Origin of the sequence: Bacteroides finegoldii DSM 17565, assembly GCF_000156195.1 — a bacterium.
GTDB classification, from domain to species: Bacteria; Bacteroidota; Bacteroidia; order Bacteroidales; family Bacteroidaceae; genus Bacteroides; species Bacteroides finegoldii.
The window spans coordinates 191,054-237,630 of sequence record NZ_GG688319.1 but is presented as its reverse complement, the minus strand read 5'-3'; the positions used below and the strand labels follow the sequence as shown (position 1 = coordinate 237,630).

At 50.9% G+C, this 46,577-nt stretch carries 46 protein-coding genes and 2 pseudogenes; 31 read left to right on the top strand and 17 right to left on the bottom strand.

Going from position 1 to position 46,577, the window contains the following annotated elements:
* The first annotated feature begins 132 nt into the window (after positions 1–132).
* From BACFIN_RS14710 to BACFIN_RS14780, 16 genes and pseudogenes are all read left to right on the top strand, one after another.
* Positions 133–651, top strand: a complete 519-nt coding sequence (locus BACFIN_RS14710) for a TraG/VirB4 family ATPase (protein ID WP_262479224.1) — start codon at positions 133–135, stop codon at positions 649–651.
* 5 nt (positions 652–656) lie between these two features.
* Positions 657–1,340 carry a hypothetical protein gene (locus BACFIN_RS14715; protein WP_007750375.1) on the top strand — a complete coding sequence of 228 codons (684 nt, stop codon included), beginning with the start codon at positions 657–659 and terminating at the stop codon, positions 1,338–1,340.
* On the top strand, positions 1,337–3,895 hold the full coding sequence (locus BACFIN_RS14720; protein WP_007750372.1) for a hypothetical protein: 2,559 nt from the start codon (positions 1,337–1,339) through the stop codon (positions 3,893–3,895). Before BACFIN_RS14715 ends, BACFIN_RS14720 begins: the two co-directional genes overlap by 4 nt.
* A complete protein-coding gene (locus BACFIN_RS14725; RefSeq protein ID WP_007750371.1) occupies positions 3,892–4,617 on the top strand; it encodes a hypothetical protein in 726 nt (241 codons plus the stop codon). Before BACFIN_RS14720 ends, BACFIN_RS14725 begins: the two co-directional genes overlap by 4 nt.
* A gap of 208 nt (positions 4,618–4,825) precedes the next feature.
* Complete coding sequence (locus BACFIN_RS14730) at positions 4,826–5,584, top strand: DNA-methyltransferase (RefSeq protein WP_007750365.1); 759 nt, start codon at positions 4,826–4,828, stop codon at positions 5,582–5,584.
* A 73-nt stretch (positions 5,585–5,657) separates the two neighbouring features.
* Complete coding sequence (locus BACFIN_RS14735; RefSeq protein WP_007750362.1) at positions 5,658–6,419, top strand: DUF5045 domain-containing protein; 762 nt, start codon at positions 5,658–5,660, stop codon at positions 6,417–6,419.
* A gap of 13 nt (positions 6,420–6,432) precedes the next feature.
* Positions 6,433–7,512: a hypothetical protein gene (locus tag BACFIN_RS14740; RefSeq protein WP_007750360.1), complete on the top strand. Its 1,080-nt coding sequence runs from the start codon at positions 6,433–6,435 to the stop codon at positions 7,510–7,512.
* 308 nt (positions 7,513–7,820) lie between these two features.
* Positions 7,821–8,156: a helix-turn-helix domain-containing protein gene (locus tag BACFIN_RS14745; protein ID WP_007750356.1), complete on the top strand. Its 336-nt coding sequence runs from the start codon at positions 7,821–7,823 to the stop codon at positions 8,154–8,156.
* Between the two features lie 17 nt (positions 8,157–8,173).
* Entirely contained in the window at positions 8,174–8,992 is an 819-nt protein-coding gene (locus BACFIN_RS21225) for a helix-turn-helix domain-containing protein (RefSeq protein ID WP_007750350.1), read from the top strand.
* Between the two features lie 175 nt (positions 8,993–9,167).
* A complete protein-coding gene (locus BACFIN_RS14750) occupies positions 9,168–9,518 on the top strand; it encodes a plasmid mobilization protein (RefSeq protein WP_007750347.1) in 351 nt (116 codons plus the stop codon).
* Positions 9,515–10,588: a relaxase/mobilization nuclease domain-containing protein gene (locus BACFIN_RS14755; RefSeq protein WP_007750346.1), complete on the top strand. Its 1,074-nt coding sequence runs from the start codon at positions 9,515–9,517 to the stop codon at positions 10,586–10,588. Before BACFIN_RS14750 ends, BACFIN_RS14755 begins: the two co-directional genes overlap by 4 nt.
* Entirely contained in the window at positions 10,585–11,358 is a 774-nt protein-coding gene (locus BACFIN_RS14760; protein WP_007750345.1) for a hypothetical protein, read from the top strand. Before BACFIN_RS14755 ends, BACFIN_RS14760 begins: the two co-directional genes overlap by 4 nt.
* Positions 11,359–11,421: 63 nt before the next feature.
* Positions 11,422–11,646: pseudogene (locus BACFIN_RS14765) on the top strand (mobilization protein); the annotation flags it as partial.
* 364 nt (positions 11,647–12,010) lie between these two features.
* Positions 12,011–12,820 (top strand): SH3 domain-containing protein, encoded by an 810-nt coding sequence (locus tag BACFIN_RS14770; RefSeq protein WP_232281639.1) that lies wholly within the window; start codon positions 12,011–12,013, stop codon positions 12,818–12,820.
* A 64-nt stretch (positions 12,821–12,884) separates the two neighbouring features.
* Positions 12,885–13,754: an energy transducer TonB gene (locus BACFIN_RS14775; protein WP_007750335.1), complete on the top strand. Its 870-nt coding sequence runs from the start codon at positions 12,885–12,887 to the stop codon at positions 13,752–13,754.
* A gap of 22 nt (positions 13,755–13,776) precedes the next feature.
* Entirely contained in the window at positions 13,777–15,534 is a 1,758-nt protein-coding gene (locus BACFIN_RS14780) for a hypothetical protein (protein ID WP_032839373.1), read from the top strand.
* Between the two features lie 121 nt (positions 15,535–15,655).
* Here BACFIN_RS14780 and BACFIN_RS14785 read toward each other — a convergent pair whose 3' ends face one another.
* The 3 genes from BACFIN_RS14785 to BACFIN_RS14795 all read right to left on the bottom strand — a co-directional run bounded on the left by BACFIN_RS14785 (position 15,656) and on the right by BACFIN_RS14795 (position 18,910).
* Positions 15,656–16,465, bottom strand: a complete 810-nt coding sequence (locus tag BACFIN_RS14785; protein WP_007750329.1) for a KilA-N domain-containing protein — start codon at positions 16,463–16,465, stop codon at positions 15,656–15,658.
* A gap of 97 nt (positions 16,466–16,562) precedes the next feature.
* Positions 16,563–17,720 carry a site-specific integrase gene (locus BACFIN_RS14790; protein ID WP_007750327.1) on the bottom strand — a complete coding sequence of 386 codons (1,158 nt, stop codon included), beginning with the start codon at positions 17,718–17,720 and terminating at the stop codon, positions 16,563–16,565.
* Between the two features lie 20 nt (positions 17,721–17,740).
* Positions 17,741–18,910 (bottom strand): site-specific integrase, encoded by a 1,170-nt coding sequence (locus tag BACFIN_RS14795; protein ID WP_032839372.1) that lies wholly within the window; start codon positions 18,908–18,910, stop codon positions 17,741–17,743.
* Between the two features lie 236 nt (positions 18,911–19,146).
* Here BACFIN_RS14795 and BACFIN_RS14800 point away from each other — a divergent pair.
* From BACFIN_RS14800 to BACFIN_RS14865, 14 genes and pseudogenes are all read left to right on the top strand, one after another.
* Positions 19,147–19,455, top strand: a pseudogene (locus tag BACFIN_RS14800) (hypothetical protein); the annotation flags it as partial.
* Positions 19,456–19,476: 21 nt separating this feature from the next.
* A complete protein-coding gene (locus BACFIN_RS14805) occupies positions 19,477–19,869 on the top strand; it encodes a hypothetical protein (RefSeq protein ID WP_007750308.1) in 393 nt (130 codons plus the stop codon).
* A gap of 6 nt (positions 19,870–19,875) precedes the next feature.
* Positions 19,876–20,490, top strand: coding sequence for a conjugative transposon protein TraK (gene traK, locus BACFIN_RS14810; RefSeq protein WP_007750306.1), 615 nt, complete (start codon positions 19,876–19,878; stop codon positions 20,488–20,490).
* An 11-nt stretch (positions 20,491–20,501) separates the two neighbouring features.
* Positions 20,502–20,873 (top strand): hypothetical protein, encoded by a 372-nt coding sequence (locus tag BACFIN_RS14815; protein WP_007750304.1) that lies wholly within the window; start codon positions 20,502–20,504, stop codon positions 20,871–20,873.
* Positions 20,874–20,941: 68 nt separating this feature from the next.
* Positions 20,942–22,090, top strand: coding sequence for a conjugative transposon protein TraM (traM, locus tag BACFIN_RS14820; protein ID WP_007750302.1), 1,149 nt, complete (start codon positions 20,942–20,944; stop codon positions 22,088–22,090).
* A gap of 5 nt (positions 22,091–22,095) precedes the next feature.
* Positions 22,096–22,869, top strand: a complete 774-nt coding sequence (locus BACFIN_RS14825; RefSeq protein WP_007750300.1) for a DNA-methyltransferase — start codon at positions 22,096–22,098, stop codon at positions 22,867–22,869.
* Positions 22,870–22,888: 19 nt separating this feature from the next.
* Positions 22,889–23,488 (top strand): hypothetical protein, encoded by a 600-nt coding sequence (locus BACFIN_RS14830; protein WP_007750298.1) that lies wholly within the window; start codon positions 22,889–22,891, stop codon positions 23,486–23,488.
* 36 nt (positions 23,489–23,524) lie between these two features.
* Positions 23,525–24,370, top strand: a complete 846-nt coding sequence (gene traN / locus BACFIN_RS14835) for a conjugative transposon protein TraN (protein ID WP_007750295.1) — start codon at positions 23,525–23,527, stop codon at positions 24,368–24,370.
* Positions 24,367–24,879, top strand: coding sequence for a hypothetical protein (locus BACFIN_RS14840; RefSeq protein ID WP_007750291.1), 513 nt, complete (start codon positions 24,367–24,369; stop codon positions 24,877–24,879). The genes traN and BACFIN_RS14840 overlap by 4 nt, the downstream gene beginning before the upstream one ends.
* Before the next feature lie 24 nt (positions 24,880–24,903).
* Positions 24,904–25,560 (top strand): DUF1566 domain-containing protein, encoded by a 657-nt coding sequence (locus BACFIN_RS14845; protein ID WP_007750288.1) that lies wholly within the window; start codon positions 24,904–24,906, stop codon positions 25,558–25,560.
* Between the two features lie 33 nt (positions 25,561–25,593).
* Positions 25,594–26,082: a hypothetical protein gene (locus BACFIN_RS14850; RefSeq protein ID WP_007750285.1), complete on the top strand. Its 489-nt coding sequence runs from the start codon at positions 25,594–25,596 to the stop codon at positions 26,080–26,082.
* Positions 26,083–26,090: 8 nt separating this feature from the next.
* Positions 26,091–28,277 carry a type IV secretory system conjugative DNA transfer family protein gene (locus BACFIN_RS14855; protein ID WP_007750283.1) on the top strand — a complete coding sequence of 729 codons (2,187 nt, stop codon included), beginning with the start codon at positions 26,091–26,093 and terminating at the stop codon, positions 28,275–28,277.
* A 157-nt stretch (positions 28,278–28,434) separates the two neighbouring features.
* On the top strand, positions 28,435–28,632 hold the full coding sequence (locus BACFIN_RS14860; RefSeq protein WP_007750281.1) for a helix-turn-helix transcriptional regulator: 198 nt from the start codon (positions 28,435–28,437) through the stop codon (positions 28,630–28,632).
* A gap of 14 nt (positions 28,633–28,646) precedes the next feature.
* Positions 28,647–30,218, top strand: a complete 1,572-nt coding sequence (locus BACFIN_RS14865; protein WP_007750279.1) for a Fic family protein — start codon at positions 28,647–28,649, stop codon at positions 30,216–30,218.
* Positions 30,219–30,454: 236 nt separating this feature from the next.
* Here BACFIN_RS14865 and BACFIN_RS14870 read toward each other — a convergent pair whose 3' ends face one another.
* The 14 genes from BACFIN_RS14870 to BACFIN_RS14930 form a co-directional block, all read right to left on the bottom strand.
* Positions 30,455–31,231 carry a hypothetical protein gene (locus BACFIN_RS14870; RefSeq protein ID WP_232281638.1) on the bottom strand — a complete coding sequence of 259 codons (777 nt, stop codon included), beginning with the start codon at positions 31,229–31,231 and terminating at the stop codon, positions 30,455–30,457.
* A gap of 104 nt (positions 31,232–31,335) precedes the next feature.
* A complete protein-coding gene (locus BACFIN_RS0219575) occupies positions 31,336–31,737 on the bottom strand; it encodes a hypothetical protein (RefSeq protein ID WP_032839342.1) in 402 nt (133 codons plus the stop codon).
* A 20-nt stretch (positions 31,738–31,757) separates the two neighbouring features.
* The gene (locus BACFIN_RS14875; RefSeq protein ID WP_032839340.1) at positions 31,758–32,654 is read right to left on the bottom strand and encodes a DUF5106 domain-containing protein; all 897 of its coding nucleotides are present in this window, start codon (positions 32,652–32,654) and stop codon (positions 31,758–31,760) included.
* A gap of 71 nt (positions 32,655–32,725) precedes the next feature.
* A complete protein-coding gene (locus BACFIN_RS14880; protein WP_007750267.1) occupies positions 32,726–35,893 on the bottom strand; it encodes a hypothetical protein in 3,168 nt (1,055 codons plus the stop codon).
* Positions 35,894–35,907: 14 nt separating this feature from the next.
* Positions 35,908–38,268, bottom strand: a complete 2,361-nt coding sequence (gene fimD, locus BACFIN_RS14885; protein WP_007750265.1) for a fimbrial tip adhesin FimD — start codon at positions 38,266–38,268, stop codon at positions 35,908–35,910.
* 6 nt (positions 38,269–38,274) lie between these two features.
* A complete protein-coding gene (locus BACFIN_RS14890) occupies positions 38,275–39,840 on the bottom strand; it encodes a fimbrial protein (RefSeq protein WP_007750263.1) in 1,566 nt (521 codons plus the stop codon).
* A gap of 18 nt (positions 39,841–39,858) precedes the next feature.
* Positions 39,859–40,764, bottom strand: a complete 906-nt coding sequence (locus tag BACFIN_RS14895) for a FimB/Mfa2 family fimbrial subunit (RefSeq protein ID WP_007750260.1) — start codon at positions 40,762–40,764, stop codon at positions 39,859–39,861.
* A gap of 72 nt (positions 40,765–40,836) precedes the next feature.
* Entirely contained in the window at positions 40,837–41,991 is a 1,155-nt protein-coding gene (locus BACFIN_RS14900) for a hypothetical protein (protein ID WP_007750254.1), read from the bottom strand.
* Between the two features lie 61 nt (positions 41,992–42,052).
* The gene (locus BACFIN_RS14905; protein ID WP_007750251.1) at positions 42,053–43,534 is read right to left on the bottom strand and encodes a DUF3868 domain-containing protein; all 1,482 of its coding nucleotides are present in this window, start codon (positions 43,532–43,534) and stop codon (positions 42,053–42,055) included.
* 13 nt (positions 43,535–43,547) lie between these two features.
* Positions 43,548–44,123 carry a DUF3575 domain-containing protein gene (locus BACFIN_RS14910; RefSeq protein ID WP_007750248.1) on the bottom strand — a complete coding sequence of 192 codons (576 nt, stop codon included), beginning with the start codon at positions 44,121–44,123 and terminating at the stop codon, positions 43,548–43,550.
* A 119-nt stretch (positions 44,124–44,242) separates the two neighbouring features.
* Positions 44,243–44,527, bottom strand: coding sequence for a hypothetical protein (locus BACFIN_RS14915; RefSeq protein ID WP_007750245.1), 285 nt, complete (start codon positions 44,525–44,527; stop codon positions 44,243–44,245).
* 513 nt (positions 44,528–45,040) lie between these two features.
* Entirely contained in the window at positions 45,041–45,415 is a 375-nt protein-coding gene (locus tag BACFIN_RS14920; protein WP_007750238.1) for a hypothetical protein, read from the bottom strand.
* 31 nt (positions 45,416–45,446) lie between these two features.
* Positions 45,447–45,719 carry a hypothetical protein gene (locus BACFIN_RS14925; RefSeq protein ID WP_007750236.1) on the bottom strand — a complete coding sequence of 91 codons (273 nt, stop codon included), beginning with the start codon at positions 45,717–45,719 and terminating at the stop codon, positions 45,447–45,449.
* Positions 45,720–45,726: 7 nt separating this feature from the next.
* A complete protein-coding gene (locus tag BACFIN_RS14930; protein WP_007750233.1) occupies positions 45,727–46,002 on the bottom strand; it encodes a hypothetical protein in 276 nt (91 codons plus the stop codon).
* 148 nt (positions 46,003–46,150) lie between these two features.
* On the opposite strand from BACFIN_RS14930, the gene BACFIN_RS22560 reads away from it, so the two are divergent.
* Positions 46,151–46,414, top strand: coding sequence for a hypothetical protein (locus BACFIN_RS22560; RefSeq protein WP_032839337.1), 264 nt, complete (start codon positions 46,151–46,153; stop codon positions 46,412–46,414).
* The last annotated feature ends 163 nt before the right edge of the window (positions 46,415–46,577 follow it).

Sequence of the window (46,577 nt, the reverse complement as noted above, 5' to 3'; positions counted from 1 at the left end):
GAGTTGTCGCAAGAAGATACATGACGGAAAGATAGACTGAAATTAGTGGAGAGCCGGATACGCTGAGAGGTGTAAGTCCGGTTCGGGGGCGAGCATTTGGAAACCTACCATAGAAATATGATAAGGCGCTGGGTGCTTAGCCTACACAAGACGGCCCGTAAATTTTGGGCCAGCGTCGGTGTGGTAACACAGGAAATACAGGACATCATCGGCAGCCCTATCGTCAAGGAAGCCATCATCAACAACTCCGATGTGGTGATGCTGCTCGACCAGAGCAAGTTCCGCGAGCGTTTCGACACCATCAAAAGCATCCTCGGCCTGACGGATATAGACTGCAAAAAGATATTCACCATCAACCGGCTGGAGAACAAGGAAGGGCGCAGCTTCTTCCGCGAGGTGTTCATCCGCCGGGGTACGACGAGCGGCGTGTACGGCGTGGAAGAACCGCACGAGTGCTACATGACCTACACCACCGAACGGGCGGAGAAAGAGGCCCTGAAACTCTACAAGAAAGAACTCCGGTGCAGCCACCAGGAGGCTATCGAGGCGTACTGCCGCGACTGGGACGCCAGCGGCATCGGCAAGTCCCTGCCTTTCGCCCAGAAGGTGAACGAGGCGGGACGGGTATTGAATTTAACAACAAGATTATAGGTGCAATGAAAAAAGAAAGGATTCTGATTACCCTGTCTCTCGGCTTCGGCCTGAACGAGATGGGTTTCGAGAGCAGCCTGACAAGGCAGGAGATTTCAATCGACAACCCGGAACTCACCGGCCTGTCTATCCGTGAGTTCTGTATGCTGACAAAAGAGCAACTGCTCTCGGCATACGGTCTGACACCGGAAAAGGTGTCGGCCATCGAAAGGCTGCTGTCGGAGTATTCCCTCCGGCTGGGCATGACGGACGCGGAACTGGACGCGTATCTGGACCGGTATTACAAAGACAATCCCAGAGAGAAGGAGTTTTACGACCTGTGCGACAAGATGTGCGGCAGGCTTCCCTTCGACGAGCACGGCTTCAGGGAAGAGTTGGGCAGGGAGCTGAACGCCAGCCCGCTGAGCGGCAACCCGCTGAACGGAAACAGGCCGAGTGGAGACCGGCCGAGTGGAGACCGGCTGAACGACCTGGGATGGCAACGCTACCAGACCGTGCGCGAGGCTTATCTGAGACAGCCCTGGTACATGAGATGGTTCGGCTCCCGCAAGAGCCGGATTCGGAAGGCCGTCGAGGACGCCACCGTCATACATGACATGTTCTGCCGGCTTGTCACGGAAAACTGCATCGAAACCGAACGGTGGCGTTTCGAGCAGAGGGAAATAAACAAGATAATGGAGAATAGATGATGAAACGGCTGTCGTTTGTCCTGATCGTACTTGCGCTCACTGCCGTGCAGCGTGTCCACGCCCAGTATTACAGCGTGAACTATGACGCGCGTACCGTGGCGGCGATGGCTACCGCCTTCGGTACGGAAGCCGTGGCCGAGGGCTATTACCGGGAGCAGGTCGATGACATCCTGAAGCATTACAACGCGGCGGAAGTCGCTACGGCGGGAATTTTCGCCTCCAAATTTTTGGAACACAAGGCCCTTTCCGACCTCGGTATCTGGTGCAGCAGCACGGAGAACTACTATTACCGCCGCATCTACCACATGGTAGCGGAAAAGATCATGCCGAAAATATGGGCGGTGGCGAAGCTGATGCTCCGCTCTCCGCAGACCGCCATCCACTGGGGCAGCTACCTGATGAAAATCTGCGACGAGACGAAAAGCCTGTGTATGCAGTTCGAGAGCGTGGTAACGAACAGCACGCTGACGTTCTCGGACATCGTGTTTCTTGAAATCAACCGGGAGATAGCCCCCTTGCTGAAACTCTCGGAAGCGGGCGGCATTGACTGGCAACACATGCTGGACGACCTTGCCCGCGTGCCGGGCAACTTTACCGGCGAGAACCTGCAAGAGGATATCGAGCACCTGTACGACATGGGCGTCGGGCTTGCCACGGCAGGTATCACCAACCTCGGCGACGCCCTGCTGCAGACCAGTTCGTTCCATGACCTGATGAGCGGCAAGGTCAGTGAAATCGTGAACCTGTACGAGCATTACGGTGCGCTTTTCGAGCAGGCGGAACACGACCTCGGCGGCCTGCTTGTCGGCATGGTGGGCGGCGAGGACAATGTTGCCGGGCTGTTCGAGTTGAGCGAGTACAACCTCACGGGGTGGATGACGGACTATCTGGACGAAACCGCCGGGAACTATTATACCCAACGGTGGTATATCGCGAGGCGCGAGCAAGGCAGCATCGCCTTGTGCGACTACTACCCGCCGACGGACGACAACAGCATATTGAACGGCGGTGAATGGACGCGGTTCAACACGACCGACCCGGGCTTTTATCCCAACGCCTCGCAACGGGAGCAGGCACTTGCCAATTCGGAACGGTATGCCGGGTGGTCGAGAGACCGGGTACGGCAGCTCAACAACCGGAACGACGGTTACACCTATACCATCGACTACTGGCAGAACGCCTACATCATCAGCCGGGGCGGCAAGCAGACGAAAAAGGCATACGCCTACGAAATCCATGTAAAACAGAGCTGGAACCGCGAAGAGGTCATCTATGAAGAGGTGTTCGATTCCTATTCCATGGACCTGAACGTCTTCAAGGCGCAACTCAACGCCCGGCTCTCGGAGTTCAACGACAACGAGGAAGGCTATACCTATTATATAACCTCCGACGCGAGGAACTATTACCAGGCGACGGATGCCGCCAAGCTGCAAGGCTGCGAGAGCGTGACGATCAACGTGACGTGTTCCGACGGCGCCACGCTCGGACAAGGGACGACGCAGTACAAATGCCGCAAGTGCGGCAGTTCGCTGAACGCCCATTCGAAGGAGTGCGCCATGCAGACCTCGGTCACGGAGAACGAACTGGACTTGTCCGAACTGGACGCGCTGGTGCAGGAAGCCGAGAGCAAGGTCGCCCTGCTCGGCTCGCAGGTTCAGACCCTGGAGAACGAGAATGCCGTCCTGCTGAAGAAAATCGCCGAGGCGAGCGTGGAAGATGCGGCGGTGTACCGTCAGCAATACAACGAGAACCGGAAACAGATAGACCGCCTGAAAAGCGAACTGGCGGAGTGGCAGCAGAAACAGAAGGAATACAACGACGCGAAAGCCGAGTCCGCCGGAGACAATGACGTGGCGACAGACGACTATTACCGCATACCTGCCATCATGCAGGACTGCAAGACGGCTTATAGCCTCACTTGGCAGGACGGCGGCGCATGGAGCGGCTATACCTATGTCCGCAAGGCGACCATGCCGAACATCAAGGGCGTCATCACGTTCAAGGCGACGATTTCGATAGCGCGGAAACCGAAGTATTTCCTCGGTATCAAGATACACCGCGCCATCCTGCAAATCAGCTGGGAACTGACCACGGCCTATACCGACACGCACGTGGCCGACGTGCTGACGCTCGACCCGAACCTTCCGGACGCGGAGAAAACCAAAATCGTGAACGACCGCATAGCCGAGATAGCACGGGAATACCCCTCCTGCAAAATCACGACGGAGTATGCACGCCCCGCCCCGCCGGAAGAGACACCGACCGGGGAGGTGTACCACCTGCTGTGGTCGAGCGACCGGCTCTCCATAGCGCGTGAGGTCGATTCCCGGATCACGAAGATATATGCCGACCTCGTGTCGCTGGAGAAGATGATACACTACAAGCGGAGCATCATCGACGTGCTGAAGGACGTGCTGCCGGAACCGGACACGGACGAGGGGCGCAGGCTGACGCTCGTGGAAGAATGCCACGACCGCTGGATGGAGAATGCACGGGCATTCCGGAACGGAAACGTCAGGAACGGTAAGGACGGCAGAAAGGAGGTGCGGCCATGAAACGTATCCTACTGGCAACGGTCGTGCTGCTGTCACTCCTGCCCGGCATCGCCAAGGCGCAATGGACTTTCGACATCGTGTCGGTGGAAGCCTACATCAACGACCACAAGAAACAGCGCAGCCTGCTGCTGGCCCGCAGTACACTGGAATACAGCAACAAGCTGCTGCACGAGTACAGCCGTGAGGAAGTCGGCGGGTACAAGGAACTGAACGTGGATCTGGACCGCTACACCCGCGCCTTCGACGTCATCGACGTGATGTACCAGTCCTTACGGACGGTACTGAACGTAAAGAACACCTACAACTCGGTCAGCGACCGTATCGGCGACTACAAGAGACTGCTGGAGGACTTCAACGAGAAGGTCCTGAAACGGGGACGTGTAGAGCCGTCCGACGCGCTGATTCTGACCATCAACGAGAAGGCCATACGCGACATCGCCCATGACGGGGAACAGCTCTACAAGTCGGTAAGCGACCTTGTGCTTTACGCCACGGGGGCTGCGGCCTGCTCGACCAGTGACCTGCTGATGGTATTGGAGGCGGTCAATATGTCGCTGGACGACATCGAGCGGCACCTGAACCGGGCGTACATCGAGACGTGGAAATACATACAGGTACGTATTGGCTACTGGAAAGCGAAGATTTACCGCGAACGTACCAAACGGGAGATTCTCGACGGGGCTTTCGGACGGTGGCGCGATGCGGGACGGCTGGATTATTAACGAACGATAAAAGGGAAAGGAGGCAAATTATCCACAAGTCAGAGTTTGACTTCCATGTCATCGAAATTGAGAAAGAATATCTTGAAGGGCAGAAAAGGCATTTTGCCTTGAATGTCCGGAGAAAGAAAAAACAGAGAAAGAAATTTTTAGTACAAACAAGCCTATTCGGATTACAACCAAGAGGTAAAGAAACATTTGGATTGATGCAATGGAAAAGATTGTTTTTGCGAAAGACATTACGTTATATAAAGCCGATTGCCTTGAAGTAATGCCTTTTCTTCCGGAATCAAGTATCGACTTGGTTTTATGTGATCCCCCCTTTGGAATCACAGTTTCACAGTGGGATAAAATAATACCATTCCCGGAAATGTGGAAAGAGATCAGAAGAGTAAGGAAAAAAAATGCACCTACGGTTTTATTTGGCAGTGAACCATTCAGCAGCCTTCTACGCTGCGGCAATTTAGACGAATTTAAATATGACTGGGTTTGGGAAAAGTCAAAAGCAAGCAATTTTCTCCTTGCTAAAAAGCAACCTCTAAAAGCGCATGAGCTAATAAGTGTCTTTGGCAGGGGTGAAATTCCTTATTATCCAATCATGGAGGAAGGCGAACCTTATGGAAACCGCACGAAACGAGGAAGTAACTGGACGGGGGTAAACAATGTACCCAACCCTACATTCAGGCATGAAAACAAAGGGAGAAGATACCCACGAAGTGTAAAATACTTCAAAACAGCGGAATCAGAAGGCAAAACGATCCATGTCAACCAAAAGCCGATTGCATTATTGCAGTATCTGATAAAAACATACACAAAGGAAGGAGATACAGTCCTTGATTTTGCATCGGGAAGCATGAGCACCGCTATTGCCTGCATTTATACGAATAGAAAATGTATTTGCATTGAAAAAGACGAGACGTATTTCTCGCAGGGAGAAGAAAGAGTCAGGAATGAGTATCAATATTTATGACTTTGAAGTAGGTCCCAAAAGTATGACTATACAAGACAAATGACTGTAAAATAACGAATAACAGGAAGTAAATATGAACAGGACACTTTTACTCATGACGGTTGCAATAATGGCAACCACAACGACACGGGCGCAGTCGGTCACATACAACCATGACTCGCCGAAACAGAACCAGATTACGCTCATGGAGACCGGAACGGGCGCACTCTCGCCCGAACTCTACTATACCGTGCTGCACAACAAATACAAGAAGTCGGCGGCGGCGAAGAACAAGCTGTCGTTCCGCACGCTGGCAGGGGTCAACCTGTACGGCCAGGTGGACGAGGCAGAAGCCATCGACTCGGCACTGGTCAGCCGGGCGAAGATCGAGGCACTGAATGTCGCCGACCGGCAGATAGACCTCGCCTGGATTGCCGAGGGCGACAAGGTCAGCGGGCAGATGGAGCGGTTCAAGCGCAACATCGACCGCATCCTGCCTGCCGGGGGCACGACGGACGAGAAGGAACGGTGGACGGAATACTATCACGTGTACCAGTGCGCCATCAACGCCACCAAGGACGCCTACATGCCCAACGCGCAGCGGAAGAAAGAGTACCTGCGGATCTATGAGGACGTGGCCCGCCAGAACGAGATTCTGGTCTGCTACCTTGCCCGGCGGCAGAACGCCACGGTCACGAGCAAACTGTTGGACGCGACCCATGAACGGACAACGGACAAGGGCAGCATCGTCCGCGATGCCATGAGCCGCTGGAACGAATCGCGCCTCGCAGTACGTGGTTCCAGGCCGGGCGGAGACAGCGGAACGGGAGACGGGGACGAAACGGTAAACAAATAAAAGGACATAGCAAATGGCAGACGGAAACATACTTTCGGATTTCGGCATCAACCTCATGGAAGAGGAGATAGACGATGTAATCTTTCAGACCAACGAGTTCCTGACCGACGCCACCTTTACCGGCTCACAAGGGCCGTTCTGGTGGATATTGCAGATGTGCATGGCGCTGGCCGCCCTCTTTGCCATCATCATGGCGGCAGGCATGGCGTACAAGATGATGGTGAAGCACGAGCCGCTGGACGTGCTGAAACTCTTCAAGCCGTTGGCCGTGTCGCTCATCCTCTGCTGGTGGTACCCTCCGGCAGATACGGGCATGGCGGGCAGCGGGAGCAACTGGTGTTTTCTGGATTTCTTGTCCTATATCCCGAACTGTATCGGTTCGTACACGCACGACCTGTACGAGGCCGAAGCCTCGCAGATAGCGGACAAGTTCGAGGAAGTGCAGGAACTTATCCATGTGCGCGACACGATGTACACGAGCCTGCAAGCCAGGGCGGATGTCGCCCACACGGGAACGTCCGACCCCAACCTGATAGAGGCGACAATGGAGCAGACAGGGGTGGATGAAGTGACCAACATGGAGAAAGACGCGGCGGAGCTGTGGTTCACCTCACTGACGGCGGGCATCGTGGTGGGGATAGACAAAATCATCATGCTTATCGCCCTCGTGGTGTTCCGAATCGGATGGTGGGCAACGATATACTGCCAACAGATTTTATTGGGCGCGTTAACCGTCTTCGGGCCTCTGCAATGGGCTTTCTCGCTGTTGCCCAAATGGGAAGGCGCGTGGGCGAAGTGGCTGACACGTTATCTGACAGTGCATTTCTACGGGGCGATGCTCTACTTCGTAAGATTGCAATATTTTATAACTCTTTGTATATCAATCGTAAGGCACTATCTATTTAGGAGTGCGCAACAAATCTGCAACAAAAATATCCTAAAATGTTGCGTCTGTTTTCGAGAGAGCTTTCTGGTCTGCCAAAGCCTGATTACGGGAACGCAAATGTTAAATCCTCATTTTTCACTATGGACATTTGACTGGAATAACAATCCTCTTTTTATTCCCCGTCATGACAGACTTTTGTCCGGCTGAACCGACATATAAGGATGTGGCAAAAATAACAAATTTCTGCCGGATTACAAGCCTTTGCACAAGCGATATATATAAAAACCGATTGGCGATATTACCGGGTATTCATGTGACACAGAAGTATTGCAATCAACATAAAATCAGCCACAGAATTGTTTGTACAACACACTGTAAAATACTAATATATAACACGTTAAACTATTTACAACCTCTTGTTTTCCGATACTTTTCGACTTAATTTTGTCCTGATGAATCGAAGCAAAAGCAACGAAAAACAAATAGTAGCAAAACAATATTTATAAAAAACGATTATGTGTAAAACTGAACAGAACCCGAACGAAACCGCCTTGCTCCGAAAGACGGTGGACGGGCTGAAAAAGGAGCTGGAGAACGTAAAGAACGTTGTCTATGCCGCAAAAGAAGTTCTTAACCTTGAGGAAGCGGCACTATTTCTTGGTATTTCCAAAAGTTCACTTTACAAGATGACGCACAATCAAATCATCCCGTATTTCAAGCCCAACAACAAAATGGTGTATTTCGAGAAAACGGAACTGTTGAAATGGTTACGGCAAAACCCTGTTGCCTCACAAGCGCAGATTTCAGAAGAAGCGAGAGCGATCATGCGTAATCTTGCAAGCAAAGACTAATTTTTTATCCCTCATGTATGACAGAAACAGAAAAAAACGATTTTTCTTTTGACGGTCTCCCACGGACAGTAGCAGAACTCCATGCGAAAATAGACCGCCTTACAGCAATGTTTGAGCGGTTCATCTCCTCTGCTGAAACCAAACCGGAAATAATGACAGTGGAGGATATTGCCGCCATGCTCTGCAAATCTGTTTCCACTATCTACGCAATGACTTCTGACCATAGAATACCTTATCGCAAGCAGGGTAACAAGCTCTATTTCCTACGCTCGGAAATAAACGCTTGGCTCTCGGCTTCAGTCGTGCCGAAAGACACCCCGAAGCGCAAACGCAAGCCGCATGAAAACGGAAAAACTAATGAAGCATTGCCTACACCGGAATGTATTACGGAAGCAGATACCGTCAAGAACGATACGGGTACGATGCAAGCCTTGTCGGAAAACCATGCCGAAAACGGCGTTGCAGTTTTGGAGCAAGAACAAGGAAATGCCTCTTACTCTATCGAGCAAAGGATACACACAAGGAACGGAACAATACTTTTCGCTGTGCTGTTCACAAATGACATTGAGACCGCTGGAGAGAGAAAATTCGTCCAAACTGCACGTGAATTTCACGGCTATTGGAGCGACTTCGGGGGCGGCGGTTACATCTTCAACTCTCGGCAGGAGGCAGGGAATTTTGCAAAAACAATAATAGGGAAAGAAAAAGCAGACCTAATATCACCCCGACAAGCGATATTGAAAAATGATGATTTGACCGCCGCTTATACGGAAAGCAAGCCACCAGCCATGCAGGGCGAACAGACCTTGTCTGATGGCAATTCCTCTTATATATAAATGGCAGACATGGCAGAGAGTGGCACATTTACAGTGGTGTGTTTTGGGGCTGGCAAGTTAATGTTTTCGTCCACGAAAACTACGCCACAGATGGCGACCTATGCCATGCGGATAACAGCAGGCACAATCACAGTCCTAAAACACCATTCCAATTATAACCGATGACAACAGGCGTATGACAGATAATGAAAATTCACATAAAGGAGGAAGGCCGAAATCGGCGAAAGGCAAGGCACGGACAAAGACCCTGTCCACGAGGCTCACGCTTGCCGAATGGAAAACCGTCATGAAACGGATAGCCGATGCCGGAAAGAAACCGTCGCATTTCCTGCGTGATCTTCTTTTACAGGGAAAGGTCACGGCGGCACGGACACAGGAGGACAGGAAACAGATACGGATGCTGGAGGGAGGTTGCAACAACCTGAACCAGTTGGCGAAGATGGCGCACCAGCAGGGATTTCCGAGAACCAAGGAAAAAATCACCGCCTTGCTGGACGAGTTCAATAGAATCATCGCGAGGATATGATGGGCGACTTGAAGAAACGGGCGAGCTTCGCCAAGCTGGTAAACTACGTGAACAACCCGAAAAAAGCAAAACTCATCGACAGCAAGGACGTGCGGCTTGACAGCAACGCCACCATCGCCAGAAGTATGCAGGGGCAGGCGGACGATAAACCGGGACGCAGGCTGAAAAATCCGGTGTACCACATATCGCTGGACTTCGCCCACGAGGATACACCCAAGATAACGGATGCTCTTATGGTCGAAATAGCCCGTGAGTACATGCAACGCATGGGCATTGTGAACACCCAGTATATCGTGTGCCGACACACCGACAAGAAACACCAACACATGCACATCGTGACCAACAGGGTGGACAACGACGGGAACACCATAAGTGACAGGAACGATGCCATACGCAACGTGGCGGTGTGCAAGGCTCTCACACGGGAGTACGGGCTGCATTTCGCCAAGGGCAAGATGAAAGTGAAACGTGACCGGTTACGTGGCAAGGACAAGGTGAAATACCAGATCTATGATGCTATCAAAGCTGCCTTGCCACGTTGCGGCAGTTGGGCGGAATTGTGCGAAAGGCTGACCCGACAGGGTATTGAAACCAGCTTCAAGTTTGACCGTCGAAACGGCAAAATCATCGGCGTGTCGTTCACCAAAAACGAGGTCTCGTTCAGCGGCTCACGGATCGACCGGAGCATGGGATTTTATAAAATAGACAGTCTGTTGGGCGGACGTGTCATTAACAATGTGGAATGGAGAAACAACCTGCGTGACAACACCCGGCAAATGGATGAAGCCGGGGCAGACAAGGCGGCCATATATACGGATGAACCGTTTGAACAGGCTGCGAACCCCACTTATATCGATAATCATGCAGAACTCTACGGCAACGGGGACTTTGCCGATACCGGTTCAGGTGCAAACATAGTCCAAGCGGGTATCGGCGTGCTTGTCGAGTTGTGCGTCCAACCACACCAAGCCAAGGTATCATCCGGCGGCGGAGGTGGAGGAAATGAAAGCGGCTGGGGCGAGAATGACAAGGAAAAGGATAAACTTAAACCAAGAAGGAGAAGAAAATGAAAGACGAAATGCAGAATCTCATAGACCTCATAGGGGCTTTGGCAGAGGACATCGAGGCCGTCAAGGCGAAGTTGGAAGCAAAGGACGCTTCGGACAAGGACGAGGCGGTGAAAAGGCTGGCGGTGAAACTGGAGCCTGTCATACGTTTCTTTGGCGGCAGCACGCCGGAGAACATCAATGAGATTTTCAATAGCAAGGACGCCATAGAGGACTACAAAAAATCATTGGGCGATGAAATGGTTGTCAGTTGGCTGGCATACACCAAAGCCGACGAGAAGGATATGCGCGAACGCGGCATACCGACCACGAAAGACCTCTTGTCAGACATACGCAAGATGCTGGCGGAGCATATAGATGAAGGCAACAGGATTTCGGAAAACGGACAACAAAACCAACGGCAGACGAATGGATTTCTGCACCCGTTAAAATTCAATCTCATATCCAAGCGGATAAAATCCTTATGGCGCAAAATTCCTGACGGCTGGTATAAGAATCCCTACGCATGGGCTGGCATCGCTTGTACGCTCGTGTTCTTTACGCTGTTTGCCCTTAGTTGGTTGCAATGGCATGAATACCGGGAAGAAAACAGACGGTTGAAAACGATTGCCGACAAACATCAAGTGACTACTATTATGCTCAACGAATTATACCCGGAGCTGGCTGTTACCGTGGGGGCTTACGAGAGACTGACGGAAACTGTCGGCGCAGATTCCACGCTGACTATATTCTGGGAACAGGTCAAAGCTGTTAGAAAGAAATCCAAAAATTGAAGCAAATGAACCAAGAAAAGAATCCCCAAAGGTGTGGACGGTAAACGGCAAGAGCACAAGTAGGTCTTTGCACCGTCCGAAGCCGCCGACATTAAGAGTGTCATGCAGGAATATGGCGAAACGACCGAACAGCAGAAATCAATCGGCGAATGGCTTTGTGACTATACGGAAAGCCGACAGCCTTTTGACGAAATAAAACATCGACAAACCCGAAATGAGGTTGCCGATGTAGCAAATGGGGCGTATGGCTGGAAAATTGAACGAGACAATAACGGGTTGAAAAGATAATAGCCACACACGACAATAAAAGACAGCAATAAAATACATGATTTACACTTTTTTATGTACCTTTGCATTTGGATTGAGGCAACTCTTTCCAAGACATATTAGAAAAAGAAAGAAGCGTTATGCTTATCTCGAAGTCGGGAACGTAGGAAATTCAAGACTATTCAGAGGGAAAAGCGTAATGGTTTCTCACGCCATAGCGTGGGCTGCTATTACCATACTCTGAATAAAGGTTATTCCTACGACCTCCGACTTAGAACGTGGCATTTGCAGTTCCACGCTTCGTGGTTTAACAAAATAGCTCTAAGGACTGCGGAGTTCATAAAAATAAATGATGAACAGATTTGGATTCCTTAAAAACATTTGTATGTCGGGAAAAATGTTACTGTGCCACAACGACATAACAAAATCAATCTTAGTCCTATTCATGAGTTTTTTCCTATGTACAGAAGCCTTTGCTGATTATTACCGTGTGACTGCTCCAAATGGGCTTAATGTACGTGCTTCGGCTAACAAAAACAGTGAAGTACTGGGGCAATTATCCCAAGGTAATGTTGTTGATGTAATTTCCATAGAAAACGGATGGGCTAATATCAATTATAACGGCTGGCAAGGCTATGTCAGTACATCGTATTTGACAGCCGTAACAGACAAAGGAGAAACGGGTACTTCTACAGAAAAGGAATCGTGGAACTTTTTTTCGTGGCTGTTTAATACAGAAGGTGAATCTGCGTGGTTCACTGGGTTAAAATGGATCTTCTTTCTTGGTGTTGCTATCTTCCTTGTCAAGATAGCATTGGTGGTAATTGGCAGAATGCTTGGTTTTGGGTTTGTACTTGGAATCATCGCTTTGCTGATAGGGTTCATAATCAAATGGATTGGTTGGATAGAAACAGATACAATGTGGAATATTGCCAAATGGGGCTTTTACATTGGTAATGTTTTGGGCTTGCTCGATTCATTCGTTCATTTTGGGGATGTGCTTAACGATGCAGCCGACACAGGAAGTAATTCTTCTTCAGGTTCAGGCGGTGATGACGGATTGAAACGGTATTCGGTAATGATTGACGGCCAAGAGTATATACTTACTCAAGATTCCAAATACAGCGAATGTAATTATACTGACCAATATGGTAACCCATGGAGTAATGACAGTTCCGGTTTCCACCCATTGTAAAGTATTTGCCGGAAGATGTTATTAAAATCAGACAGACAATCACTAATTTAAATAATAATAAAGAATGAAAAAACTATCTGTTTTATTGTGCATAGTAACTCTTGGAGTTTTTATAATGGCTCATACCGCCACTGCACAGACAAGTTTCTCTATTCCCCCGAAAAGTTACCCGACAGAAGTACCGTTTAAGTGTGATGCCGGGGTAGATCGGTATTGGCATGTCACAAGCGTCACTTGTACAGGTCGTGCCAATGGTGGTTACAAGTTTCTGATAAAGGGAACGGCACAGAAAGCGAGCCGCAGTTTATCAATAGACTTGTTCTATCTTATGCCGGGTAATCGGCTAATGAATGCAGGAGCCTATTTCTTTCCGAGCATTGAAGAAGGAAAACCTTTTAGCTTTGAAATTGTCTCGGCTTTCTCCGGTTATGCTCCTTCTAAGTTCAACGGCTTTTTAATCTCCAGTGAGGTGTTACAAAAGAGCTTGCTTAGGGAACAAGAAGAGAAGGAATCGACAAGTAATGATACCTCTACAAGAAGGTTTGGTATGCCGACAACAAACAAAACAGAACCGGAACAAGAACCCGAAAAACCCAAGGCAAGCCCTAACAAAGTGTACTTATCTACCGATGATGCAATAGAGCAACTACCGGAATTTCCCGGCGGCATGCAAGCGTTTATGAGCCATATTTCGAAAAGCATACGTTACCCGTGGATATGCAAGGAACAAAAAATACAGGGTAACGTACTTGTCGGCTTTGTAGTGGAGAAAGACGGGTCGGTGTCGAATGTGACCGCTTTAAAGAAAGTGCATGCCAATCTGAATACTGAGGCTATAAGGGTAGTCAAGTCTTCACCTAAGTGGAAACCCGGTTTAGTGGAAGGTCAGCCTGCACGTGTTCAAATGGCTGTGTATGTAAATTTTAAATTGTAATTTTTCATAAATGATAAATGAAATGAGAGCATTGAAGTTTTTTATAGGCTATGCTTGTGCATTTTTCTTCATGGCAGGTATAGTGATAAGTTGCGATAGCGGAGGTAAGAACAATGACAAACCTTATACTCCGTTGTATGTTTATTTCAATCCTTTGCAGTTAGATATGAGTATGGAAACTTTAATGCCATACTTTGTGAATTATCCTACAGATTGGGCAAAAATGGGATTGAGAGACTACCCGATGACAGTGACTTACGAATACAGTTATCCTGCCTGGGGAGTCACGGGTTCTTCGCAGTATGCGTTTCTCTCTAATGGTCGCTTGTCAGAACAACGACGTACCTCATTCAACGTTGGTGCAACCGGATTTGATGTGGTTTCGTTTGAATATGACAGCAATTCAAGCCTTGTTAAAATCAAATCTGTAGAAGACGGTCGCTATAAACGTCGGTACAACGATAACGGTTTTATTTATGATGCCGCAGGCAGACTAACCCGACGGGAAAGAGACCGGGGAGGAAATCCGGGCACGTGGGACTATCTCTATGAGTATTATGAAAATGGAGCTTTAAAATCCATACAGCCGGAAAAAGAAAATTCCTTAGCCAATGAAGCCGGTGTGACACTCTACAAATTTCAAATAGATTCTCTTGGACGGATTGAGAAGATTGAAAACGTCAAACCCACAAACATCTTTTTAAAAGACATCAGCGAGTATAAAAGAGAAAAATCGGTGACGGTATTTTCCTACACGGACAATCTGTGTACACAGGCCGTGGAAAAGATTCCCGTTAAGTTTGACCAAGGTACAGAAACATTGACCTGTACGAGTACCTTTACTTACAACTCGCATGGCGATTTAGCCACGTGGACTTATTCAGGTGGAGTGTATAAGAGTAAAGGCAACAGTTGGCGTGTGGATGATATGACATTCACTGTCACTTATGAATATATTTATGATGAAAAAGGCAACTGGACACAAGCCAAGATAATATTTCCGTCAAATCTTGACGAAATCCCTGCCTTACGTACCTATTATAAAGCTACAAAAGACGGTTTTACATCCAACCAAGACCGTTCATCGTCAACGAAAAATGGCGATACACCTTTCTTGACCGTTAACCGTACTATAAGTTATTATGATGAGGACATGATGAAGAATGAAAGCTCGACAAGCGGAAATAAAGAAAAACAGTCTGCAGAGGAACTGCTCTATAAAGGTACGGACACGTATGGGCTTTTGGGTAAAGTAAAATCGGTGACGGAGGAGCACGAATGTTTGAAATTCGACCAGTCGGGCAATCTTGTATATCAGAAAAACAGCTTTGATAAAGAAACGACATACACATATCTTACACCTACATCTTATAATGTAAGTGGCTGGGGAAAAGCTGTAGTCAATATAGCAATAAAGGACGGATTACGTTCCGATACGGATTCGGACACCAACACTGAACTCAACCACGAGTACACGTTTGACAGTAGTCAACGACTTATCAAACACGTGTTTTGTTCACAAATGGCAATGGTTACATGTACCTACCAATATAAGGGGAATGATAAATATCCCTCAACCATGATAGAGGAACATCCCGAAGAAGGTGTAACCACCTATCATTACACCTATACGAAGTTCGACAAGAAAAACAATTGGACGGAACGAAAGGTTAGCTATGCCACTGAATATGACGACTACGATGATGACATGAATTATATCGGGAAAAAACAAACATGGCCAGAAGAATACATTGAGAAAAGAGCCATTGAGTATTGGTAAAGTGAACTAACAGTTATAACTGAAGATTTAAACATCGGAGCGGTTTGAAAGTCACTCCGATGTTTTTTATATTCGTTGGAAGGGAAACCTGCCAAACGTCATACTTCTAAAAGTAGTTTCTTTATTTTAGTAGCCTACGTTCATTATCGCCGCTCTCCAACACTCCCATTTGATGAATGGCTATTTGATTGAGCTTGATAAGCCGCTCGCCCTGCGGAATGCCTTGGTCTATGAATACCGCATTGAGGTTCTCCATGTTCGACAAGCAAATAAGCTCGTTGATCGTGGCATAATCCCGAATATTTCCTTTCAGGTCAGGATGTTGCTCACGCCACATTTTGGCGGTCATGCCGAACATCGCCACATTCAGCATATCGGCTTCATCAGCATAGATAATACTGGCTTGTTTGGCGGTTACCTCTGCCGGAATAAGGTTCTGCTTGATTGCGTCGGTATGGATGCGGTAGTTGATTTTCGACAGTTCCCGTTTGGCAGACCAACCAAGGGATTTTTGTTCCTCATTTTTTAATCGTTGGAACTCCTTTATTATATACAGTTCAAATTCAACAGAAATCCAACTCGCAAACTTAAAAGCTATATCCTTGTGAGCATAAGTGCCGCCATAGCGTCCAGATTTGGAAAGTATGCCTATTGCGTTTGTTGTACTAATCCATTTTGTTGGTGACAAGGTAAAGGCGTTCAGCCCGGCTTCCTTTTTAAACCCCTCGAATTCGAGGGGTTTAAAATTCGGGTTGTACAAACTTTCCCAAATACCGAGATATTCTATAGTGTTCCGATTACGCAACCAGTTCCCGATAACTGCAGTCGGATCATCGCTTTTGTATTTTGCTATGTCTGTCAGGCTGATATAATCATTTTCATTGACTGATATAATTGTGACACTCGTGTCTTTTACTGTAATTTTTGCCATTCTATTGATGTTTCTTTGGGTTTCAGTCGCAAAGATAGTTACAATCCGTTGAATTATATCCTTTTGGAAGAGCTATTCACGACTGAAAGGTTCATGTTTATATTGAAAAATACTCCGAAATTCGGTTTACCGCTTCTATCTTGGTTTCCATTACCACATCGGCATATACCTGTGTCGAGAGTATGTTGGTATGACCGAGCAGCTTGCCAACCGTATAAAGGTCGCCCCCGGCTGCCAGTGACAGCGTGGCAAACGTGTGGCGGCTGGTATGGTAGCTGACGTTCTTTTCTATTCCTGCGGCTACGGCTGACTTTTTAAGACATCTGTCGCAGGCACTTAGGCTTGTCATATCAAATACCCTTTGCCCCGGTTTGCAACCGTTTCTATCCGGCAACCATTTCAATGCCGATTGATTTAGTGGTATTGTTACCTGTTTTCCGGTCTTTCGCATCGCACGGATTGAAACCACCAGCCCGCTATCAACTTGCTTTATATCCCGCCATGCCAGCGTACAGACATCACTGTACCGCAATCCGGTAAAGCAGCAAAACAGGAACGCCCGTCTGGTCGTTTCATTGGTGGTTGGAGCTTCGGCAAGCGCAAGCAGTTCATCTTTCGTGAGATAATCCCTTTCGGCTTGTTGCTTGGCTATCCGCTCGTGTTTACCCAAAGCATAGAAAGGGTTACTATTCATTATCCCCTCATTTACCGCCGCATTGAGCATACGCACCAGTATTGCCTGATGAAGATGTAACGTGCATTGCGACATCTCTTTCGGGTTGTCCGGTGATTTCGTGTTCCGGTAGGTATTTTGCATGAAGTCGAGAAGCCCGGCAATGAATTTCTTGTCTATTTTCGACATCAGGTAGCGAGGTCTGCGGCGGTACTGCAAATACGCCTTTATTATATTGACAGTAGAACGGTAATTGTGATAGGTTGATTGGGAGTAAGACGGGCTACGTCTGATCCCCTCTATATAATCGTTAAGCCAGTCGGCAAAAATCCGTTTGGGTAACTGGTTGGGTTCACTGCCCCCGGTTTCTGTTTCGTCCTCGTCAATGCCGAGCAGCCGTTTTGATTTTATCTCGTTCGCCTTTGCCATAGATGCGTCATTGAGCCGCTTTGCGTCGGGTGTATCGTCCGGCACGAGGAACAAATTTAGGTACTCGCTCCACCTTTCCCCCTTTTCGTAGAAATCGAGGTATATCGAGCGGCTTCCCGTTTTCAATGCCCTTGTGCGTATCGTTATTTTCATCTGTTTCCCTCTGTTTATGGTTATTTAGAAAAGAAGTCATCAACGAGATTAACCGTTTCCACTTTCTTTTTATCTACAATCTTGGCGTAAATGGATGTGGTGTTTACGTTGGAGTGTCCGAGCAGTTTCGATGTCGTGTATATGTCCGCACCGAGCGTCAGCAGCATAGTAGCGTATGTATGGCGGCTGCAATGGTAGGTTATATGTTTGGTTATCTTTGCATCCTGCATCCATTTTTCTATATTCCGTTCAATATTCGATGTCCCGGCAGGTAACATGAAAATCGGTTCTTCATTGTTCTCTTTGGGGTTAAGACAGTCGATAGCCTCTTTTGATAACGGCACGTTTACTATTTTTTGTGTCTTTTCCATTTTTGTCCTTACAAACAAGGTCTTGCCGTCGGGTGCTTTGACAATCTTTCCCCATGTCAGCGAGCGCACATCTCCAAGACGAAGTCCGGTAAAGCAGGAAAACAGAAAAGCTCGTTTCACGTCCTCATGCGGGCAGGAAGCCGCCATAACCACTTTCATTTCTTCCAATGTCAGATATTCCCTCATGCTTTCCGACGGCTGGTATTTCTCCTTTGAACTTATGGATTTCAAAGGATTGGCAGACAGAATGCCGTCCCGCACCGCCTTGTTCAACGCACCGTTCAAAACCGCCTGATGATGATGCGCCGCCCCGTTACTTATGACACTGCCGTCCTTACGTACCCCATTCTTTGCATAACGTAAAAAATCTATGAAGCCCCGGCAGAAATCAACATCCACGTTTGCCAAAACAATATCCGGGCGATTTGTTTCTTTTAGATACGTTTCGATTTTCCCCCGCAAATCACGCCTTCCTTTGAGAGTGGATGCAGAAAAGCCGAATTTCTCCTGCTCGTATTCTTTCAGAAAATCGACAAGTGTAATACATGATCGCTTTACCTTGTTCCACTGGCGCACGCCGTGGTTCTGTAATGCCAAAATACGCTCGGCTTTGATTTTATCCGCTACTTGCCTTGCGTGGATGTTCTGTTGGCGGTCAAGCGGTGTCAATTCGGGCACAAGGTATAAACCGAGTGATTCAACCTTGCGCACTCCTTTCACATAGACATCGAGATACAAACTCATGTTCCCGTTAGCCAGTTTGCGCTGGCGAACCCGGACGGGCTCTTTTACTTTCTGTACTTTCTTCGGTCGTGCCATGATATTTTTTCCTTTCTTGATATTTCTTTTCTCATCGGCAGGTTTTCCCTGCCTTACGGATACAAAGATACCCCTAATATTTGTTTTGTGCAACAAATATGCAACAAAATATCATTAAAATACCGCCTCTTCATATCTCTATTGACAAAATCGGAAAACACAATAAATATCTAATATACAGTATGTTTTATTACTTTTATTTCCTATTGTGTGATTATATTTTCCGTATTGAAAGACTATACTTCGTGGGGTTCTACGTGCTGCTGCTCTTCGACATCGTGCTGTGCATACAGGTGGAGAACCTGACGGCGATAACGGCGAGCGAGCAGACAATGGCCGCCTACCTGCAGAACTCGTTCTTTTCGGCGGGCTACCTGATGGCGGCAAGCATCGTGGCCCTGAAATGCCTGAACCTTGTCCCCGACCTTGCGGCATGGATGATACCGGAGGGCGACACGGCCTTCTCGACCCGAAACTTCGGAGAGGGCGTGGCGCAGCAAGCCAAGATGACGGCAACGGGCGCGATGGGTACGGTAATGAGATAACAATCCTTAAATACATAAAAAATGGACGTACAAAAGAAAATCGAGAAATGGTGCAGGGACGAACGTTTCGTGCGCTATGCCAATGAACGCATGAGTGAGGAACTCGGTAAGGCATCGAACCACTGGGTCGATCCGGAATATGAAAAACTGGCCGAAGCCTTCGAGTGGGAAGACCGGTATGTAGTCCCGCTGGTAACGTTCCTTACTTACCGCCTGCAACTCGCCAAGTTGCAGAAAAGGGTGAAACAACGCAAAAGCGGCATCTGGTGGGTGTTCGTGCAGGTCGTGATGCAGGGGCATTATACGCAAGCCTTTTTCACGGAGTTCGACAAGCTGCAGACGGAGTTGCTGGAAACCGTCATGCCGATGCTCCACGACGAATATATACAGTGGTCAAACAAGAAAAAACGATAAGCGTATATGGTCATCAAGAATCTGGAAAACAAGATCAAGCTGGTGGGAATCATCTGCACGGCTTTTCTCGCGGGGTGCATCATCATCAGCGTGTCGAGCATCTGGACGGCCCGCACGATGGTCACGGACGCGCAGAAGAAGGTGTACGTGCTGGACGGCAACGTGCCGATACTGGTGCGGCGGACCACGATGGAGGAAACGCTCGACGTGGAAGCCAAGAGCCATGTGGAGATGTTCCACCACTACTTCTTCACGCTCGCGCCTGACGACAAGTACATCCGCTACACGATGGAGAAAGCCATGTACCTGGTGGACGAGACCGGGCTGGCACAGTACAACACGCTCAAGGAGAAAGGGTTCTACTCCAACATACTGGGAACGAGCGCCGTGTTCTCCATCTTCTGCGACAGCCTTGCCTTCGACAAAGAGAAGATGGAGTTCACCTACTACGGGCGTCAGCGTATCGAACGCCGCAGCAATATCCTCATGCGCCAACTGGTTACGGCGGGACAGCTCAAGCGTGTTCCCCGGACGGAGAACAACCCACACGGGCTGCTCATCGTGAACTGGCGCACCCTGCTGAACAAGGACATCGAGCAAAAGACGAAAAATAACTATTAACCATTGGAATTATGAATATCAAAGGATTCAGACGGATGCTCTTGGGCGAGAAAATGCCGGACAAGAACGATCCGAAATACAAGGAACGCTACGAGCGCGACGTGGAAGCGGGCCGCCGGTTCGCTAAGGCGACACGCATCGACAAGGCGGCGGCCAAGGTGCAGGGCTTCGCCGATATGCACCGGAGGCTGTTCCTGGCCATCGTCTTCGGCTTCATCGTCTCCGCGCTGGCATGGAACATCTACCGCCTGACAGTGGTGTACCGCCACCAGCCCGCCCGCCGGACGGCCACGGAGATACAGGATTCCGTGTTCCGGGAACGGCACAAGGCCCTGCAGGGGAGCGAAATGGGGGAAAGCAAAAACAAGGCAACCACACCGTAACGGGAGACAGTGCCACGGCTACCCGTCCGGTAACTGGCAAATATTTGTAAATCAATCAAGAACAAGTAATGAACATACTGGAGAAAATCAATTTCCGGCAGCCTAAATACATGTTGCCGGCCATACTTTACATCCCGTTGCTGGGTGCATCGTATTTCATTTTCGACTTGTTTCATACCGAAAAGGCCGAAATTCAGGACAAGACGCTCCAGACGACCGAGTTCCTCAATCCCGAACTGCCGGACGCGACCATCAAAGGCGGCGACGGTATCGGCAGCAAGTACGAGAACATGGCCAAGTCGTGGGGCAAGATACAGGACTATTCCGCAATAGACAATATCGACCGGGACGAACCCGAAGAGAACCAGGAAGCGTATGAATCACAATACACGCAAGACGACATCGCCCTGCTCAGCGAGCAGGAGCAGGAAAAGGCTATGGCAGCGCAAGCGGCCGATGCCAAGAAGCGCGAGCAGGAAGCTCTTGCGGAACTGGAAAAAGCACTCGCCGAAGCGAGGCTGAGGGGACAGCGGGAAGCCATGCCGACCGAAACGGACAGCACCGCGCAGGCCGCCCCGCCGGATACGACGGTGCAGCCCAAGGGAACCATCGACGAGACGAACCGCCCGGTCAAAGCCCCGGCGGCGGACGAGAAGGCGAGCGAGGTCGTGAAGAAGGTAAAGACGGCCTCGGACTACTTCAACACGCTGTCGAAAGACGCCAGAGAGCCGAGGCTCATCCAAGCGATCATCGACGAGGACATCAAGGCGGTGGACGGTTCGCGCGTGCGGCTGCGCCTGCTCGACGACGTGGAGATCGGCGAGCAGGCCGTCAAGCGCGGCTCTTACCTGTACGCCACCGTCAGCGGATTCTCTTCCGGGCGCGTGAAAGGAAGCATCAACAGCATACTGGTCAATGACGAACTGGTAAAGGTGAGCCTCGCACTCTACGATACGGACGGCCTGGAGGGGCTGTATGTGCCGAACAGCCAGTTCCGGGAGACGAGCAAGGACGTGGCCAGCAGTGCCATGTCGGGCAACATGAACATGAACACCGGAGGCTACGGCAACAACAGCCTTGCCCAATGGGGAATGCAGGCGGTGAACAATGCCTACCAGAAGACAAGCAACGCCATCAGCAAGGCCATCAAGAAGAACAAGGTCAAACTGAAATACGGGACTTTCGTCTATCTGGTGAACGGTCAGGAAAAAAGGTAAGCGCCATGATAGAGATTGACAAGATATATCACATGGACTGCCTGAAAGGGATGAGCCTGATGGCAGACGGCAGTGTCGATGCCGTGATAGCCGACCTGCCCTACGGGGTACTGAACCGCCAGAACAAACACGCGAAATGGGATAACGCCATTCCGCTGGAACCCCTGTGGGAACAATACCGGAGGATCACCAAGCCGGACAGCCCCATTATCCTGTTCGGGCAGGGACTCTTCTCCGCCAGGCTTATGCTGTCCCAGCCCAACATGTGGCGGTACAACCTCGTGTGGCAGAAAGACCGGGTGACGGGACATCTCAATGCCAACCGTATGCCCTTGCGGCAGCACGAGGACATACTGGTATTCTACAAGAAACAGCCGGTATATCATCCGCAAATGAGTTACAAACCCGAGAAGAAGAACCATCCCCGTGGGATGTTCAAACGAATGACGAATCGCTGTTATGGCGCGATGAAACCTACGCCCTCGCATATCTCCGACTGGAAATATCCTACATCGGTCATCTATATGCCCAAAGAGTTCCGGACGGGAATGTTCTACCATCCGACACAGAAGCCGGTGGCATTGGCCGAGTACCTGATACGCACCTACACCAACGAGGGGGACACCGTGCTGGACAACTGCATCGGGTCGGGCACGACCGCCGTGGCCGCCATACGCACGGGCCGGCATTACATCGGGTTCGAGATCGAGCCGGCATACTGCGAGATTGCCGAGCGGCGGATCAGAGAGGAAGTGGAACGCGGGAACGGGGCTAAATGAGGGAAAAGAAGAAACCAATATGAATCACTACAATCATGTGCCCATGGAACCGTCAAACTACTTGAAGAAACTATACGGGAACCCGACGGATGAGAAATATACGCCGGGGTATGGCGTACTGCCTATCATCAAGTACATACCCGAAGGAAAGACAGTCTGGTGCCCGTTCGACACGGAGCACAGCGAATTTGTGCTGAAATTCAGGGATGCCGGTTTCCATGTCGTGCATTCCCATATCTGCAACGGGCAGGATTTTTTCGACTATGAGCCGTCCCAATGGGACGTGCTCGTGTCCAATCCGCCGTTCAGCCGGAAGGTGGAAGTCTTCGACCGCTGCCTGAAACTCGGGAAACCGTTCGCCCTGCTGATGTCCAACTATTGGCTGAACAACGTGGCGCCCTGCCGGCTTTTCCAGCATACGGATCTGGAACTGCTCATGTTCGACAAGCGCATCCAGTTCGGGCAGGGGAAAAACGTGCCGTTCAACAGCAGTTATTTCTGCCATGGGCTGCTTCCGAAACAAATCATATTCGAACAGATAGATGCTACGGACAAATCTCCGAGCCGAATGCAGGGTGACATCCCGGATACGGACAAGCATCAGTCTGCGAGCGAATAAAGTAACCATAATTTTTAATTATAACTCTGAATTTCAATGAAAAGGAATCTACTTGGCATTATGCTTCTATCAGGCATTTTCATTTTACCGGAAGCTAACGCGCAAACGACCTACGAGGAAATGGAACAACTGACGGTGAACGAACAGATAACGACCGTCATCACGGCATCGGAACCGGTGCGGTTCGTGGACATCTCCACCGACAAAGTGGCGGGCGACCAGCCCCTTGACAACATCATCCGCCTGAAGCCCAAGGAGGCGGGACACGAGGACGGCGAGGTGCTTGCCGTCGTCACCATCGTGACGGAACGCTACCGCACGCAGTACGCGCTGGTCTATACCACAAGGCTGAAAGAGGCGGTAACGGACAAGGAAATCCTGCTGCAGGAGCGTAACGCGTACAACAACCCGGCTGTGGCTATGTCCACCGCCGACATGACGCGCCATGCACGGCGCATCTGGAACTCGCCCGCGAAGATCCGCAACGTGGCCACCAAGGCACACCGCATGGTGATGCGCCTGAACAACATCTACTCGGTGGGCGACTACTTCTTCATCGACTTCTCCGTCGAGAACAAGACGAACATCCGTTTCGACATCGACGAGATACGGATGAAGCTGACGGACAAGAAGCTCGCCAAGGCGACCAACGCGCAGACCATCGAGCTGACACCCGCACTGGTGCTGGAACCGGGCAAGACGTTCAGGCACGGCTACCGGAACGTGGTCGTCGTGAAGAAGCTGACCTTCCCGAACGGCAAGCTGCTGACCATCGAAATGACGGAGAAGCAAATCAGCGGGCGCAACATCAGCCTGAGCATCGACTACGAGGATGTACTGGCGGCAGATTCGTTCCATGCAGATTTATTGGAGGAGGAATGACCATGAAAAAGACAATCATCCTGATACTGGCCTGCGTGTGCATCGCCACAAGCGCGAACGCACAGCGAGGCAGCGGACGCCTCTCGCTCGGCGTGGGGCTGCTCTACAAGAACGGCATGGACGCGACGCTCGCCTACGAGCACGAGACAAACTACCGCCACGCGTGGGAGTTCTTCGTGGGCGGCTACCTGCAATGGACGGAATGCAGCTCGTGCAAGCATGTCTGCCCGGAATCCTTCTGGCGGAACTACCGCACCTACGGCTTCGGCGCGGCGTACAAGCCCTGCGTGGTGCGCGGACGAAACCATTACGGCAGCCTGCGTATCGGGGCTTCGGCGGGAAGCGACACGGAGAAGTTCCTCGGCGGCCTGCATTTCGGCTACGAGCACAACTACGTGCTGCGCTCCGGCTGGACGTTTTACTGGCAGGTGAAGAGCGACGTGATGATAAAGGGCGCGGACGTGCTGCGGGCAGGTGTCGTGCTGGGTGTGAAACTGCCCGTGAAATAAGGGAACAATAAAAACGGAAACAATATGATACGGAAGATACAATGGATGGCAATGGTGACGGCGGCCTTGTTGTGTGCCGCCTGCGACGCGCATTTCGATGTGCCCGATACAGCTATACGCCCGGGGCATGTCCTCTGTACAGACGGAACGGTAATGTCCTATGCAGCGTATGAGCAATCGGGCAAGAGAGCGATAGCGGTCCTGTTCGATGCCGGACAGCGGGAAGATGCGGAAGGATACGGCTATGCGGTTTACCTCTGGGACATTGAACCGCTGGCCTTTGCCGACAGCCTCGGCGTTGACCAGGGCACTTCTGCCGACTTGACGGCATACGACGGGAACGCCAACACGTTCAAACTTTACGAGGCAAAGGAGACGGCATCGCCGATGGCCGAAGCCGTTTTTGACATGTGGATGTATAAACAAAGTGCCTTCGTGCCCTCGGTAGCTGAAATGCGGGTACTATACGACAATCTGGAAAAGGTAAACCCCGTCATTGAACGGTGCGGCGGTCAGCCCTTGCCGGTGGACGGAGAAAATTGCTGGTACTGGACTTCCACGGAAGTGGCCGGACAGGAAACAGCCAAAGCGTGGCTCTACTCCTTGGGCAGCGGCACGATGCACGAGACCCCGAAAATACAGGCGCACCGGGTGCGGCCGATCATCACATGGAACAAGTAAACCTATCAAATTTAAACTTTAAACTGTAAACTTATGAACATGAACGGAATTGAAGATTTTATGACCCCGCAGTATATGGATATAGCTCATCCGGAGAAAGGATTCTTCGGGTACCTGTTGAGATGCAAATGCCCCGGGCAGGAGGATGTCTCCGGAGATTTCATATTCCTCGATGACGGAACCGGCTGCCACGTGAGGTTTCCCTCCGTAAAGAGCCACAGGGAGAAAATCCGGGCTGAATGGAACGCCCGCACCGGCCGTTACCATGATATTTTCCAAGGCCAGCTCTTCTACGTCAACGAAGGACTGACCGACGGCTTCTTTGATTTCATGACTGCCAGTCCTGACGATGTTGTCAGGGGATTCCTTGAGAAGTTCATGGCCGAGGTACGGGCTTCGGTCATACGTGACACGTCAGGGATTGAGCCTCTGTATGCGGTATCCCATATCGGACAGCTTGCCCATGACGGTTGTATGCAATGGCCTCACATCCACGTCCTTTGGGGCATTAAAAAGAATTAAGCACGGCCATGGAAGAGAGCAAGGAACTACAAGGATTCTACAACATATTCCGCGCGGCAGTGTATTTCTCCGTGCTGATGGAGTTTTTCGAGTATGCCATCGACCCGGCGGTGCTGGACCACTGGGACGGCATACTCTGCAATATCCACGGACGTATCAAGCAATGGATGATATACAACGACGGGAACCTCGTGTACAGCAAGTTCGCCACGATACTGCTTATCTGCATCACCTGCCTCGGAACCAGGAACAACAAGCATCTGGAGTGCAACGCCCGCACACAGGTCGTGTACCCGCTCACGGGCGGCCTGTTGCTGCTCGCCCTGTCGGTATGGCTGTTCGGACACCCGATGGAGGTACGGTTCTACACGCTGCCCCTGAACATCATTTTCTACATGGCGGCATCCCTCGCGGGGGTGATACTGGTGCATATCGCGCTGGACAACATCCCGAAGTTCACCAAGGACGGCCTGATGAAGGACCGGTTCAATTTCGAGAATGAAAGTTTTGAACAAAGCGAGGAGAAAATCGAGAACGAATACAGTGTGAACATCCCCATGCGATACTATTACAAGGGAAAGTTTCGCAAGGGATGGGTTTCGATAAGCAACTGTTTTAGAGGCACATGGGTGGTAGGAACTCCGGGCAGCGGCAAGACATTCTCGCTTATCGAGCCGTTCATCCGGCAGCACTCGGCCAAGGGGTTCGCGATGGTTGTATATGATTACAAGTTCCCGACACTGGCGACCAAGCTGTACTACCACTACAAGAAGAACGAGAAACTGGGCAGGGTACCCAAGGGGTGCAAGTTCAACATGATAAACTTCGTGGACGTGGAATATTCGCGGAGGGTGAACCCGATTCAGGCCAAGTACATCAACAACCTCGCGGCGGCCAGTGAGACGGCGGAGACGTTGCTGGAATCCCTGCAAAAGGGCAAGAAAGAGGGAGGCGGCGGCAGCGACCAGTTCTTCCAGACCTCGGCGGTGAACTTCCTCGCCGCCTGCATCTACTACTTCGTCAATTACGAGAAAGAGCCGTATGACAAGGACGGCAACATGCTGTACGCGGAGAAACGGCAGGACCCGCAGACGAAATTCTGGAAGCCGACGGGCATCGTGCGCGACAAGGAGGGCGGCAACATCGTGGAGCCTGCCTACTGGCTGGGCAAATACTCGGACATGCCGCACATCCTGTCGTTCCTGAACGAGAGCTACCAGACCATCTTCGAGGTACTGGAAACGGACAACGAGGTGGCCCCGTTGCTCGGCCCGTTCCAGACGGCGCTGAAAAACAAGGCGATGGAGCAACTCGAAGGTATGATCGGTACGCTGCGCGTCTATACGTCGCGTCTGGCGACCAAGGAGAGCTACTGGGTGTTCCACAAGGATGGCGACGACTTCGACCTGAAGGTGAGCGACCCGAAACATCCGAGCTACCTGCTGATCGCCAACGACCCGGAAATGGAATCCATTATCGGGGCGTTAAACGCTTTGATCCTGAACCGCCTCGTCACCCGCGTGAACACGGGCCAAGGGAAGAATATCCCGGTAAGCATCATCGTGGACGAGCTGCCGACGCTCTACTTCCACAAGATAGACCGCCTGATAGGCACGGCGCGAAGCAACAAGGTGAGCGTGACGCTCGGCTTTCAGGAGCTGCCGCAGCTGGAAGCCGATTACGGGAAGGTGGGAATGCAGAAGATCATCACGACGGTAGGCAATGTCGTCAGCGGGTCGGCACGCGCGAAGGAGACGCTGGAATGGCTGTCGAACGACATTTTCGGCAAGGTGGTGCAAATCAAGAAGGGCGTGACCATCGACCGGGACAAGACGAGTTTCAATCTCAACGAAAACATGGACAGCCTTGTGCCTGCCTCGAAGATTTCGGATATGCCGACGGGCTGGATATGCGGCCAGACGGCACGGGATTTCATCAAGACGAAAACCGGGATGGGCGGTTCGATGAACGTCCAGGAAGCGGAAGAGTTCAAGACCACGAAATTCTTCTGCAAGACGGATTTCGACATGAATGAGATAAAGAAAGAGGAAGCGGCGTATGTACCGCTGCCGAAGTTCTACACGTTCAAGTCGAGAGAGGAACGCGAACGCATCCTGTACAAGAACTTCGTACAGGTGGGGCAAGACGTGAAGGAGATGATAAAGGACGTGCAGAACAAACGGAACGCCCGGTGAATGCCGGATTCCGGAATGAGGGATAAAAAGTGAAACGCCTGCCAATGACTTCGGGGTCATTGCAGGTGTTTTTTTATGCTTTCAATAAATCCGCCATTCTCAAGCGGATGTATCCGCAAAAAGCATTATCTTTGCATTCAGAAACAATTTATTGCAAATGGAAAAAGATATAAACCGCATAAAGGCTGTATTGGCCGAAACCGGGAGAACGAATGTGTGGCTGGCCGAGCAGCTTGGCGTGAATCCGACCACCGTGTCCAAATGGTGTACAAACACCTGTCAACCGGACTTGCACACCCTCTCCAAAATTGCAGAATTACTTAACGTGAGCCGCAGGGAACTGTTGCGCCCTTAAACTCCTACATCATCATGGCAGAACATACAACAGAGATAAAGAGCCGGATTAAGGCACTGATAGGTCAGGGCGAAAGTTCGGAAGTCGAGTTCAAATCGGCACGCGGAGGATTCCCCGGCAGCTTTTGGGAGAGCTATTCGGCTTTCGCCAACACCAACGGCGGTACAATCGTACTGGGCGTGGTGGAAAAGGATAACCGATTCTCCTTTGACGGGCTGACGGAGGAAACCATCGTCCGCTACAAGAAGATTTTCTGGGACTGCGCCCACAACAAAGGGAAAATAAGCGTTTGCCTGCCAAGGGAAACGGACGTGAGAATCGAGCAAATCGAAGAGTCGTATATCCTGATATGCGACATTCCACGCGCGAATTACGAGCTTCGTCCGGTCTATATCGGCAGCAATCCGTTCGGGAGCACTTACCGCAGGAACCACGAGGGGGATTACCTTTGTACGGATGCGGAGGTAAGACGGATGTTCGCGGATGCCGAGCATGACCGCCATTCGCAGGACGGACGCATCCTTACGGGCTTTGAGTTCGAGCGGGATATAGACAAGGAATCGCTGCACCAATACCGGCAGACACTCGCCAGCCTGCAACCCACCCATCCGTGGATAGGTATCAGCGACATGGATTTCCTGAAGAAGATAGGAGCATACACCAAGGAATATGAAACCGGGAAAGAAGGATTCACCTTGGCCGGCATCCTGATGTTCGGCAAATACGACAGCATCACCAACCCCTCGGGCGACCCGATGTACTTTGTGGACTACCGGGAACGGATTGCGACCGACAATCCCGACATCCGATGGACGCACCGCATCTATCCCGACGGCATGTGGGAGGCAAACCTCTATCAATACTATGTAAGGGTATATAACCGCCTGATACAGTCGCTGCCCCGTCCGTTCATGATAAAAGACGGAGTGCGTCAGGAAGAGACCCCTGCCCACGATGCCGTGAGGGAGGCACTTATCAACTGCATCATCCACCAAGACGTCAATGCACAGGGGCATATCATCGTGGAGCGCACCGACAAGAGCCTTGTCTTTATGAACCAAGGGATGATGTTGGTCTCCCGGCAGCAGTACTTCGAGGGAGGGCGCAGCATTTGCCGCAACCCGATCCTGCAAAAGATGTTCATGATGCTCGGACGTGCAGAGAAAGCCGGCAGCGGTGTGGATAAGATTGTGAGCGGATGGAAGTATCTGGGCTGGCCGCTTCCTACCGTTGCGGAAGAAACACGACCGGACTATGTGGTGCTGACCATGCAGTTGGGTACGGAACCCCACAAGAAAACCCCACAAGAAAACCCCACAAGAAAAACCCACAAGAAAACCCCACAAGAAAACCCCACAAGAAAAACCAATAAGCAGGAATTACGGAGGGAGCAAATCTTGAAGTTCTGTGTTGAGCCAAAGTCGTTATCCGACATTATGCAGCATTTGGAGTTGAAAGATAGAAAAAATGTCATGGAGGTCTATATCAATCCGATGATTGATGCAGGGGCGTTGGCAATGACGGAGCCGGACAATCCTACGAGCCGCAACCAGATGTATGTGGCGGTGAGAGAAAATATAGAATAAGAAACACGACCGGACTATGTGGTGCTGACCCTGCAGTTGGGCACGGAACCCCACAAGAAAACCCGACAAGAAAGTCCAATAAGCAGGAATTACGGAGGGAGCAAATCTTGGAGTTCTGCGTTGAGCCAAAGTCGCTATCCGACATTATGCAGCATTCGGGATTGAAAGACAGGAAAAGCGTGATGAATGCCTGTATCAACCCGATGATTGACGAGGGAGCGGCATACGGAAGCCGGTTATTTATTTTGTTTCCCTTTTTTCCGGACGATTTCGTTGTGCTTTTCGACCAGTTCGGGGAAGTTCCTTCTGATGAACTGCCCGAACGAGCAGTCGTTGAACCCGAACCGCCTGGCCAACGACTTCACGCTTTCGGTTGTCGTGCCGTACAGGTGCATGGCCTCGCTGTATTTCTCCATGCTGCGGCGGGACACCGCGCCGCCCGTATCCGTCCTGACCATTCCCTTCCGGGCATACAGTTCCGGCTCGTGTTCCTTCAGGTAGCTGCGGAACGCTTCGGGTTGCAGCCCGAACTCGGCGGCGACCTGTGCCGTCGGCAGCCCGCTTTCTTTCAGCCGGCGGATGGCTTCGGCATATTTGGCCTTTGTCGCGGGGTTGTATTTCCGGACTTTAGACCAGTCCACTAGCCGCCCTTCCTCGTAGGGGATATTCTTCCGCCTGCATACCAGGTCCAGATGCCACCTTTGCAGGTGCTCGTAGAATCCCTTCTTCGACACTCCCGTCTTCCCGGCTATCCGTGCGGCCGACATGGGTGTCGTGGCATACAGATGCACCGCTTCGGCATACTTCTCCACCAACTCCGGAGAGGGGGCGTGCACGGTACCCCGACCGGTGATTTCCCCTTTCCGCTGCCGTCGGAGAGCCTTCTTGCGTATCCTGATGCGCCGCTTCACCAGATCCTTGTGGTAGAACAACAGGTGCTGTTCCAGTCCGGTATAGGAAAGCCCGCAGGAGTCGGCAACCTCCGGCACCGTGACATACGAGTTACCCTGCAAGAGCCTGACGGCCTCAGCATACTATTCCTTGCAGGAGCGGCGCGTGCCGCGCGGCAGCCCGTCACCGATACCCAGCCAATCGCGCACCTTCTCGCGCCATTCGATTATCTCGGGATAGTGCGTACGCAGCTGCCTGCCCAGATTCGTGCCTTCCAACCCGAATTTACGTGCAATCCGATATGCTCCATGCTCCCGCACGCCTCGATGGTATCCTTGTATTTGACACGGGTAGCGGGCAACTGTCCCCGGAGCTGTCCCAACTTAATCTGCCCGGCCTCTTCTTTGCTGCACAGTATAGCGTAACGGGCCAGCACGAGTTCACGGTGGTACTTGGTCAGGTAACACCGGAAACCCGATTCTGTCACTTCGCAGATACGGCATATCTCACAGCCGGAAAGCTCCGTGGAAGCGTACATCTCGATCGCTCGGCGGTATTTCTCCTCCGTCTCCGGCCTGATGCCCCTGAAACGGTTGCTCTCCTTACTGTCTTTTCCGGATGTCTTCATAGGCTTTCATGAGGCATCTTTCAGGACAACCGTTCTTCCACCTGCTCGAACGAAGCGTCCTTGAGTATCACCCGTTTTTCCGCATCGAGCAGGTAAAGGGTGGGCATCGCCTTGAGGTCGTACACCTGTTCGCGGGTAAGCCGCTGATCGGCATCATAACCATCTATCCAACCGGCGGGAAATTCCGCCTTTTCCCACGCGGGGGTCTTGCCCTCCACACACACGGAGAGGAGTTTCAGACGGCCGGACTCCAACAGGTCGTTCACAACCGGGGACAGGGTGAGCAATTCCTTCACCCGGCGGCAGTCCTCGCAATCGGGGTCGTTGAAATAGACGAGCACGTAACCGGCCTTTATGTCGGAAAGCCTTCTGCTTCTGCCGTCGCGGCAAACAACGGTGAAATCAGTTGCCACGTCTCCCGGGCGGTTTTTCAACGCCATTTCCAACAGGTGGCGGGGACGTATCCTGTCCGTCTCTTCCAGTCCGGGATGATTGACCAAGGCACGCAGAAAGAGGATATGCAGTTCCTCGTCGTGCATGGGAGAATTGGGTTCGTACAGGTACTTGTCGCCCAGCGAGATGAAATGATAGAGCATTTCCCTGTCGGCCAGGGCGCGGCGGAAAAGGGTATCGACCGCTTCCTGCGCCTTGGGAGTATGGGGCAGTATGCTGATGAAGTCCACAAACGCCTGCTCGGTGATTTCGGGGCGGGATATGAGTGACGTATCGGCAAAGTCGAAGTGGTCCCAGTAGTGAAGGGAAAGGTAGGCGGCACGGTCGCCGGGTGCCGTCAGCGTAACGGGCATGTCGGGCAAACGAAATTCCCTTGTCTTCTCCTGTTGCTTTTGGGCATACGCGCAGGATACGATTCCTGCACAGAAGAGACACGCGAAAAAGGTAATGTTCAAAATTTTCATGTTTCGTATCGTGTTATGAAAAACTCCGGACGTGGAAGCGGCCGGAGTTTCCGTTTGTATTATTCAACCTGTCAGTTCCCCAATGTGAGTATCACGTCATCCTGACTTTTAAACAACTCAGACAAACTTTCGTATGTGCAAAGGTAAACCTTGCCGTTCAGTTCGTAATGGAACTGTACCGGATTGGTGTACCAGTCGAAGGTGTACTCCTTGCGCAGACGCAGTTCGTACCGACCATCGGCAGTCACGGTGACGGCACCGATACGGCTGCTGTTGCTGACACGCTCGAACGCGACAAACGCACTGGAAGGGATCGGTTGCAGGCTGCCGGATTCATCTTCGTAGTAGATGTTCCCGCCCATCGACTTGTTCGTCACGCGGAAGGTCTTGGAGTAGAACACGACCTTTTCCTCGTTGGAAGAGATGACGATGTCGCCCGCGCTCACGATGCTCTTCGTGGTGAAGTGCAAAGTCTTGCGCTCTCCAGTCTGGTTCACGTTTGCATTAGGGGTATTGTCCTTATTGACGACATTCGAACCCGGGAAATAACTCCGTTCCGTCTCGCGGTCGGCATCCACCTTATAGACAAAGCGTCCCGGACTTGCCTCGTAGAGTTTGCTCGCTTTGAGATCGGAATTGTCACCCAATTTCAGCATGGGGGCGTCGATATAGATTTCGAACTCCTCGCCGAACGGGTCCACGGACTTGTCGTCCGAACCGGCGAAACTGGTTATGTCGATGGCGATGTCCACCGGTTTACCGGGTTCGTAGGTCCATTTCAACGGCGTGAGAAGTTCGGGGACATCCGCATTCGGATTCGTCACACGGTCCGGTTCTTTTCCTTGCTCACTTCCATTGTCATATTTCAGCCTTGCCCCGAAGCGGAACGGGTTGTAATTTGCCAGCTCGAAGGTGACACTGCGGTAGGAATTGCCACCATATTCATTATTAACGCCATTATTATCTTCTGGTAACACCGCATTGGTTCCATTTATGTTAGAAGCTATGCGTATGACCTCTGCGCTCTTGGGTCGGTTGGATTTCATATGGATTGAATACTTTCCCGTACCCTGAGGAGGGTTATCAATTATTTCCTGTCTCGGCTTGAACATCAGCATGCGTCCTCCGCTGGGGTTGTTGGTTTGCCACCACGATTGCGATGCTTCGGGATAGAATGTACAGTCGAACGCATCTACACCGGCCTGGCCTGTTTCATTATCTTCATAATAATCCAGATACCGCGAATAGAGCAGGAACTCATCCTTTTCTCCTGCATTGAATGGATCTCCTTTTTGGTGATCTTCCAAATCATCACCTGTTTTTTCCCGTAACTGCAAATCAAACTGTATGTTGGCATGTCTTTTCTGCGGCACCAGACGGTAAAGAATCAATTCATCATCGGGGTAACCCTCGATACCACCGCCCTGAGCATTGTAGGCTTTCAGCCCTTCCACCGTAATAGATTTCCGGGTTCCCAAGTAGGTGAATGCCCGTGTCATGGTTTCGAAGTGTTCCGCCTCGATATAGAGTTGACCCTGATAGCCCTCATTTTGAGACAGAATATTATGGAAATAAACACGCTGTACCCCGGGATGTTCTACGATGTAGAGATACTTGTAGTCCGGTTCCGGAGTGATGTCTCCGCTGCTGTACCAGTCTTTCTCGCCATCACGGACCACGGTAAGAGCCATGCCCGATTCCGGACGGATGTCAAGCCCGCCGACGGATATGTAAACCTTCAGCGGGAAGAGTTCCGCCGGGGCGGTCTCGGGGACGGTAAACATCACCGTCACGTGTGAGCGGTCCTTAGTCGGGTCTGACTGATCTATTCCGCCATAAATTTGTGTGCCCACCCACGAGGGGGCGAACGACTGTTCCTTCACCAGGATGACCTTTATCTTACGCTGCAACCGTCCGTGCTTCACGAGCAGGGTACCTTCCAGTTTTTCGTTGGCACCCATTGAAAGCAGATTAATAATAATCGTGCCTCTGCCTACGCCATCGTCGCCAATTTTAAAAGTATTTGCAATTCCCTGCTGAGCCACGAGGTTGTCTATCCATGTCACATCCGCCTTGTCAGCTTCTGTTATTATTTTTCCGTCTTTGCCTTTGACGGTATATGAAAGCGTATATGCACTGCCGGCAAGCTCCGAGCCAAGCACGTAGTCGGTCTGTTCGACCGTGAGGATATATTCGCTGTCCTCCACCTCGTTCACGCGATCGGAAATGGAGATCCACACGTTGTTCGTGGCAGCCGCCTCCAACGCTTCGGCAAAAGTAATCTGCCCGAAAGAGAGTCTACCCGTAATATTCAACTGGTAATCATGGTTCCGCCTGATGAGTATCTGGTCTCCTTCCTCATCCACCAGCATCACGCGGTAATAGCGGTCTTCCGTATTTCCCGCATTGCGTCCATACAAGACGATGCTGACCGGATCGTCTGCGCTGTTCTCACTCTCGAAAATATACTGTCCCATATTCGTGGTCACGTCCGTCACGTCGCTCAACTTGGCATCATTGGCAGGAATCGTGACGAAATCATCGTTCAGCCAGTCGGTTTCGGTGAAATTGAATCCTTTTTCAGGATGGTACGGAGCTACCGTACCGAACGCATTCGTATTATAGACCGCAAAGCCTTTCACTGTAAAATAGCCATTGTCTTCAGGGGCATTGACAGATACCTTGGCATGGTTGCGGAGCATTGTTATGCTGTTCCCTTTACCGCTCATCTGTTGGGCGATGGTCTGTTTCTTCAACTCATCGGTGGAATTGTCACAGGCGAAACGCGCCCAGTAGATCATGCGTCCGGACGAGCCTTCGAGCAATGCCATCACTTCCGCTTCCGACTTGCTGCGGAACTGGTCCTGCTCGAAATCCGTCATCACCTGATTGGCGAGGAAATGCACGGTCCGGGTGCTCTCGGGCACTTGGGCCTGAAACGTACCATTGCTAACATCCGTAGAAATGACCTCTGCCGTTACGGTCGTAATAAAGAGTCCGTAACTGTCGAAACAGAACAGCGTCATGTCCTGCACGCCGCCACCATCGGGGTCCACCGCACGGGTGGCCACCTTCTCCATGGCCGGAACATCTGCGCTGAACTGGAGCGCCACATAGCCTTCGCGGGCTGCGGGTGACGGGTCGAACCACTCGTCCTCCCGGCAGGAGACCGACAGTACCGCTATGGCGGCCAAAGTCATGATCGCATGTATCCATCTTTGTATCATATTCTTATCCATATAAGTCCTCCTTTCTATTTACCGGTTTTCTTATCGTAGGCATCGCGTATGCAGCGAATAGCCCGGTCACTGGGGGATGATACTCCGGGTTTTGTTACAAGTCCGGAGGCGCTCCAATATCGGTCACCTGCAAGCACCTCGTCCATCACATCTGAAGCATTCTGGTATTTATAAATGATATTTATCTCCTCCCTTGTAGGCAAGCGCCAGTCATCATATACCGTTCCGTCTCGAGCCACCTCCACATATTGTTTGCAATGATCTGCAACAGCATCAAGTTCATCCTGAGCATTTTCATTTGAAATCCCAACTACAGCTCCCAACTGTGAGGCAAGCATGAATGACGGTGATACCAATACGGCATTGTCTGCACCGGGGTCAGTCTTGCCGTCGGTAATACGGGGGCGTCCCAAAGTGTATTCGCTTGAGGTGGCCGTAATGGTCACATGGTACATGCGGTGATTATTCAGATCAACAGATGCGGTTGATTCATTGTAAGTATATGTATAAGGGCGGTATCTGCTTCGAGTTTCTTTCCAACGTGCATATTCGATATCGGATAAACCGGTAGTATTATCATATGAATCCACAACTTTAGAACTAAAGAATCCGATGCCGTCCTTGCTGTAATTCCACCTATTATTCGAAGTGCTCCAAGAACACCCGCATATCCAAGCATTATCATTGTCATAGGGGACTTGTGCAGAACTATATTGTTGTCCCTTGTTTATTGCCTTTCCTGCCAACCGTTCCCAAGTAGTGACACCACGGGTTCCGTCTGAAGCAGTACTCACAAAATCATCGCGATAGGAATAATATCCTTCCACATTCGTGATATAGGTCAGCGGATACTGCGCCACCTTCACTTGACGCTTGATGCCTTCCTCGTTTTTAACTGTAAACTCGATATATCTCACGGCGTTGTTTCCGGGTACGGTGCCATAGACATCAATTTTGCCGGTGATGTTTTTATCCGGCGTAATCCGGATTGTACATTCGTTTTTCCAGTTAGGTTGATAGCTACTACCAGTATTTTCGCCCCATACGTCCGGTTCTTGTCTTTCATTGATGATTTCCAAGTCCTTCTCCTGTCCGAACTTGTCGATATAATAGACTCTGTCAATAGTGGCTGTTACAGCCGATGAAGAGGCAAACTCCAGCGTCGTATTATCGTCGTCCATGTTGTGCATCTCTATCTCGTACTCGTTCAGCGTAAGATATGCCGGACGCTCGTCCTCGCCACCGACATTTACCTGCTTATTCTCCCAATCGTACACAGAATAGACTATGCCTGTCAAAGGAACCGGTTCCGACGGGTCGCTGCCTCCCGGGGCATCAACCGTCACCGTGACTTCATAGCAGGTGTTACGGTTCAGCATCTTGCTCTTGCTGACCGGAATCTGGTAATAGCTGCTCGGCAGGTATTCCTGCGCTTTTCCGGTAGGTTTACCTGCTGCATCACGGGGGGTATTGTACATCGGAATGTTTACGATGAGACGCACCTCCTTCTCCAGTGTAGAAGCATTTACCCACGTATGCGCATAGGCATACGCCGTCACGGTAATCAAATCCGGAGTCCAATCAAAATAATTGCCGCCGAATAAATCGGGGGTTCTCAGCTTGGCAGTTTCCGCATCCATATTGTTGGGAAGTAACACGGAGGTGGAGTATGGCATGTTACGCAGGTAGTATCCCGGATTAGTAGTGATAGTGGCATCCGGTCCGTTATTATCAAATCTCACGTGCTCGCCGCTGCTTATCTTAACCACAATCTTGGCTGCGGCACGGCGCAGTGTCACCTGCAACTCCGTATCGTCAGCCCTTTCTCCGTTGTTCAGCTCGACGGCCGCAGCCGTTTCAGGTTCTGATTCCCCTTTCGGGTAGGCTATGCCGTCCATCAGGAATGTCTTCGGTGCATCGGTAACGTCCAGTCCGGTCACGTGGATACGTTCGTCTTCCTGCGTCATTCCCCGGAGTTGGATCAAATCGAAGTCTTCGGCATCGAACACATCTACCTCCGCCGTGCTGTTGGCTATCAGATATACCCAGTATGCCTCATTGGGGACGAAATCGCTTCTCTTGGCCGCCAAGGTGATTTTACCGCTGCCGCCCGCACTGCCACTTACCCGTTCGTGCCATTTTTTATTTCCGTTCTCCTCAAAAATCAGCACGTCGAGATGGCTGACTGTCACTTCCGCACCTGTGGCTTGGACGGTGGCGCGGCTCACGGGCAGCGATGCGGAGGCGAGGTCGAGTATGATACTGTTTCCGTCTCCTCCCGCCCCGGTAACATGCAGTGTGTCATACTTGTCGCAGGCGGTAAAACCCACTGCCGCCAGACAACAGAAAACAATATGATATAATAGCTGTTTCATAGCTCATCAATTTTGAGTTTGAGGTACTTCTACTTGTCGGATCACAATCGTCTCGGCAAGCGTGCTGCCTTCCCATTTTAGGTTGCCGGTCAGCCCGTTAATCAGCAGCATGGAGGTTTCGTCATCACCAAGCCAACTCGGCCTATAACTGATACCCAGACTTACGGTTTCACCTACATTCTCGGCTGACAATGCCCTGACCCGTATTTCATAAGCCTCCGGGGAAGCCACCCACATGTCGGCATCTGTAATCTCCGTCTCGTTCTGGTAAACCGATACCTCGAATTTTCCGGGATTGTCGAGCAGCGTGGGAGTCCACTTCTGTCCGGTGGGAGCTGTCATCTTGAAGCTGAACGAGTAACTTCCGAGCGCGGAAGTCTTATCCGGATTATAATAAACTTCCGGTTGGGGATATTTACCTCCTTCGGGAAGCGAAGAGCCCACCCACGGTGCGATCGGATTGTCGTAACTCGGATAGTTAAATTCAATCGGGTATGTTTCGCCCTCCCAGTCTGCCACCGTGTATTCCACGGTTATTTTGCCGTCGTTGTGCATCAGGCAGCATACCGTGTAATAGTGGTTCCTCTCAATCGGGGGCAGGTAAACCAGCCCGGTGCGTGCAGCTCCGTCGTACTCGTATTCAATTTGAAGGACGTTGCCTTTCTCATCGCCCGGGACGTTCCAAGTGTTGCTGCCCCACGGGTTTTCAAACGGATAGTAAGGTGCGTTCAGCACGGGGGTATAGTTTTTCGGATCCTTCCGCTGCTCGTCGGTGATGTTGTTAGCCAACTCGGCAGTTACCGCATCCCCGACCACTTTCAACTCAAAGTCTCCGACGATGCTCGTTATGTTCTTCAGCGTTTCATCGGTCTGCGGCATGAGGTAGTTGCGTGTAAGCGTACCGGAAGACAGCATGGTCAGTCCCGTTATCCGCAACTCGCCGGTCTCACCTCGCGGCTTGGCGGCAAATACGCCGAGTTTCCCCATGGGGCGTTGCAGCTCGAACTTGATGTCGGACTCAATCAGGGTATGTCCGGCATGATTAGGATCAGTCGGGGTTTTATCGCTTACTTTCGTGAAGTCGAGTGTTGCCGACAGTTTACAGAACATCGGCAGGCCGTAGGTTGTTATGTCCCGCAATTCAGTGAACCAGAAGTCGTTCAACTGGTTTTCCGATGTTGTCTCAGACAACGATGCGGGGGCCCCCGAACCTTGAGTCCGCATGGCCCCTTCGTTTGCCACGACGTAAAAGTCCATCTGCTGCGTGGTAGTCGAATAGAAAGTGAGATCCATGAAGAACGTGTGCGGAAGGTCTGTCACGTTGTTTGTAAAGTAATGACCCGCAGGCCGACCGCCCATGAAAGCATAGACACGAAGCGTATGGATGGCAGACTCTGCACCGGCAGGCGTGCCGTCGGTTTCGCTGACGGCGCGTGTCCCCACGTTGAGCCGCACCGCCACGTCGTGCCGTTCGCCGAGCGAGGCGGCATCTTCCTTGACACACCCGAAAGGCAACAAGCCACAGCATACCGCTGTAACCGCCCAATATAATATTTTTCTTGTATTCAGCATATTCTTTTCGGTTCGGTCTTAAAACTCAGGTTTCACTTGTTCGATGTACCATTCGGGTACGCTTACCGTGATTTCTCCCGACTTGAACTCGAAGCGTATCGGGATGAGCACTTCGTGTTTGGAACAGTCGATAACGGGATTGTCGGCAAGGAACTTGGCGAGATTGACTTCGGCCAGTGTCTCCCCGTCAAGGGCGGCGCTCAGGCGGACGTTCACGTTCTCGTGATCCTTGTGACGCATTATATTGGTACGGGCCGTGAGCAACGCTTTCCCGGCCTCGTATTCGGTTTCAAGCAAATAGTCGGTCGCTTCCCCGCAGGCCCGGTTCTCGAAATCGGTACAGGGCGAGACTCCGCATATCTCAAGCACAGGCATCGAGCCTGCGCGGTTTCCCGTGACGGGAACTCCGGCCACTTCCACCAACAGATCGTAGTGAGAGCTGGCGAACTCTATGATTTTGGTCTGGTCCTCCCCCTTGTGGGCGCTGTACGGCAGCACGGTATAGGAGGTGGAGGCATAATAAAGCGAATCATTGCCGGCAACCTGTTTCTCGTCGAAATAATCCCCGGCGGCAAAGAGCATCCGGTCGTAGTCGCCCGTGGCGATGCCATCGACCTTCGTGTGGTGGGTGTTCCCCAAGCAGACAATCCGGTAATCACCGTCAGCGAGCGGGGGAAGCGTAGCCGTGCGGCCCTTAACTTGTTCCTCTGGTAAGATACTCGAATTGACGCATCGATTCTCTGCATCGAATACGAACATTTCCACCCGGCAAATCTTGTCGGGGAATATCTCCGTGGTGCCGTCGCCCTTGTAACTGAGCAACAACTTGTTCGTGCTCAGGCAGTCGTCCAGATCCTCACGGATGCAGGATGTGGCGGCTCCGGCGAGCAACGTCAGGCAGAAAACAATATTCGTCAATTTCATATATATATGTGATTGAAGTGTTAAAGGATACAGAGGGCGGAACTTTCGCCCTCTGTATCGGGTTATCAATTATTAAAATTCAGGAGTGACGGGAACTACATCCCAGCTCATGACGTCAACAGTTACCTCCACACATTTTTGAGGATTATCCAAGTCTTCATCATCAAATTCAAAGTTCATGACGTAAATCTTGGCGAAATCTGCTGTAACAGCCGGATTGAATGTACTGGTAGCCAGGTAAAGAGGTTCCTTAGTTCCATCAGACTTTGTACCGATCAATTTTACAAGTACCTGAGGATGGTAGGTGGTGCCAATCGCATCATCTTTAGGGAAGAAGTGATATGCAGGACGGACATTTCCTTCTGTGTAAGCATGCTCATACTGTGCAGCTACATCCAATGTAATTACTTGCAATTTGGTTGCAGGATCTGCAGATTCGTCAGCACTGAACACGTCGCTATACCATACGGGGTTTGTTGCGCCTGCTTGGGCAGCTTCTTCGAAAATACCGAACACAGAAGCTGCTGTGATTTCTTCCTTGGATACGGTACTGGCTGTTCCAACTTGAAAATCAGCTGTTGTAAAATAGTTGTTCAACATAACCTGTTGAACCTCAATGCTCGTATACTTACGTGGGGTGCCTTCAGCAATAGCATTATACTTGAATGCGCCGATTTCGATTCTGGATACACGCGGTTCAAGCACCACATTCGCTTTGTAAAGCGGGTGTCCTAAATCGTCTTGCCCCTCCACAGAAGTCAATTCAACTTCTTTGTAAAGGTCAAGTTTTTGCGGATCTTGCTGCTCGGCGATTGCCAGTTCTTTTTGTAAATCTGCATAAGTAGTAGCTTCAGTTATTTCACTACCGTTGTTACCTACAACGATTACCTTGTTCACCTCGGCAGGTAAAAAATGGAATACCCGATCGTCACGACTGTCAAAATCGCCTTTAGTGGAAAAGTAGTGGACTGCCTCAGTTCCGCTTACTGTCTTTCCTTTATACAGGGTCGTTCCGTTTGTAAAGAATACCTGTAAATCTGCCAAAGAAACCTTTGAGTCGTCTTTTATCGCTTGACCGGCACCTCTGGTTGAGATCACATTGGACAGGTTGATGCTCACACTCTTGGGAGTGTTGTCCAGCTGTCCCATTTCATTGTCGTTGTTGTCACATGCAACAAACGTCATTGACGCTGCTAAAGCTGTCAATAAAAAACTCTTGACTTTCATCTTTTTGTTGTTTAAAAAATTAATAAAATGGTTTTTATAACTTCTCGCTTATGGTTTTCGTCTATAACTGGTCGATGACCTGCCGCACCTCTTCGAGGTTGTGCCGGGCCGTCTCGGAGCCGGCCTCCGCGGCACGCCGGAAAGCGTCTTCGGCCTTGTCATACTGTCCCGCTCCGGCGTATGCCACGCCGAGCGTAGTCAGCAGTTCGGCAGATTTCGCGGTGACTTCCGACTTTTCGAGCAGTTCCACTGCCTTGGCGTACTCCTTACGTGAGATGGCGTTCACGGCATTCTCGTTGAGCGCGGCGGGCGAAGCGGGGAAATAGCGTACCGCGGTGGCCATCACCTTGTCGTACCCGGGCGTGCCTTTCCCGTAGGAGCCGGCCACCTTGTACATTTCCGACAGGCTCAGGAGGTCGGGACGCTCATCGACCATGCGGCGTGCCTCTTCGAGGTTGAAGTTGCGCACGTTGTACTCGATGCGGTACTCATTGCGGCGCAACGCGGGGTATATCTCGGTGAGCAGCCTGTGGTAAATGGTTGGCGGCACGAGTTTCTGGAGCTGCAACTCGCAGAAGTCCCGTTCGTCGGGATAGCGTTCGATGACCTCATACACCTCGTCGCGCTTGAGCAGGTTCGGGAAGTCGCCGAGCGCACGGATGAAGCCTTCCCAGTCCTCGCCCTTCCAGTCCACGTGGAGCATGTCGGGCGATATGGCATCGTGGCGGCGGATATAGTCGGCCAGTGCCTTGGCGCGGTTCTCGGAGAGGGTCATGTTATGCGCCATGCTGCCCTCGGGAGAGGCGTAACCGGTGATGTAGATACCGATAATCCTGACGTCGGCATTCTTCTTTACCAGTTCGATGGAGTTGGAAACGGTGTCCAGTTCGGCACGGTTGTCCTTGAACCCGGGCAGGATATTGTAGCTGTCCTGCCGGAACTGCAACCGCGCGGTACGGGTCTCGGCACGCACCTTCACCGGTTCGGGTTCCGGGGCTATGGAATCGAGACGGTAATCGGGGATAAAGGTGGGCAGGATGCCGCTCCACAGGCCTTGTTCGGCCTTACCCTCGCCGCAGTTGGTGCAGCCGTGTACCTCCTCGCGGAGCTCGACCCGCCCGTCGAGCATCCACCGCTCGTAGGGCACGGCAGCCGCGTAGTCGTATTGTTGGTTCTTGCTGCCGTGGCGTATGATTACCTGTGACGAATCGTCGTGAAAAGGCGGGAGTTCCACGCTTTCGAGGCGTTGCGCCCTCAGATAGACCTTGTGGCGGGTCTTGCCGTCGATGACAATCGGGGGAAAGGCTATCTCCCGGTTTCCGTCCGCCGACACGAGCACGGGCGTCAGCGCCACGGTGTGCTGCGTGCGGATTTTGGCCTTGCTCAAATCCACGGACATCGTCAGCTCGACCGTGCGGCCCTGCTTGACGACACCTCCCTGACGGATTCCGATCGAGGGCAGGTAACTGGTTTCGTTCTCGGCATGTAGCATCACGGGACTACCTGCCAATATCAGCAATAGTATGATATATAAGCGTCTCATAGTCATTTCCTTGTTATTTGATTATGTATATCAGGGAGATACCCGCCTTGGTCGGGCCGAAGTAGTGTTTGTCCTGACTGCCCTTGAACTTGCCGCAGGTGGCGCACTCGTACTTGTCGTAATTCGTGTAGATGTAGCCCAGGCCGATCGTGGCTTCGAGGTTCCAACGCTTGCCCAGAATCCAGGAGTATCCGTATGAAAGCCCGACACCCGTGGCCCATCCCTGGTAGCGGTGGTCCTTGGTGGATTTGCTCTGGAAAGGGATTCTCACGCCGCTGATGTTGTAGAAGGCGTAGCCGCTGTGCAGACCGAAGAAGTGGCCATTATAGCGTTCACAGAGCCAGTAGCGGAACTCCGGCATGACCAGCCAGTGCTTGATTTTCTTGTTCTTGTCCTTATTCAGCGTCCACGGGTTGTAGGCACCCGTGAGGTCGAGGGTCGTGCGTTGACCCAACCCGAATTCCAGGCTCAAGTTGGGCGTTGTGGTTGACCAATACAATAGATTGGTCTTTGCTGCTATATCCTGCGCGTTGGCGGTGCCTGTACACCAACAAACGGCAAGGAAAACACCGAGGATCAATTTTTTCATATTTTCCTTCTTCTTGTTATCTCATTTGAACCGGCAAGACCGGCACTTCGTTATCAATCATGGGGACTGTGGTCCCGTGGTTTTTTCCATTTTTTAGAGGGGAATACCCCACACCCGTTCTATATTTCTCTCTTTAAGAGAAATACAAAAAGGTTGATTCGGATGATAATTAACTGATATTCAGTCAATAATCGTTTCAAGAAGAAAGGCGAAAGCTCAATGCTTGTTGTGGAAAAGAGATAAGATGCAAATAACTGAAAAAAAAACATGGCTGATTTTATAGCCGTTTGAGGGATTTTTCGTACCTTTGGAGCGTAGTTAATTCTCTTAAAGAGAGAAATGTTTTTTCGCTCAACACTTTTCATGTCATTCAAGAGTCGTTTGCACTTTTTATTTCTTTCCATATTGCCTGCCTTTTTCTTTTAGCCAGTCATGACAAAGACTCTTTTTAACGGTTGTCTGTTCCAACTATTCGTCTTTGCCGATCAACCTGTCGCATTTCTCTTTTGAAGAGAAATTTATTTATCCAATCATCTATATATCAGTGATGTACGCTGAAAATAGCGTTAATTGGCTCAACATATTCTTCTTGTCGCACAACTTTTTTTGCACGACAAGGCAATTATTCCGGCTGCTTTCATTGTCATTTTCAATGATTTTCGTATTTTTGCAGTTGTTTAGTACTTCTCTTCAAAAGAAATCATCCGATTTTTTTGTATGTATCTATCGCTTAACGGTGTAAAAAATATGCGGGTGGGATTTGTCCGCCATCCGGTGACATCATACGTCCCCATGCACAACATGGGTCTGTCCGGGGCGTGTTATAACGGGATGCCGCGCTTCCGGCGCAACCGGTCGTAAACGAAAACACCGCCGATACGGATGTACGGGCGGTGCAAATGGCTGAAACCTATATGTCAGGCAGGCTGTCCTTTCAGCAATATGTCGCGTTGCTGCTGACAGAACTCGTCGTATTCGGCTTTGTCGGTGCCGCTCTCGATAGCCCGGTCAATGACATCACCCAGCTCATCGAAACAGACTTCCTCATGGACGCATTTCGTACCTGCTTCGTCCTGAAGATAGACTTCGTAATAGTCCGATCCGTTGAGTGCCACGATGACACATCCGGTGTGCAGGCGTCCGTTCACCTTTATCCGGAGCGCCGGCATATCCCTGTATATGATGGCGGCAAATTTCTCAATCCCCCACGACATGAGGACGGACATGGGTGTCAGTGATACCAACTGCTGTTGGGCGGTCTGTGCGATTCGCAATACATATTCTATTTCCATAATTTTGATTTTTAGATGATTATTTACTTTTTTAACTAAACCATTCGGGGTTGTCCTTTTTGAGTTCGGCGACGAGTCCGGCATCGGGAAGCCGGAGGGTTTTCTTGTCCGTGAAAAAGAAAATCCCGTCGTAGATCCGTTCGGCTTCATCGTTGGCAAAACCTTCGTTGCAGTCATTGAAGCTGCCCGGCTGGAGGGCGTCAAGCAATTCGGTCGAACCGATTAGCAGTTCTTCGCCCTCGTTGGATTCCACCACACGGCAGGTGTATCCGATACCGTTGAACTGTACTTCCTGTGTTTTCATACGCTTGTTATCTTAATGGGATATTTTTACCGTTTTCCTTGAGGTATTCCATGATGCACCTTGCCTCCTCGTGCGATGCGCGGTTGCGGTCATCGTAACGGCGTGTCTCGTCCGCCATGACCTCGATACATGCCTTGACAAGCCGGTAGAGGCTCTGTTGCAGCGTGGGGTGCATATCGAGGATGGCGGCGGCGAACCGCTTGGAGTTGAAACTGAAATCGTTCACAGCCCTTTCCCAGTCTTTGGCGAGCTTGTACTCCTTGCTTTCCTTGATGTTGTCCATTGTCTTGAAATTTTAATGATTTGTTTTTCTTTCCCTCTGTTCGGTCTGTCTGCGACCACAGGGATTATTTTTCTGCTTTTGAAGGTGGCCGGGACAAGCGGACAAGGCTGGACGGAAAAATACGCTCGACAGCCGGAGAGGAAGATTTTTGCGGGCCACTCGCGGCGGCAGCCGGCATTGGCAGATCGGACCGGGCGGTTTACCTTTGCGGAAAAATGCAATCCCCCACAGGTCGCACAAGACGAACGGGCGGAACGGAAGCTATAAGAGGGATAAGAAGAAGATAGAAAGGGAGAACGGCACGCCCGTATGCCGCCGGAGTACGGGCAGTGCATACGGTATAAATGGACTGGCCGCCGGGAATGGCGGTGCCGTTATCTGTCAGATATACATTAGAGTTTATATTGAATAATTGATTAAAGCGTTCTTTGACTTATCTTTGTGGTCTAAACAGTTCAATTGATGTATTACGACAAGATTCGCCACCGCCATAGCCAGATACTTGCAGCAACAGGATTAACTCCTGTTGAATTTGACGCATTGCTGATAACCTTCAAGTACCATTGGGATGAGTA

Bases quoted from the DNA above. Each gene is read 5' to 3' on its own strand.
- BACFIN_RS14770 (WP_232281639.1), top strand. From the start codon at position 12,011: ATGTCGGGAAAAATGTTACTGTGCCACAACGACATAACAAAATCAATC.
- BACFIN_RS14930 (WP_007750233.1), bottom strand. From the start codon at position 46,002: ATGGACAACATCAAGGAAAGCAAGGAGTACAAGCTCGCCAAAGACTGG.
- BACFIN_RS14830 (WP_007750298.1), top strand. From the start codon at position 22,889: ATGAATCACTACAATCATGTGCCCATGGAACCGTCAAACTACTTGAAG.
- traM (WP_007750302.1), top strand. From the start codon at position 20,942: ATGAACATACTGGAGAAAATCAATTTCCGGCAGCCTAAATACATGTTG.
- BACFIN_RS14815 (WP_007750304.1), top strand. From the start codon at position 20,502: ATGAATATCAAAGGATTCAGACGGATGCTCTTGGGCGAGAAAATGCCG.
- BACFIN_RS14865 (WP_007750279.1), top strand. From the start codon at position 28,647: ATGGCAGAACATACAACAGAGATAAAGAGCCGGATTAAGGCACTGATA.
- BACFIN_RS14735 (WP_007750362.1), top strand. From the start codon at position 5,658: ATGAACAGGACACTTTTACTCATGACGGTTGCAATAATGGCAACCACA.
- BACFIN_RS14915 (WP_007750245.1), bottom strand. From the start codon at position 44,527: ATGGAAAGAAATAAAAAGTGCAAACGACTCTTGAATGACATGAAAAGT.
- BACFIN_RS21225 (WP_007750350.1), top strand. From the start codon at position 8,174: ATGACAGAAACAGAAAAAAACGATTTTTCTTTTGACGGTCTCCCACGG.
- BACFIN_RS14730 (WP_007750365.1), top strand. From the start codon at position 4,826: ATGGAAAAGATTGTTTTTGCGAAAGACATTACGTTATATAAAGCCGAT.
- BACFIN_RS14745 (WP_007750356.1), top strand. From the start codon at position 7,821: ATGTGTAAAACTGAACAGAACCCGAACGAAACCGCCTTGCTCCGAAAG.
- BACFIN_RS14750 (WP_007750347.1), top strand. From the start codon at position 9,168: ATGACAGATAATGAAAATTCACATAAAGGAGGAAGGCCGAAATCGGCG.
- BACFIN_RS14895 (WP_007750260.1), bottom strand. From the start codon at position 40,764: ATGAAATTGACGAATATTGTTTTCTGCCTGACGTTGCTCGCCGGAGCC.
- BACFIN_RS14880 (WP_007750267.1), bottom strand. From the start codon at position 35,893: ATGGATAAGAATATGATACAAAGATGGATACATGCGATCATGACTTTG.
- BACFIN_RS0219575 (WP_032839342.1), bottom strand. From the start codon at position 31,737: ATGAAGACATCCGGAAAAGACAGTAAGGAGAGCAACCGTTTCAGGGGC.
- BACFIN_RS14775 (WP_007750335.1), top strand. From the start codon at position 12,885: ATGAAAAAACTATCTGTTTTATTGTGCATAGTAACTCTTGGAGTTTTT.
- BACFIN_RS14845 (WP_007750288.1), top strand. From the start codon at position 24,904: ATGATACGGAAGATACAATGGATGGCAATGGTGACGGCGGCCTTGTTG.
- BACFIN_RS14805 (WP_007750308.1), top strand. From the start codon at position 19,477: ATGGACGTACAAAAGAAAATCGAGAAATGGTGCAGGGACGAACGTTTC.
- BACFIN_RS14825 (WP_007750300.1), top strand. From the start codon at position 22,096: ATGATAGAGATTGACAAGATATATCACATGGACTGCCTGAAAGGGATG.
- BACFIN_RS14890 (WP_007750263.1), bottom strand. From the start codon at position 39,840: ATGCTGAATACAAGAAAAATATTATATTGGGCGGTTACAGCGGTATGC.
- fimD (WP_007750265.1), bottom strand. From the start codon at position 38,268: ATGAAACAGCTATTATATCATATTGTTTTCTGTTGTCTGGCGGCAGTG.
- BACFIN_RS14740 (WP_007750360.1), top strand. From the start codon at position 6,433: ATGGCAGACGGAAACATACTTTCGGATTTCGGCATCAACCTCATGGAA.
- BACFIN_RS14850 (WP_007750285.1), top strand. From the start codon at position 25,594: ATGAACATGAACGGAATTGAAGATTTTATGACCCCGCAGTATATGGAT.
- BACFIN_RS14760 (WP_007750345.1), top strand. From the start codon at position 10,585: ATGAAAGACGAAATGCAGAATCTCATAGACCTCATAGGGGCTTTGGCA.
- BACFIN_RS14780 (WP_032839373.1), top strand. From the start codon at position 13,777: ATGAGAGCATTGAAGTTTTTTATAGGCTATGCTTGTGCATTTTTCTTC.
- BACFIN_RS14875 (WP_032839340.1), bottom strand. From the start codon at position 32,654: ATGAAAATTTTGAACATTACCTTTTTCGCGTGTCTCTTCTGTGCAGGA.
- BACFIN_RS14910 (WP_007750248.1), bottom strand. From the start codon at position 44,123: ATGAAAAAATTGATCCTCGGTGTTTTCCTTGCCGTTTGTTGGTGTACA.
- BACFIN_RS14795 (WP_032839372.1), bottom strand. From the start codon at position 18,910: ATGGCACGACCGAAGAAAGTACAGAAAGTAAAAGAGCCCGTCCGGGTT.
- BACFIN_RS14840 (WP_007750291.1), top strand. From the start codon at position 24,367: ATGACCATGAAAAAGACAATCATCCTGATACTGGCCTGCGTGTGCATC.
- BACFIN_RS14715 (WP_007750375.1), top strand. From the start codon at position 657: ATGAAAAAAGAAAGGATTCTGATTACCCTGTCTCTCGGCTTCGGCCTG.
- BACFIN_RS14920 (WP_007750238.1), bottom strand. From the start codon at position 45,415: ATGGAAATAGAATATGTATTGCGAATCGCACAGACCGCCCAACAGCAG.
- BACFIN_RS14755 (WP_007750346.1), top strand. From the start codon at position 9,515: ATGATGGGCGACTTGAAGAAACGGGCGAGCTTCGCCAAGCTGGTAAAC.
- traK (WP_007750306.1), top strand. From the start codon at position 19,876: ATGGTCATCAAGAATCTGGAAAACAAGATCAAGCTGGTGGGAATCATC.
- BACFIN_RS14855 (WP_007750283.1), top strand. From the start codon at position 26,091: ATGGAAGAGAGCAAGGAACTACAAGGATTCTACAACATATTCCGCGCG.
- BACFIN_RS14785 (WP_007750329.1), bottom strand. From the start codon at position 16,465: ATGGCAAAAATTACAGTAAAAGACACGAGTGTCACAATTATATCAGTC.
- BACFIN_RS14720 (WP_007750372.1), top strand. From the start codon at position 1,337: ATGATGAAACGGCTGTCGTTTGTCCTGATCGTACTTGCGCTCACTGCC.
- BACFIN_RS14900 (WP_007750254.1), bottom strand. From the start codon at position 41,991: ATGAAAGTCAAGAGTTTTTTATTGACAGCTTTAGCAGCGTCAATGACG.
- BACFIN_RS14905 (WP_007750251.1), bottom strand. From the start codon at position 43,534: ATGAGACGCTTATATATCATACTATTGCTGATATTGGCAGGTAGTCCC.
- traN (WP_007750295.1), top strand. From the start codon at position 23,525: ATGAAAAGGAATCTACTTGGCATTATGCTTCTATCAGGCATTTTCATT.
- BACFIN_RS14925 (WP_007750236.1), bottom strand. From the start codon at position 45,719: ATGAAAACACAGGAAGTACAGTTCAACGGTATCGGATACACCTGCCGT.
- BACFIN_RS14790 (WP_007750327.1), bottom strand. From the start codon at position 17,720: ATGAAAATAACGATACGCACAAGGGCATTGAAAACGGGAAGCCGCTCG.
- BACFIN_RS14860 (WP_007750281.1), top strand. From the start codon at position 28,435: ATGGAAAAAGATATAAACCGCATAAAGGCTGTATTGGCCGAAACCGGG.
- BACFIN_RS14725 (WP_007750371.1), top strand. From the start codon at position 3,892: ATGAAACGTATCCTACTGGCAACGGTCGTGCTGCTGTCACTCCTGCCC.